The 57,671-nt window shown below is 66.5% G+C and carries 45 protein-coding genes and 1 tRNA gene (2 of these 46 cut by a window edge); 27 read left to right on the top strand and 19 right to left on the bottom strand.

Features of this window, described 5'->3' with window-relative positions; translation table 11 throughout:
• Window positions 1–212, top strand: the final stretch of a protein-coding gene (locus JAO74_RS07415; protein ID WP_199036586.1) for an ROK family protein. The gene continues 706 nt to the left of window position 1, outside the view; only the last 212 of its 918 coding nucleotides appear in the window; its start codon lies beyond the left edge, outside the window; the stop codon is at window positions 210–212.
• Between the two features lie 9 nt (window positions 213–221).
• On the opposite strand, the gene dinB is transcribed toward JAO74_RS07415, so the two are convergent.
• Complete coding sequence (dinB, locus tag JAO74_RS07420) at window positions 222–1,304, bottom strand: DNA polymerase IV (RefSeq protein ID WP_199036587.1); 1,083 nt, start codon at window positions 1,302–1,304, stop codon at window positions 222–224.
• Between the two features lie 107 nt (window positions 1,305–1,411).
• Between dinB and JAO74_RS07425 the strand changes: the two genes are divergently transcribed.
• The 3 genes from JAO74_RS07425 to JAO74_RS07435 all read left to right on the top strand — a co-directional run bounded on the left by JAO74_RS07425 (window position 1,412) and on the right by JAO74_RS07435 (window position 5,033).
• Complete coding sequence (locus tag JAO74_RS07425; RefSeq protein ID WP_199036588.1) at window positions 1,412–2,842, top strand: phospholipase D-like domain-containing protein; 1,431 nt, start codon at window positions 1,412–1,414, stop codon at window positions 2,840–2,842.
• A 63-nt stretch (window positions 2,843–2,905) separates the two neighbouring features.
• A complete protein-coding gene (locus tag JAO74_RS07430; RefSeq protein ID WP_199036764.1) occupies window positions 2,906–4,015 on the top strand; it encodes a DUF47 family protein in 1,110 nt (369 codons plus the stop codon).
• 10 nt (window positions 4,016–4,025) lie between these two features.
• Window positions 4,026–5,033, top strand: a complete 1,008-nt coding sequence (locus tag JAO74_RS07435) for an inorganic phosphate transporter (RefSeq protein WP_199036590.1) — start codon at window positions 4,026–4,028, stop codon at window positions 5,031–5,033.
• A gap of 3 nt (window positions 5,034–5,036) precedes the next feature.
• Here the strand turns inward: JAO74_RS07435 and JAO74_RS07440 are convergent, their stop codons facing one another.
• From JAO74_RS07440 to JAO74_RS07455, 4 genes are all read right to left on the bottom strand, one after another.
• Window positions 5,037–6,581, bottom strand: coding sequence for an O-antigen ligase family protein (locus JAO74_RS07440; protein ID WP_199036592.1), 1,545 nt, complete (start codon window positions 6,579–6,581; stop codon window positions 5,037–5,039).
• Window positions 6,582–6,758: 177 nt separating this feature from the next.
• Window positions 6,759–7,715 carry a substrate-binding domain-containing protein gene (locus JAO74_RS07445; RefSeq protein ID WP_199036594.1) on the bottom strand — a complete coding sequence of 319 codons (957 nt, stop codon included), beginning with the start codon at window positions 7,713–7,715 and terminating at the stop codon, window positions 6,759–6,761.
• Window positions 7,715–8,716, bottom strand: a complete 1,002-nt coding sequence (locus tag JAO74_RS07450; protein ID WP_199036596.1) for a cupin domain-containing protein — start codon at window positions 8,714–8,716, stop codon at window positions 7,715–7,717. The genes JAO74_RS07445 and JAO74_RS07450 overlap by 1 nt, the downstream gene beginning before the upstream one ends.
• Window positions 8,717–8,738: 22 nt before the next feature.
• Window positions 8,739–9,629 carry a VOC family protein gene (locus JAO74_RS07455; protein ID WP_233150763.1) on the bottom strand — a complete coding sequence of 297 codons (891 nt, stop codon included), beginning with the start codon at window positions 9,627–9,629 and terminating at the stop codon, window positions 8,739–8,741.
• Window positions 9,630–9,751: 122 nt separating this feature from the next.
• Between JAO74_RS07455 and JAO74_RS07460 the strand changes: the two genes are divergently transcribed.
• The 10 genes from JAO74_RS07460 to JAO74_RS07505 all read left to right on the top strand — a co-directional run bounded on the left by JAO74_RS07460 (window position 9,752) and on the right by JAO74_RS07505 (window position 23,090).
• Window positions 9,752–10,642, top strand: a complete 891-nt coding sequence (locus JAO74_RS07460) for a LysR family transcriptional regulator (RefSeq protein ID WP_199036598.1) — start codon at window positions 9,752–9,754, stop codon at window positions 10,640–10,642.
• 161 nt (window positions 10,643–10,803) lie between these two features.
• Window positions 10,804–12,381 carry a bifunctional 3-(3-hydroxy-phenyl)propionate/3-hydroxycinnamic acid hydroxylase gene (locus JAO74_RS07465; RefSeq protein WP_199036768.1) on the top strand — a complete coding sequence of 526 codons (1,578 nt, stop codon included), beginning with the start codon at window positions 10,804–10,806 and terminating at the stop codon, window positions 12,379–12,381.
• A complete protein-coding gene (locus JAO74_RS07470; RefSeq protein WP_199036600.1) occupies window positions 12,381–13,226 on the top strand; it encodes a fumarylacetoacetate hydrolase family protein in 846 nt (281 codons plus the stop codon). Before JAO74_RS07465 ends, JAO74_RS07470 begins: the two co-directional genes overlap by 1 nt.
• A gap of 28 nt (window positions 13,227–13,254) precedes the next feature.
• A complete protein-coding gene (locus JAO74_RS07475; RefSeq protein WP_199036602.1) occupies window positions 13,255–15,642 on the top strand; it encodes a TonB-dependent receptor in 2,388 nt (795 codons plus the stop codon).
• A gap of 2 nt (window positions 15,643–15,644) precedes the next feature.
• Complete coding sequence (locus tag JAO74_RS07480; protein ID WP_332908747.1) at window positions 15,645–16,526, top strand: alpha/beta hydrolase; 882 nt, start codon at window positions 15,645–15,647, stop codon at window positions 16,524–16,526.
• Window positions 16,526–17,827, top strand: a complete 1,302-nt coding sequence (locus JAO74_RS07485) for a family 1 glycosylhydrolase (protein ID WP_199036604.1) — start codon at window positions 16,526–16,528, stop codon at window positions 17,825–17,827. The genes JAO74_RS07480 and JAO74_RS07485 overlap by 1 nt, the downstream gene beginning before the upstream one ends.
• Window positions 17,824–18,771 (top strand): alpha/beta hydrolase, encoded by a 948-nt coding sequence (locus JAO74_RS07490; protein WP_199036606.1) that lies wholly within the window; start codon window positions 17,824–17,826, stop codon window positions 18,769–18,771. Before JAO74_RS07485 ends, JAO74_RS07490 begins: the two co-directional genes overlap by 4 nt.
• Window positions 18,772–18,780: 9 nt before the next feature.
• Window positions 18,781–22,098, top strand: a complete 3,318-nt coding sequence (locus JAO74_RS07495; protein WP_199036609.1) for a glycosyl hydrolase — start codon at window positions 18,781–18,783, stop codon at window positions 22,096–22,098.
• 112 nt (window positions 22,099–22,210) lie between these two features.
• Entirely contained in the window at window positions 22,211–22,726 is a 516-nt protein-coding gene (locus JAO74_RS07500; RefSeq protein WP_332908748.1) for a transcriptional regulator, read from the top strand.
• A 76-nt stretch (window positions 22,727–22,802) separates the two neighbouring features.
• On the top strand, window positions 22,803–23,090 hold the full coding sequence (locus JAO74_RS07505; protein ID WP_233150795.1) for a hypothetical protein: 288 nt from the start codon (window positions 22,803–22,805) through the stop codon (window positions 23,088–23,090).
• A gap of 11 nt (window positions 23,091–23,101) precedes the next feature.
• On the opposite strand, the gene JAO74_RS07510 is transcribed toward JAO74_RS07505, so the two are convergent.
• A tRNA-Pro gene (locus tag JAO74_RS07510) sits at window positions 23,102–23,178 on the bottom strand.
• Between the two features lie 168 nt (window positions 23,179–23,346).
• On the opposite strand from JAO74_RS07510, the gene pnuC reads away from it, so the two are divergent.
• From pnuC to JAO74_RS07530, 4 genes are all read left to right on the top strand, one after another.
• Complete coding sequence (gene pnuC / locus JAO74_RS07515) at window positions 23,347–23,898, top strand: nicotinamide riboside transporter PnuC (RefSeq protein ID WP_199036613.1); 552 nt, start codon at window positions 23,347–23,349, stop codon at window positions 23,896–23,898.
• Complete coding sequence (locus JAO74_RS07520) at window positions 23,895–24,413, top strand: AAA family ATPase (protein ID WP_199036615.1); 519 nt, start codon at window positions 23,895–23,897, stop codon at window positions 24,411–24,413. Before pnuC ends, JAO74_RS07520 begins: the two co-directional genes overlap by 4 nt.
• A gap of 30 nt (window positions 24,414–24,443) precedes the next feature.
• The gene (gene lepA / locus JAO74_RS07525; RefSeq protein ID WP_199036617.1) at window positions 24,444–26,267 is read left to right on the top strand and encodes a translation elongation factor 4; all 1,824 of its coding nucleotides are present in this window, start codon (window positions 24,444–24,446) and stop codon (window positions 26,265–26,267) included.
• A 314-nt stretch (window positions 26,268–26,581) separates the two neighbouring features.
• Window positions 26,582–27,124: a DUF937 domain-containing protein gene (locus tag JAO74_RS07530; RefSeq protein WP_199036619.1), complete on the top strand. Its 543-nt coding sequence runs from the start codon at window positions 26,582–26,584 to the stop codon at window positions 27,122–27,124.
• A 133-nt stretch (window positions 27,125–27,257) separates the two neighbouring features.
• Here the strand turns inward: JAO74_RS07530 and JAO74_RS07535 are convergent, their stop codons facing one another.
• The 11 genes from JAO74_RS07535 to JAO74_RS07590 all read right to left on the bottom strand — a co-directional run bounded on the left by JAO74_RS07535 (window position 27,258) and on the right by JAO74_RS07590 (window position 38,433).
• Entirely contained in the window at window positions 27,258–28,280 is a 1,023-nt protein-coding gene (locus JAO74_RS07535) for a hypothetical protein (protein ID WP_199036621.1), read from the bottom strand.
• Window positions 28,281–28,427: 147 nt separating this feature from the next.
• Window positions 28,428–29,339 (bottom strand): hypothetical protein, encoded by a 912-nt coding sequence (locus JAO74_RS07540; protein ID WP_199036623.1) that lies wholly within the window; start codon window positions 29,337–29,339, stop codon window positions 28,428–28,430.
• Window positions 29,340–29,398: 59 nt separating this feature from the next.
• Window positions 29,399–30,235: an IclR family transcriptional regulator gene (locus JAO74_RS07545; RefSeq protein ID WP_199036625.1), complete on the bottom strand. Its 837-nt coding sequence runs from the start codon at window positions 30,233–30,235 to the stop codon at window positions 29,399–29,401.
• Window positions 30,236–30,298: 63 nt separating this feature from the next.
• A complete protein-coding gene (locus JAO74_RS07550) occupies window positions 30,299–31,687 on the bottom strand; it encodes a DUF1501 domain-containing protein (RefSeq protein ID WP_199036628.1) in 1,389 nt (462 codons plus the stop codon).
• Window positions 31,687–33,384 (bottom strand): DUF1800 domain-containing protein, encoded by a 1,698-nt coding sequence (locus JAO74_RS07555; protein WP_199036630.1) that lies wholly within the window; start codon window positions 33,382–33,384, stop codon window positions 31,687–31,689. The genes JAO74_RS07550 and JAO74_RS07555 overlap by 1 nt, the downstream gene beginning before the upstream one ends.
• Window positions 33,385–33,477: 93 nt before the next feature.
• Entirely contained in the window at window positions 33,478–33,717 is a 240-nt protein-coding gene (locus JAO74_RS07560) for a hypothetical protein (protein WP_199036632.1), read from the bottom strand.
• A 35-nt stretch (window positions 33,718–33,752) separates the two neighbouring features.
• The gene (locus JAO74_RS07565; RefSeq protein WP_199036634.1) at window positions 33,753–35,063 is read right to left on the bottom strand and encodes a S8 family serine peptidase; all 1,311 of its coding nucleotides are present in this window, start codon (window positions 35,061–35,063) and stop codon (window positions 33,753–33,755) included.
• 454 nt (window positions 35,064–35,517) lie between these two features.
• A complete protein-coding gene (gene rpsI, locus JAO74_RS07570) occupies window positions 35,518–36,069 on the bottom strand; it encodes a 30S ribosomal protein S9 (RefSeq protein ID WP_199036636.1) in 552 nt (183 codons plus the stop codon).
• A complete protein-coding gene (rplM, locus tag JAO74_RS07575; protein ID WP_082543510.1) occupies window positions 36,069–36,548 on the bottom strand; it encodes a 50S ribosomal protein L13 in 480 nt (159 codons plus the stop codon). The genes rpsI and rplM overlap by 1 nt, the downstream gene beginning before the upstream one ends.
• Window positions 36,549–36,667: 119 nt before the next feature.
• A complete protein-coding gene (locus tag JAO74_RS07585) occupies window positions 36,668–37,711 on the bottom strand; it encodes a COX15/CtaA family protein (RefSeq protein ID WP_233150765.1) in 1,044 nt (347 codons plus the stop codon).
• A gap of 8 nt (window positions 37,712–37,719) precedes the next feature.
• The gene (locus JAO74_RS07590) at window positions 37,720–38,433 is read right to left on the bottom strand and encodes a GAF domain-containing protein (RefSeq protein WP_332908756.1); all 714 of its coding nucleotides are present in this window, start codon (window positions 38,431–38,433) and stop codon (window positions 37,720–37,722) included.
• 189 nt (window positions 38,434–38,622) lie between these two features.
• Between JAO74_RS07590 and JAO74_RS07595 the strand changes: the two genes are divergently transcribed.
• The 3 genes from JAO74_RS07595 to dxs all read left to right on the top strand — a co-directional run bounded on the left by JAO74_RS07595 (window position 38,623) and on the right by dxs (window position 41,501).
• A complete protein-coding gene (locus tag JAO74_RS07595; RefSeq protein WP_332908749.1) occupies window positions 38,623–39,006 on the top strand; it encodes a MerC domain-containing protein in 384 nt (127 codons plus the stop codon).
• A gap of 64 nt (window positions 39,007–39,070) precedes the next feature.
• Window positions 39,071–39,532: a Fur family transcriptional regulator gene (locus tag JAO74_RS07600; RefSeq protein ID WP_056530830.1), complete on the top strand. Its 462-nt coding sequence runs from the start codon at window positions 39,071–39,073 to the stop codon at window positions 39,530–39,532.
• A gap of 43 nt (window positions 39,533–39,575) precedes the next feature.
• Window positions 39,576–41,501 (top strand): 1-deoxy-D-xylulose-5-phosphate synthase, encoded by a 1,926-nt coding sequence (dxs, locus tag JAO74_RS07605; RefSeq protein ID WP_199036640.1) that lies wholly within the window; start codon window positions 39,576–39,578, stop codon window positions 41,499–41,501.
• Window positions 41,502–41,789: 288 nt separating this feature from the next.
• Here dxs and JAO74_RS07610 read toward each other — a convergent pair whose 3' ends face one another.
• Together JAO74_RS07610 and JAO74_RS07615 are read right to left on the bottom strand one after the other, a co-directional pair.
• A complete protein-coding gene (locus JAO74_RS07610; RefSeq protein ID WP_199036642.1) occupies window positions 41,790–45,218 on the bottom strand; it encodes an amidohydrolase family protein in 3,429 nt (1,142 codons plus the stop codon).
• 59 nt (window positions 45,219–45,277) lie between these two features.
• Complete coding sequence (locus tag JAO74_RS07615; RefSeq protein WP_199036644.1) at window positions 45,278–46,474, bottom strand: HD-GYP domain-containing protein; 1,197 nt, start codon at window positions 46,472–46,474, stop codon at window positions 45,278–45,280.
• 240 nt (window positions 46,475–46,714) lie between these two features.
• Between JAO74_RS07615 and JAO74_RS07620 the strand changes: the two genes are divergently transcribed.
• From JAO74_RS07620 to JAO74_RS07645, 6 genes are all read left to right on the top strand, one after another.
• Window positions 46,715–48,331 carry a hypothetical protein gene (locus JAO74_RS07620; RefSeq protein ID WP_199036646.1) on the top strand — a complete coding sequence of 539 codons (1,617 nt, stop codon included), beginning with the start codon at window positions 46,715–46,717 and terminating at the stop codon, window positions 48,329–48,331.
• A gap of 107 nt (window positions 48,332–48,438) precedes the next feature.
• A complete protein-coding gene (locus JAO74_RS07625) occupies window positions 48,439–50,916 on the top strand; it encodes a zinc-dependent metalloprotease (protein ID WP_233150766.1) in 2,478 nt (825 codons plus the stop codon).
• A gap of 14 nt (window positions 50,917–50,930) precedes the next feature.
• On the top strand, window positions 50,931–51,983 hold the full coding sequence (locus tag JAO74_RS07630; protein WP_416194293.1) for an efflux RND transporter periplasmic adaptor subunit: 1,053 nt from the start codon (window positions 50,931–50,933) through the stop codon (window positions 51,981–51,983).
• 4 nt (window positions 51,984–51,987) lie between these two features.
• Window positions 51,988–55,092: an efflux RND transporter permease subunit gene (locus JAO74_RS07635; RefSeq protein WP_199036783.1), complete on the top strand. Its 3,105-nt coding sequence runs from the start codon at window positions 51,988–51,990 to the stop codon at window positions 55,090–55,092.
• 83 nt (window positions 55,093–55,175) lie between these two features.
• Window positions 55,176–57,137, top strand: a complete 1,962-nt coding sequence (locus tag JAO74_RS07640; RefSeq protein WP_199036648.1) for a glycoside hydrolase family 97 protein — start codon at window positions 55,176–55,178, stop codon at window positions 57,135–57,137.
• Between the two features lie 2 nt (window positions 57,138–57,139).
• Window positions 57,140–57,671, top strand: the 5' end (the start) of a protein-coding gene (locus JAO74_RS07645; protein WP_199036650.1) for a tryptophan halogenase family protein. 986 nt of this gene lie beyond the right edge of the window; the window shows 532 of its 1,518 coding nt (coding positions 1–532); it begins with the start codon at window positions 57,140–57,142; its stop codon lies beyond the right edge, outside the window.

Genomic DNA, 57,671 nt, shown 5'->3' on the forward strand with positions numbered 1-57,671 from the left:
GCGTCATGGTCGGCACCGATCATCTGTTTCCGCGCGTCCGTGCGGCGATGGCGAAGAGTCTGGCCGGCTATGTCGCGCTGCCGGAAGTCGGTGATCCCGAGACCTATGTCGTGCCGCCGGCGCTGGGTGGCAACGCCGGCCCGCTGGGGGCGATCGTGCTGGGCGCGCAGGCTTTGGGTGTGCAGTTGCAGACGTCGTTCACGACGAACTGACGGGCGATATCATAGCGGTAGCAGGGGCTGGCGGTCGGGAACGATCGCCGCCTCGTCGACGAGTGCCGACAGTGTCAGCCCAAGCAGGCGGACGCCGCCCGGCACCGGCAACTGCGCTGACAGCAGATCATGACCGATGCCCAGAAACTCGGTGCGATCGGTCACCGGTCGCATCAGTGAGCGGGCGCGGGTGATCGTGGTGAAATCCGCGCGACGCAGTTTCAGCGTCACCGTTCGGCCCAGCGCGGAGGCGCGATCGATCCGCGTCCAGGCGGCGTCGGCGACGACGACCAGCGCGTCGCGGAGCGCGGTGGGGTCGCTCAGGTCCTGTTCGAAAGTGCGCTCGGCGCCGATCGACTTGGCGGCCCGGTGCGCGCGGACCGGGCGATCATCCTGCCCCCGTGCGGCGCCGTATAGATAGGCGGCATGACTGCCGAAATGCCGTTGCAGGAACGCCAGCGACCGTTCGGCCAGATCGGCCCCGCTCAGGATGCCCAGCGCCTCCATTCGCCGCGCGGTAACGGGGCCGACGCCGTGGAAGCGTTTCACGGGCAGGCCGGCGACGAAGGCCGGGCCATGGCGCGGCGGGATGACGCAGAGGCCATCGGGTTTGTTCTGGTCCGACGCCAGTTTGGCGATGAACTTGTTGTAGCTGACCCCGGCCGATGCGGTGAGGCCGGTGTCGGCGTGGATGCGGGCGCGGATCGCTTCGGCGATGGCGCGGGCGGAGCCGAGGCGGTGGCGATCCTCCGACACGTCCAGATACGCCTCGTCCAGCGACAGCGGTTCGATCAGGTCGGTATAGTCGGCGAAGATCGTGCGAATCTGGCCGGAGACGGTGCGATACACGTCGAAACGTGGCGGTACGAAGATCAGATCGGGACAGGCGCGGGCGGCGCTGGACGAGGGCATCGCCGACCGGACGCCGAAGGCGCGCGCCTCGTAACTGGCCGCCGCCACGACGCCGCGCGCCCGCGATCCGCCGACCGCCACGGGCCGCCCGCGCAGGGCCGGATCGTCGCGCTGTTCGACGGAAGCGTAGAAGGCGTCCATATCGACATGGATGATCTTGCGGAGAACCTGCTCGGTCATGGTGACCCCGAGATAAGGGGTGAAGGGACCCGGTGCGAGCTTTCGGCGTTTGCCAGCGGGTGGTGCCTTCGTCATGAGGGGCGCGAACAAGGGGGCAAGAGCCGATAATGACACCGGGCAAGGATTGCTGGCGCATCGAACGCGCCGACCGCATGTCGGTGATCGTCGATGCCGATGCCTATTTCCGGATCGCCCGACAGGCGATGTTACAGGCGAAGAAGCGCATCCTGCTGATCGGATGGGATTTCGACGCGCGCATCGTGCTGGATCACAGCGTGAAGGGGCCGACCCGGTCGCTGGGCGCATTCGTGTACGATCTGGTCGAACGCAATCCCGATCTGGAGGTGTTCCTGCTGCGCTGGGACCTGGGCGCAATCAAGTCGCTGGGGCGCGGGGGGACATTCTTCACCGTGCTGAAATGGATGGCGCATCCGCGTATCCACACCAAGCTGGACGGGCATCATCCGACCGGCGCATCGCATCATCAGAAGATCGTCATCATCGACGATTGCCTCGCCTTCTGCGGTGGTATCGACATGACTGGCGATCGCTGGGACACGCGCGAGCATCTCGACGAGCAACCGTTGCGCAAGCATTCGTGGGGCCAGTCGTACAAACCGTGGCACGATGCGATCAGCGCGGTGCAGGGGCCGGTCGCGGCAACGCTGGGCGTATTGTTCCGCGAACGCTGGCGGGCGGCGGGGGGCAAGGAACTGCTGCCCGAACCGGATGCGGTCGGTGGTTGCTGGCCGGAGGGGCTGACGGTCGATTTCACCGACATCGATGTCGGCATCGCGCGGACCTTTCCCGAAATGCCCGATCAGGTGCCGGTGCATGAGAGCGAGGCATTGTTCCTGACGCAGATCGCGGCGGCCGAGCGGCATCTGTATATCGAAAGCCAGTATTTCGCCTCGCGCCGGATCGCCGAGGCGGTCGCGCGACGACTGGACGAGGTGGACGGGCCGGAGATCGTCATCATCAACCCCGTCACCGCGCAGGGGTGGCTGGAGCCGTTGGCGATGGATACCGCGCGCGGCCGGTTGATGGAGGCGCTGCGCCGGCGCGACAAGCATCGGCGGCTGCGGATGTACCATCCTTACACGAAGGGCGGCACGCCGATCTATTGCCATGCCAAGATACTGATCGCCGATGATCGCATCTTCCGGCTGGGATCGAGCAATATGAACAACCGGTCGCTGCGGCTTGATACCGAATGCGATCTGGCGATCGTGGCGGGCAGCGAGGGTGAGCGGGCGTGCGTGACGGCAATCCGTGACGGTCTGATCGCCGAGCATCTGGGCTTGGAGCGGGCGCAGGTGGCCGAGGCGATCGAGTCGTCGGGATCGATGATCGAGACGATCGAGCGGCTGCGCGGATCGGGCAAGACGCTGCGTCCGTTCGAGGAACCCGATCTGAGCGCAGTCGAGGAATGGCTGGCGGATAACGAGGTTCTCGATCCCGAAGGGCCGGAAGAAATGTTTGAGGCGCTGTCGAAGCGTGGTCTGTTCCGTCGGTTCGGCCTGAAACGAAAGTCGTGACGGCCACGGGGCTGCGTTCGCCGTTGCCAAGTCGCCCGGCGCGGCCCACGTTGGTCAGCGATGCTGCATCAGATCGGCGCCCTGCCCTATAGAATGACGGCCGATGGCGCGATCGAGGTGATGCTCATCACCTCGCGCGACACGGGTCGCTGGGTGGTGCCCAAAGGACATCCGATCGTCGGACTGGCCCCGCACGACGCCGCCGCGCAGGAAGCGTGGGAAGAGGCGGGCGTGCGCGGTTATCCCTGTGCCGCCACGCTGGGCAATTTTCGGTATATCAAGCGCCGCCGCCGCGGGGCGATCGAGGCGACGGTGGCGGTCTATCCCTTGGCGGCGGTGCGGCAGGACGCCGATTGGCCCGAGCGGGGGCAGCGCCGAACGCGCTGGTTCACCTTGTCCGACGCTGCCGCGGCGGTGGATGAGCCGGAATTACAGGCGTTGATTGCTGGCTTTCGGACGCCACCTGCGCCATCGACGCTCGCTGAACGAATGCTCCCGGTGATCCGCACCGGGATAAGGAGGCGATTTCCGATGCTTGGCTGGTTCCAGTCGTTGATGCCCAAGCAGGGGCGATTCTTCGAGCAGTTCGAGGCGCATGCCGCGACGCTGGTCGCCGGTGCCGATGCGCTGGCGAAATTGCTGCATGGCGAGGGGGCGATCGCCGAACAGGTCGCCGCGATCGTCGCGCACGAGCACGAGGCGGACGACATCACCCGCGACGTCCTGCAGGACGTCCGCCGGGTATTCGTGACGCCGTTCGACCGCAGTGCGATCATTGAGCTGATCGGTGTGATGGACGATGCGATCGACCAGATGAACCAGACGGCGAATTCGATCACGCTGTACGGCGTCACCGATTTCTATCCGGCGATGCGCGACATGGCCGGCATCATCGTCGAGGCGGCGCGCATCACGGCGGAGGCGATCCCGCTGCTGCGATCGGTGAATCGCAACGGCGACCGGCTGAACGAACTGACCGCGCGGATGATCCGGATCGAGGGTCAGGCAGACGATATCCACGATCAGGGTATCCGGTCGCTGTTCCTGGCGCATCAGGACAATCCGATGCAGTTCGTCGTCGGCCGCGAAATCTACAGCCATCTGGAACGGATCGTCGACCGGTTCGAGGATGTCGCGAATGAAATCCAGGGTCTTGTGATCGACCACGCCTGAGAGGCCCGACATGATTTCGCTTCCCCTGCTGATCGGACTGATCGGTATCGCGCTGCTGTTCGATTTCCTGAACGGCCTGCACGACGCCGCCAATTCCATCGCCACCGTCGTATCGACCCGCGTGCTGAAGCCCGAATGGGCGGTGGCGTGGGCGGCGTTCTTCAACTTCATCGCCTTTGCGGTCTTCGGCCTCCATGTCGCGCAGACGGTGGGCAAGGGGATCATTCAGGCCGATGTGATCGACGCGGCGGTGATCTTCGGCGCGCTGATGGGGGCGATCAGCTGGAACGTCATCACCTGGGTGCTGGGTATCCCGTCGTCGTCGAGCCACGCGCTGATCGGTGGATTGCTGGGGGCGGGCGTAGCCAAGGCCGGATCGGTGGCGATCGTGTGGGGCGGCGTCATCAATACGGTGGTCGCGATCTTCGCGTCGCCCGCGATCGGGTTGCTGCTGGCGCTGATGCTGGTGCTGGCGGTGGCGTGGACCAGCCTGAAGCTGACGCCGATCGGCGTCGACAAGCGGTTCCGCAAGCTGCAGCTGATCTCGGCCGCGCTCTATTCGCTGGGGCATGGCGGCAATGATGCACAGAAGACGATGGGGATCATCGCGGTGCTGCTCTACAGCCAGGGCTATATGGGCGGTGGCGAGTTCACCGTGCCGTTCTGGGTGGTGCTGAGCTGTCAGGCGGCGATGGCGCTGGGGACGCTGTCGGGTGGCTGGCGGATCGTCCACACCATGGGGTCGAAGATCACGCGGCTGACGCCGGCGCAGGGGTTCTGCGCCGAAACAGGCGGCGCGATCACGTTGTTCGCGGCGACGCTGTGGGGCATCCCCGTATCGTCGACGCACACGATCACCGGCGCGATCGTCGGTGTCGGCGCGGCCCGGCGGTTGTCGGCAGTCCGCTGGAACGTCGCATCCAACATCGTCATCGCGTGGTTCGTGACGCTGCCCGCCGCCGGCCTGATCGGCGCCGGCGTCTATTATGCGACGCGGGCGATCGGCGGCGCGTTCTAAGGGTTATCCCGTCATCGCGGGAACGGGATCGACCTGTGGAGTAGCATCGTTCGCACCGAGGTTCTTCGCTCGGCGTGACGGCTTCTTCTGGGTCATCAGATTGGCCGGCCGCATCTTCGAGAGCGCCGCCGCCATGCCCAGCATCACGCCCAGACCCATGGTCGATCGACCGACCAGCGACGTGAAGGCCAGCATGACCGCGATCGATCCCAACAACGCGGCGATCACCGACAGCTGGCGAGTGTCGTAGCGTCGCAGCATCTTGGCCCGTTTCCACAACACGGCGATGGGAACCAGCAGGCCACTGCCGAACGCCGTCACGCCGATCAGGCCGGATACCAGCAGTACGTAAAGATAGGTGTTGACGAAATCGACGATACCCTCGCCCTGCTTCATGTCGGCGAGGCTTGTCATGACGGTGCCGATGTCGGTGCCGATCAGCAGGTTATGTTGCGCCTCCTCGATCCCGCGCGTCCAAAGATCCTGTCGGTAATCGCGCTTCACGACTCCGGTGGTGTCGAGGCCGAGGGTCTGTGCGACCTGTGGAATGGTGAGCGCCGCGCCATAGACCAGGCCGCCGAACAAGGCGGCGACGACGACGCCCTTCAGCATCTTCGATACTTGGCCCGTGCCGACCTGATAGACCAGATAGGCGACGATCAAGCCCAGCCATGCGCCGCGCGATTGTGGTGCGTACATGCCCAGCAGCAAGACGGCGCACATCCCCCAGAACTTGATCTTGGACCGGAACATCCAGCTGCTCGTCATGGCGATGAACGTGCCGATCGACAGCCAATAGGCGAACGAGGTCGGCTCCGGGAACGGCCCCGGCGAGCGCAACAGGCCGCCGCGCATCTTGACCGAGGCGCCGCTGCCCAGCGTGATGCCGTAATGGTTGTAGATCACGCGATACAGCGGCCAGGTCGTCCATGCCTCGTAGATCGCCAGTGTCGACAGGGCGGTCGTGGCGGCCACCATGCCGATGAAAATGCGTCGGACATCGTCGCCGGTCCGGATCGACCGCCGCACCGCGTAAAAAGGCAGGACGAAGGTGCAGAGCTGTTCGACGAGTACGCGCAGCATGTTCGTCGGCGTCGTCGCGCGGATGCCGGAGAGGACATAGACGGAGAAGATGGCGAGCAGACAGACGCCCGGTACGGTCCAGCTGCGCTGACCGCCACCGCCGCCCTTGATCGTCGCCATCAAAGCGGCGCCGGCGGTGACGCTCATGATGTTGTCGATCGCCATCAACCAGGTGCCGCCGATCGTCAGGGGCATGCCGACACCCGGCAGGATCAGAAACGAGAAGACATAGATCGGCGCGATCTCGGTCCGCTTGCGGGCGAACAGCGGGACCGTGAGGAACGCCAGCAGGTTGCAGATCAGCGGCGTGGGACTGAAGAACGAGACGAGGATGCAATAGGCCAGCACCATCATCAGCTTGTTGCGGAATTCGCGCGCGATCGATTTATTCGCGCAGGCGAAAAACAGGAACAGCCCCGCCATCGAGGCAAAACCCAGGAACAAGGCTGCTTTGATCAGATACAACAGGTGCGTCCTAGAAAGTTCTGACGAAACGGCCGCCGCGGCGACGCTTGACCGCGCATCGCGCTACAGCAAACCGGCCCGCAGGTCATGCATCGATCGTCATCATGCGCCCGGTGGGTTAAGATCGCCTTGCCCGGTCGTCGCGGCAACGATGCCCGCGCCCGCCGATGTGCCGGATCAGACGAAGAGATCCTCGATACGCATCGTCGGCGGGGCCAACCCGTCGGCTGCGGCGTATCGCAGCATCGTGTTCAGGGTCGTGCGATTGGCCTCGATCCCGTACGTCCAGGGATCGCCGCCAAGCGCCGCGTGCGCCTGCGCGGCAAAGGCTGACAGCCACGGGAGCGTCAGTTTCGGAAAATCGCGGGCGGCAAGGTCCGCCGCCGCCAGTCGCCGTGCCTCTTCGAACGCGGCGAACAGCGCCGCGGGCAGGGCGGGGGTCGCCTCGACCAGCGATCGGCGGATGACCAGCACGTGCATGATCGGAAACAGCCGATAGTGCTGCCAGTATCGCACTTCCTCAGCGGGCGGATCGCGCCATAGCCGTCCGACCGGCACGCTATCGTCGGTAAAGCTCTTTGGTGCCGTCGGGCTGATGATCGCATCGATCGCGCCCTCCCGCAGCAGGGCGTCGAGCGTCGAGGGCGATCGTTCGACCCGGATGCCGGGCGGCAGGTCCATCGGCATGCGATCGTCCAGCACCGGTGCGTGCAAGCCGGCCGTCGTCCAGCGGATCGACTCGCGCGGCACCCCATGATCGTCGGCGAGCAGCCCGCGCAACCAGAGCGCGGCGGTCTGTTGAAAATCGATCAGGCCGATGCGCTTGCCGGCAAGGTCTTCGGGCCGGTCGATCCCGCGATCGGTGCGGATGTAGAGGTTCGCATGGCGGAAGCTGCGCGACAGGAACACCGGCACGCCGACATAATCGCGCCGGCCGGCTGCGATGGCGGCGATATGCGACCCCATCGACAGTTCGGCCACGTCATAGCGTGCGTCCCGCAGCATCGCGCGAAACAATCGCTGTGGTTCGACGATGTGCAGGTCGGCCGCGAAACCCTCGATCGTCACCCGCCCGTCGAGCAATGCCTCGATCCGGTCGGAGAACGTGCAGCCGATCGAGAGCGTCGCGGTCATCAGGCGAGGATAACGTCGATGTCGGTCAGTGCGTCGATCCTTGCCTGATCGGCTGTCGCATCGCTGTCGAGCGCGAAGCTGAAAGCGGGTGTTTCGGTGCCTGCCCTGTCCCACATCGCGGCGCCGTTGCCGCCGGCACTGGCGGCGATCCAGCGCGCGGTGCCCGACAGGACGCGCGTGGCATAGGCCGTGCCGGCGGGGATGTTGATCGCGTCGCCACCGGTTACGTGATGCTCTTCGCCGTCGATCGTCACTGCGACCAGTCCATCAAGGATATAGAGGAACTGATGCGTCGTGCGATGGCGGATCGTCGGCAGCGCGGCGTCATGGCCGCCCTCGATCACTCGCATGTCTACGAGATCCTTGCTCTCGGCACCGGTCAGAACCGCCGTCGATAGATGGCCGGACAGCGTGCGGCGTGTGCCGAATCCGGCGTCGAGGAAGTATGAGGCGTGTTCGCCCGGCAAACGCCGGTCATCAGGGCCGACCGGCGTGGAGTCGGCGAATACGGCATTGTCGACCCGCATGATGCGATGTTTGCCCATTGCCGGTCCCATACGCGAGAAATCGAACGGATGGTCGGCGGGCGGCAGGCCGGCCATGCCCCAGACCTCGCCGGCATCGACGAAGAATTGCTCCCACCCGCCCGGCGCGACGATGCCGAAGAACTGGCTGCGGGGGGCGACGCTTTGATAGCTGTGCGTGTCGCCCGGCTTCACATAGGCGAAGTCGCCGGGCGCCAGCACCCGGGACTGGTCGCCGCACCATACCTGCAATTTGCCACGCGTCACGAACCAGGTGTCATGCTCGCGCTCATGCCAGTGCATTGGAATCGGCCCGCGATCGAGCGGGGCGTCGCACACCACCGCGCCGAAGCCGCCGGCGGTCTGTTTGACCCCGGCCAGCGTACGGATGACCTGTCCTGCAACAAGGTGCGACAGTCCTTCGCCGGCGCGCAGGACATAGGGGACGGTGCCGGGCAGCGTGTGGTTCAGCGTCATGTCGTCTCTCCTGAGGGCGGCGTCAGGCGAAGGGGATGGCAAGCTGTGCCGCCTTGCACGCCGGGGTCTTGGGCGGGGCGATGCCCCATTGGTCGCTGCGGCCGGCTGGCCATGTCCAGTCGTCGGGCGTGCCGACGCGATAACCGTCATCGACCTGCAAAACCTCCGCAGTGTATTCGATGACGATGCCGAACGGATCGACGAAATAGGTGAAGACGTTGTCGCCCGGCCCATGCCGCCCCGGTCCCCAGCCGATCGGGAAGCGGTGATCGATCATCCGGCCCGCCGCGCGCATCACACCTTCCCAGGTCGGCATCTGGAAGGCGATGTGGTTCAGCGTGTTGACGGGCGCATCGGCGATCACGATCGAATGATGATCGTCGTTGGTGCGGACGAAGGCCATCATCTTCGATCGGTCGGTCAGGGTGAAGCCCAGCGCGTCGGTGTAGAAGCGGGCATCGCGATCCACATCGTCGCTGTTGAAGTTGACGTGTGCCAGCCGCTCGGGCCGGTCGGCATCATAGGGCAGCGGTGCGACCGGAACGTCGCCCTGCACCAGCCGGATCGTTCGCCCCTGCGCATCGCGGACCGCCGCGATCCGGCCACCGCCATGCTCTTCCGCGTCGCGAAGCGGGTGGAGCAGGGTCGCGCCCTTCGCCACCATCGCGGCGCACAGTGCATCGGGATCGGCGTCGTCGGTCGTGCGGAAGGTCATCGACCGGATCGCCGGTGCGTCCCCGGCGTGAAGCGCGAACAGATGCGGATCGGTGCCGGTGCCGCGCAGCCACGCGACGCCATCGGCTCGGTCGGCGAGCTCGAGGCCCCAGACGGTCGTGTAGAAATCGGTCGCTGCCGCAAGGTCGGGCACCGCGACGTCGACGCTGCGCAAGCCGGTCAGGGGAAAGCGGGCCATCATCCTCATCCTCGCCGCGGATGCGCGGTTGGTCATCCTATGGCTGGATTGCGGCCAGCTTGTAAAATAATCATTCCCTAGATCGGCATAGGATGAGACTATTGCTGAAAAGGAGCAGGATCATGATCGATTCCCGTGTGTTGCGCACTTTCCTCGCGATCTGCCGCGAGGGATCGATCAGCGGCGCCGCCCGCCAGCTGAATATTTCGCAACCATCGGTGTCGGTCGCGATCGCGCAACTGGAGAAGCAACTGGGTAGCAGCCTGTTCGATCGCGGGCGCCGCGGGATCGTGCTGACCGAAGCAGGCAAGGTGCTGATGCGCCGGGCCGAGATGATGGAGTCGCTGCTCCGCGATGCGGAGGAAGCGGTGGCGCTGACGCGTCAGGGCGTCCGCGGTCCCCTGCGCATCGGTGGTACGCCCGGTGCGTTGGTCAGCCTGGTCCCGTCCGCGATCGGCCGGATGGCGCAGGCGGACCATATGGCGCTTCAGATCATCGAGCGATCGGATGCGCAACTGACCGAGATGCTGCGGCGTGGCCAGATCGAGGTTGCCGTGGTCACGACGGGGATCGAGCCGCCGCCCGACGATATCGACGAACGCAGCATTGCCCGCGATCCTTTCTCGTTGATCGTCGGGCGGACGCATGATGCGCTGGGTCCGACTGTCTCGCTGCGCCAGATGGCGGCGATGGGATGGGTACTGCCCCATGCGGGCGGCGCGTTCCGGCGGCAGATCGATGCGCTGTTCCTGGCGGCGGAGACGCCGCTGCCGGTGGATGTGATCCACTGCGACTCGCTGCTGACATCGATGGCGATCGTGCGTCGGGGGCCGCGTGTCACGGTATTGCCGCGCGGCGTTGCCGCGGCCGAGCTATCGATGGGCGTGTTGCGCGCGATCCCGATCATGGACGCGCAGATCAATCGGAGCATCGGCATCCGCACCCTGGCGGGTCATCGCCCGTCCGATCTGGGCGCGCAGTTCATCACTGCCATCCAGTCGCTTGAGGCATAGGATAGGATTATGGACATACCAAAAGACAATATTTTACAGGATATCTGATCGCGGTGCAGAAATATCGACGTCGCCGGCAAGAGCGACGCGAGAGGATTTGCATCGATGCATCTGGATGGCCGCCACCCTGACTATCCGACCATCAGGTGATGGCATCGTCGATGTACGATGTGGCGGTGGTAGGCTGCGGTCCCGTGGGGGCGCTGGCGGCGAATCTGGCGGCGACGGCGGGCCTCAGCGTGTTGGTGATCGATCGCGAGGCGACACCGCATCCGCTGCCGCGCGCCGTTCATCTCGACCATGAGATGATGCGGCTGTTCCAGTCGGTCAGACTGGCTGAGGCGATCGCCCCGACGATGCGCGAGACGGAGGGGCATCTCCATGTCGGCGCGGATCATGGGGTGATCCGTTATATGGGGACGGCGGGCCGTCCGAAGCCGTTCGGCTGGGCCAATGATTATTTCTTCTATCAGCCCGAACTCGAAGCGCTGCTGCGTGACGGGCTGGCGCGGTTCGACAGTGTCGAGGTGTCGTTCGGCACCGAACTCGATGCGTTCGATCAGGACGATGAGGGCGTCACGCTGCATCTGCGCCGCAACGGCGGCAACGATACGGTACGCGCGCGCTGGATGATCGCGTGCGACGGTGCGCGCAGCGTCGTGCGCAAGGATCTCGGCATCCGTCTCGACGATCTCGATTTCGAGGAACCGTGGCTGGTCGTGGATGCCGAGGTGGATGGCGCGGTGCGCTTTCCCGATGTGTGGGGGGTGCCGGATGCCGCCGACCTGCAACAACTGTCGGTGATGATGTGCGATCCGCGCCGGCCGGCGACCGTCGTGCCGGGGCGAGGGCGCATCCGTCGTTGGGAATTCATGCTGCTGCCCGGTGAAACCGATGCGGCGATGATGGCGCCCGACGCGGTCGCGGCGCTGCTGGCGCCCTATCTCGACGGGGTGCCGCACCGGTTGCTGCGCGCGACGACCTATCGCTTCCACGGGCTGATCGCCGAGCGTTGGCGTCAGGGCCGCATCTTTCTGGCCGGCGATGCCGCGCACCAGACGCCGCCGTTCTTCGGGCAGGGCATGTGCCATGGCATGCGCGATGCCGCGAACCTCATCTGGAAGCTGGCGCTGGTCACGCGGGGCGATGCGGACGTCGCCCTGCTGGACACGTATCAGCCCGAGCGCGATCCGCATGTCCGCCATGTAGTGACGGCGGCGGTCGAGGCCGGACGCTATATCTGCGAACTCGATCCCGGGCGCGCGGCGATCCGCGACGCGACGATGCGCGCGCGTGCCGTCAGTGGCGTAGCGACCACCGCCGCCGACCTGATCCCGGCCTATGCCACCGGCGCGGTCGCGACGGGCACGTCGGGCGCGGGTGAGCGCTTCGTCCAGCCCTGGGTCGATCGCGATGGCGTGCGTGTGTTGATGGACGACGTGACGGGACAGGGATGGCGCCTGTTCGCTGCCGATGCCGATGCGGCGGTGCAGGCGCGTGCGGCCTGTGCCTCGATCGCTGTTCTGGACGTCACGGTCATCGACATCGCGGACCTATCGGACGACGGCACGCTGGCCGCCTGGCTGGATACGCGCGGCGTGCGCTTCGTGCTGGTGCGACCCGACGCGTATGTGTTCGGCACCGCCACCACCGATGTTGACGCGCTCGTCGCGCAGGCGCGGGCCGCGCTCCATCTGCACCACGATGCGCCCGCACCCATCTTTCAAGGAGACCGATAGTGGCGTTCATCAGCTTTCGCCGCCCCGACGGCACCGCAAGCTATGGCCGGATCGATGGCGACCGCGTCATCGATTGCGGCGCCGTGGCAGACACGCCGGCCGACCTGAAAGCGGCGATCGCGGCCGGTGTGCTCGATACGCTCGATGCCGGCCCGTCGCTTGGCCTGGCCGAGGTGCTGCTGCTGCCGGTCATCCCCCATCCAAGCAAGATCCTGTGCGTCGGTCACAATTATGAAAGCCACCGTCAGGAGACAGGCCGCGCGAAGGTGGATCATCCGTCAATCTTCACCCGGTTCGCCGACACGCTGATCGCCGATGGCCAGCCCATCATCCGCCCCAGGGCATCGACCAACCTCGATTTCGAGGGCGAGCTGGCGATCGTCATCGGTCGTGGCGGGCGGGCGATCGCGGAGGCCGACGCGCTCGACCACATCGCCGGCTATGCGTGCTTCAACGACGCGTCGATCCGCGACTGGCAATGGCACACGACGCAGTTCGCGCCGGGCAAGAACTTCCCCGGCACCGGTGCTTTCGGTCCGCAGCTCGTGACGCCGGACGAGGCGGGCGACCTGTCCGATGTCCGCGTCACGACCCGGTTGAACGGCGAGATCGTGCAGGATCAGCCGATCCGCGACATGATCTTCCCGCTCGCGAAGATCATCGCCTACATCAGCGCCTTCACGCCGCTGTCACCCGGCGATGTGATCGCCACCGGCACCCCCGGCGGGGTTGGCGCCAAGCGCACGCCACCCCTGTGGATGAAAGCCGGCGACCGCGTCGAGGTCGCGATCGGGCCCATCGGTACACTCAGCAACACCATCATCGACGAGGACCAGCTCGGATAATCGAGCGGCCATTTCAGGAGAGGTTATCATGATCCGCACCCCATCGATCCGCCTGGCCGCCGCCGCGCTCGCCACGACCAGCCTGTTCGCGTTGGCCAACCCGGCTGCTGCGCAGGAATCGCAGCCCGGCGCGACCACGTCGAACGCCACCGTCGCCAACGCCGACCAGACGGGGCAGGAGGCGGACGACGCCCTGGGTGGCGACATCATCGTCACCGCCACCCGCCGGGCCGAGCGGTTGCAGGACGTGCCGATCGCAGTCAACGCGATCTCCGGCGATCAGCTGCAACAAAGCGGCTTCCAGAGTGTGCAGGACATCCAGTACCAGATCCCCGGCGTTCAGTTCGGCACGTCGCCCAACGATGCCGGTTTCCGCCTGCGCGGCGTCGGCACGGCGGGTGGCTTTTCCAGTTCGTCGGAACAGAATGTCGGCACCGTGGTCGACAACGTCGTCGTACCCTTCGGCAATCCCGTGCAGAGCCTTGGCGATCTCGACCGGATCGAGGTGCTGAAAGGGCCGCAGGGGACGCAGTTCGGCAAGAACGCGTCGTCGGGCGTGGTCAACATCACGACCCGCAAGCCCGATCTCAACGCGTTCGGCGGCAGCGTGTCGGCTGCCTATGGCGAGCTGAACGACTATAACGTCAACGGCAGCGTCAACGTGCCGATCGGTGGCAAGGCGGCGGTCGCGGTCTATGCGTTCGGGCGTGGTTATGACGGCTTCGTCTATAACACGGTGCGCAAGGAGGATTGGGGCAAGGTCGATGCCTATGGCGGCCGCGCCAAGTTGCTGTGGGAGCCGAGCGACGATTTCAGCGCATACCTGATCGGCGACTGGTCGCGCAGCAAGCAGTTCGGCCCCGGCCAGTTGTGGACGCTGAACCGCGCGCCGGCGCTCACCGATCCGCTGACCGCCGCCCGTTTTGCCGCCGTCGCCGCGCTGGGGGTGACACCGTCGTTTAACAACGACGTCTCGGTCGAGGATGGCGCGGGCTATACCGACGAGCGCAATTATGGCGGCTCGCTGGAGCTGAACCTGAAGGCGGGCGATTACAATATCACGTCGATCACCGCCTATCGCCGGCTCGACCTGCGCCCCTTCATCTATTCGATCGATGCGTTGCCGTTTCCGATCTTTACCGCGCAGGAGACCGGCGCCGATCGCGATTTCCTGTCGCAGGAAGTACGCCTGACCTCGCCGAGCGGCGGGACGTTCGAATATGTCGCGGGGCTGTACGTGTCGCGGCTGCGCAGCGGCATCGCTGGGCAGAACGCCAGCGCGCAGTTGAGGCCGGCGGTGCCGTTCGATCCGGTGCAGTTGTCGATCACCAACGGCCTGTCGTCGACGCGGACCACAACCGACAGCGCGGCGGCGTTCATCGACGGATCGGTGCGGTTGTCGCCGACATTCCGCCTGCTGGTCGGGGGCCGTTATTCCTATGACTGGGTCGATGCGGAGAGCTTTTCGGCGATCGATCCCGCCTTTCCGCCGAACGTCGGGCCTAACGGCTTCACCGTTCCCTACGCAGCGCGCGCGCGGGCGACGGGATCGGTGAACAAGGGTGACTGGTCGGGCCGGGTCGGGCTGGAGGCCAAGCCGTCCGACGATGTCCTGTTCTATGGCACCGTCGCGCGGGGTTATCTGGGGCCGACGGTCGCCTTCTCCGGCCTGTCGGGAACGCGCACCAACGTCGATCCGCAGACCGTCATCGATATTACCGTCGGCGCCAAGACGCAGTTGTTCGATCGTCACCTGACGCTGAACGGCAACATCTTCTTCGACACCTATCGCAACCTGCAAACGTCGGTGTTCAACGGACTGGAATTCCTGACCCAGAACGCCGGTGGTTTCGAGGCAGCGGGTTTCGAGGTGGAGGCGACGTATCGCTTCAGCCGGCGCTTTTCGATCAATGCCAGCTACACCTATTCGGACACGTATTTCACCGATTACGTCACCGCCTGCCCGGCGTCGGTCACGGTGCTGGGTGCGGCGGCCATTGCGGGGCGGTGCAGCGCGCCGGGTTCGACCACCGCGACGCCGTTGTTCCAGGCACGCGGCGAGCCATTGGCGGGGGCGCCCAAGCATAGCGTCACGGCCGGCGCGAACTTCGATCAGCCGATCACCGACAGCATCAGTCTGGATGCGTCTGCCACCTATTACTACCGCAGCAAGGTGTTCTACGACGTCGGCAACAGCTTTTCGCAACAGCCCGGTTACGATCTGGTCGGCCTGAATGTGGGTGTCGGGGCGCCCGATGGTCGCTGGCGGGTGGGCGCGTTCGCGCGCAACCTGTTCGATACGCGCTTCGTCTCGTCGGTGATCGGCCTGCCGTTCGCCAATGCGGGCGGTGCGGTGAACTGGGAAACGCGCGACGGTCGCCGCACGGTGGGCGTCCAGTTGTCGGGCCGGTTCTGATCGTGACCACGCCGCCGATCTCTTCGTCGGTCGCCGCGATGGGGCAGGCGTTGGGGCCGGCGATCCTCGGCGCGGTACAGGATCTGTACCGCGCCGAACAGGACGAGTTCGCTGTCGCACAGCCCGTCAGCGTGGCGGATGTGGCCTATGGCGACGATCCCCGGCAGCGTCTCGATCTTTACGCGCCGATCGATGCCGTTGGCCCGGTGCCGATATTGCTGTGGGTTCATGGCGGCGGCTTCGTGCGGGGGGAGAAGCGCAGCGACGCGCATCCGTTCAACGCGCATGTCGGCCGCTGGGCGGCGCGATCCGGGATGCTTGGCGCCGTGATGAATTACCGCCTCGCGCCGGAGCATGTTTGGCCGGCGGGTGGCGAGGATGTCGGCGCCGCGATCGACTGGCTGCGTACGCATGCTGCCGCGCAGGGCGGCGATCCTTTGCGGATCGTCGTGATGGGGACATCCGCCGGTGCGGTGCATGTCGCGACGATGCTGCGGTTGCGACCGGACGCGGCCGGCGCGTGCGGTGCGGTGTTGCTGTCGGGACTGTACGGTTTCACCGATCTCGATGACCGTGACACCGCTTATTATGGCGAGGCCGCGCTGTATCCCGAACGCTCGCCGCGCGAGGCGGTGGTGGCGACCGACCTGCCGCTGCTGGTCGCCTGCGCCGAATTCGACCCGCCCCGGTTTCAGCGCGAATTCGCCGCGCTGCTCGCCGCGCGCCTGGCCATGCACGACCGGATGCCGCGTGCCTTGGTCGTGGCGGGCCATAATCATTTCAGCCTCGCCTGCCATATCGGTGGCGCGGATACGCAACTGGCCGATGCAGTCCTGGCGTTCGTCCAAGACGTCTGCACGGCAACCAACGGGAGGATTGCCTGATGATCGATCGTCGTACCCTGATCGCCGCCGGTGGCGCGCTCGCCGCCGTCCCCGCCTTTGCCCGCGCGCCGAAATCGGCCGCGTTTCCGGCTGATTTCATCTGGGGCGCGGCGACCGCCGGGCATCAGGTGGAGGGCAACAATACCAACAGCGATGTCTGGTTTCTGGAGAATGTGAAGCCCACCGTCTTTGCAGAGCAATCGGGCGATGCCGACAACAGTCTGGAACTGTGGCCGGTCGATCTCGATCTGGCGAAATCGCTTAACCTGAACGCCTATCGGTTCAGCCTGGAATGGGCGCGGATCGAGCCGGAGCAGGGTCTGTTCTCGATCGCGATGCTCGATCATTACAAGAACATCATCGAGGGATGCCGCGCCCGCGGCCTGCGCCCGCTGGTGACGTTCAACCATTATACGACGCCGCTGTGGTTCGCGAAGCAGGGCGGCTGGCTCAACGCCGATGCGCCGCAATTGTTCGCGCGCTTCTGCGACCGGGCCGCCCGGCATCTGGGGGCGGGGATCGATCGGGCGATGACGCTGAACGAGCCCAATATCATGCCGATCCTGCGCTATGTCCTGCCGCCGCAATTCGTGGCCGGTCAGCGGGCGATGCTGGATGCCGCCGCCAAGAAGGCCGGCGTCGCCAAGTTCACCGCCGGCAATGCGGCCAATCCAGAGGATATCGACGCGATGCGCGCGAACCTGATCGCCGGGCACAAGGCCGCCAAGGCCGCGATCAAGGCGGTGCGCAGCGACCTGCCCGTGGGCTTCACGCTGTCGATGTTCGACGATCAGGCGGTCGGCGGCAATGCCGGCCGCGATGCGGCGCGCAAGGAGCTGTACTCGGCCTGGCTGGAAACCGCGCGCGACGACGATTTCATGGGCGTGCAGAATTACGAGCGGGTGCTGTGGGGACCGAACGGTCGCCTGCCCGCCCCCAAGGGAGCCACGGTCAACGCGATGGGGGGCGAGGTCTATGCCCCCGGTCTCGCCAACGCGGTGCGCTATGCCTATTCGCAGACGCGCAAGCCGATCATCGTTACCGAACACGGCGTCTCGACCGCCGACGACATGATCCGCGCCGCGCTGATCCCCGCCGCGCTCGCCGAACTGCGCAAGGCGATGGACGAGGGTGTACCGGTGCTGGGCTATTGCCACTGGTCGCTGATCGACAATTTCGAATGGATATCCGGCTACAAGCAGCAACTGGGATTGGTTGCGGTCGACCGGACGACCTTCAAGCGGACGCCGAAGCCCAGCGCCGCCGTCTATGCCGCGATCGCCAAGCGGAACGCGGTATGAAACGCGCGCTTCTCGCACTCGGCATCGCGCTGGCGTCGGTATCGACCATGTCTGTCGCGCAGATGCCCAAGTTCACGATGACGCGGATGCCCACGCCCGCGCAGACGGACGCGATCCCCCTGTATCCCACCGGCACGCTGCCGGCTGGCGCCACGCCGGAGATATGGGATCGGGTGACGGCGACCATGCCCGATGGCACGCGCATGGACAGCCCGATGGCGCGCAACGTGTCGATCCCGACGATAACGCCGGTGCTGCCCGATCCGGGCAAGGCGACCGGCGCGGCGGTCGTCGTCGCACCGGGTGGCGCCTTCCTGTCGCTGTCGATGGAGTCCGAGGGCTTCCAGATCGCGCGCTGGCTGGCAGATCACGGCATCGCCGCATTCGTGCTGAAATACCGGCTCAACACCACTCCGGCGGACGAAGCCGCGTTCCAGCAGGTCATCGGCCAACGGATGGGCGAGGCGATCCGACAGGGTGGTGCCGTCGCCGGCATCGGCGAACCGCGGGCCTATCAGGATGCGTTGCAGGCTCTGAAGCTCGTCCGGGCGGGCGGGGCGAAATGGCGTGTCGATCCGGCGCGGGTGGGCATCATCGGCTTTTCTGCCGGTGCGATGACCGCGCTGCAATCGGTGTTGACGGGCGAAGGCGCGGCGCGGCCGGCGTTCGTCGGGTACATCTATGGCCCGATGGCCGCAGTGCCGGTGCCGGCGGGCGCGCCGCCGATGTTTGCCGCCCTCGCGCTCGACGATCCATTGTTCGGGCGGCAGGGCTTCGGCATCATCGAGGCGTGGCAAAAGGCCGGTGTGCCGGTCGAACTGCATGCCTATGAACGCGGCGATCATGGTTTCGGCATCGGTCGCCCCGGTACGACGACGACCCTGTTGATGGACGAATTCCACCTGTGGCTCGCCTCGCGCGGGTTGCTGGGTACAGCCAAGTAGGAGCAGATGATGCGTCCCACCCGCCTGATCGCCACCGTCGCGGCGCTGCTCGCCTCCACCTCTGGCTGGGCGCAGCAGGGCGATCCGCTGATGAACGGGTTCAGGGAGCCGCCGCAGAGCGCCCGTCCGCGCACGTGGTGGCACTGGCTGAACGGCAACATTACCGAGGACGGGATCGTCAAGGATCTCGAATGGATGAAGCGCGCGGGGCTGGGCGGCGTCCAGAATTTCGATGCGTCGCTGATGACGCCGCAGATCGTCGACAGGCGGCTCGCCTATATGACGCCCGAATGGAAGCACGCGTTCCGGCTGGCCGCATCGACCGCCGACCGGTTGGGGCTGGAACTCGCCATCGCCGGATCGCCGGGATGGAGCGAGACCGGCGGGCCATGGGTGCCGCCCGCCGATGGCATGAAGAAACTGGTGTGGAGCGAAACCGACATCGTCGGCGGTCGTCGCTATGCCGGACGGCTGGTTGCGCCGCCGGGCGTTACCGGGCCGTTCCAGTCGTTGCCGTTCGACGATCCACTGAGCGCGTTCGAGGGCAAGTCGGCACCACCGTCGCCGCGCTTCTATGCCGATGTGGCGGTGCTCGCCTATCCGGTGTCAACCGCTGTCACTGACGTCGCGCCCGTGGTGACGGTCGGCGATGCGCCGGTCGATGCCACCGCGCTGGCCGACGATCGCGCCGATACCAAGGTAGCGGTGGCGAAAGCGGGCGGCACGCTGGTGTTCACCTATCCGCGCGCCACGACGATCCGGTCGGCGACCCTGTTCATTCCCGGCGCCCTTCCGCCGTTCGGCGACCCCGAGATGCTGCCGGTGCTGGAGGTCGAGCGAAACGGCGCGTGGCAGGCGGTCGGCACCTTCCCGGTCGGCACCGTGCCGACGACGATCGCCTTCGCCAAGGTGACCGCCCGCCGCTTCCGCGTCGTCCTCGGTCCCAACACCGCACCCAAGCGCATCGGCCTTGGCGCGCCGGCACCGGGGGCGCAGATGGAGGGCGTATTCCCCAGCGGTCCGCCGAGCACGACGATCGGCATCGCGCATCTGTCGCTGAGCGGTGAGGCGAAGGTCGATCGTTTCGAGGCGAAGGCGGGGTTCGCGACCGTCGGCGACTATTATGCGCTGAGCAAGGACGTGCCCGATCTGACCGGAGTCGATCCGGCCAAGGTGGTCGATCTGACCGCGCGGATGCAGCCGGACGGATCGCTCGACTGGACGCCGCCGGCCGGTCGCTGGCGCATCGTGCGGATCGGCACCTCGTTGCTCGGCACCACCAACCACCCCGCCACGCGCGAGGCGACGGGGCTGGAGGTCGACAAATACGATGCCGCCGCGGTGAGGCGCTATCTCGACCATTATCTGGGGATGTACCGTGACGCCACCGGCGCCGACCTGATCGGCGCAAAGGGGTTGCGCGCGATCGTGACCGACAGTTTCGAGGCGGGCGACGCCAATTGGACGCCGCGCATGGTCGAACAGTTCAGGCGACTGCGCGGGTATGATCCGACGCCGTGGATGCCGGCGTTGACCGGGGCGGTCATCGGATCGCGGAGCCGGAGCGACGCGTTCCTCTATGACTATCGGCGGACGCTGGCCGATCTGATGGCCAGCGAGCATTACGGCACCGTCGCCACCGTCGCGCACGCCAATGGGCTGAAGGTTTATGGTGAAGCGCTGGAGGATGGCCGTCCGGCGCTCGGCAACGATATCGCACTGCGTCGCCATGCCGACGTGCCGATGGCGGCAATGTGGACGTTCCCGCGCGAGGGTCAGCCGCGACCGACGTTGATCGGCGACCTGCGCGGCGCGGCGTCGGTCGCGCATCTTTATGGACAGAATGTCGTCGCGGCGGAATCCTTCACGTCGGCCTTTTCACCTTGGGCGTTCGCGCCGGCCGACCTGAAACATGTCGTCGATCTGGAGTTCGTCAACGGCGTCAACCGCCCGGTGATCCACACCTCCGTCCACCAGCCGGTCGACGACAAGGTGCCGGGGCTGAGCCTCGCGATCTTCGGACAATATTTTAATCGGCACGAAAGCTGGGCCGAGATGGCGAGGCCGTGGATCGATTATATCGCCCGTTCCAGCTTCTTGTTGCAGCAAGGGCGCAACGTCGCCGACGTCGCCTATTTCTTCGGCGAGGAAGCGCCGCTGACCGCGCTATATGCGCAGGCGCCGTTGACGGATGTGCCGGTCACCCACGCCTATGACTTCGTCGATGCGGATGCGCTGACGGGGCAGTTATCGGTGACGGACGGTGCCCTCGTATCACCGAGTGGTGCGCGATATCGGGTGCTGTATCTCGGCGGGTCGTCGGCGCGCATGACGCTGGCGACGCTGCGCCGGATCGCGGCGCTGGTCGAACAGGGCGCGACGGTGGTCGGCGATGCACCGACCGGCTCGCCGGCATTGGGTGACGACGCCGCGGCGTATCGGACGTTGGTCGGTCGGTTGTGGGGCGGTGGCGCGATGGGCAAGGGGCGTGTCGTCGCCGGGCGGGATATCGAGGCGGCGCTGGCCGGCGTCGGCATCGCCCCCGATTTCACCTATGCCAAAGCCCAGCCGGACAGCGATGTCGCCTTCGTCCACCGGGCGATGACGGACGGCGATGTCTATTTCGTCTCCAACCGCCGCGATCGTGCCGAGCGGACCGAAGCGCGTTTCCGGGTGAGCGGTAAAGTGCCCGAACTATGGCATGCCGACACCGGCCGGACGACGGCGGTATCCTATCGGATCGAGGAGGGGCGAACCGTCGTTCCCCTCGACCTCGCCGCCGGCGAGGCGGTGTTCGTCGTGTTCCGCAAACCCGCCACCGCCAACGCGGCCACTGTAGCAGCACCGGCAGCCTCGACCGTCGCGCGGATCGATGGACCGTGGACGGTGACCTTCCAGCCCGGTCGCGGCGCGCCCGCCGCGCTGCGATTGCCGACGCTCGCGCCGCTCGATAGCCAGACCGATCCAAAGGTCCGTTACTTTTCGGGCGTCGCGACCTACACCGCCGATGTCACGCTGCCGGTGGTGAAGGGGCGGTTGATGCTCGATCTCGGCAGGATCGGCGATGTGGCCGAGGTGCGCGTCAATGGCCAGTCGGTCGGCACCGCCTGGCACGTACCCTATCGCCTCGATCTCGGCACTGCCGCACGACGCGGACGCAACCGGATCGAGGTGCGGGTCGCGAATCTGTGGGTCAATCGCCTGATCGGTGACGCGCAGCCGGGTGCGGTGAAGACGACGTTCACCTCGCTTCCGACCTATCGCGCCGCTGCGCCGCTGCGGCCATCGGGATTGATCGGACCGGTGACGATATCCGCCGCGCCGTGACGGACGGATAGCGCGTTATCGGGATCGGTTCGGCTCGTTCGGCGCTATCTTGCGTTGTGGCACGATGCTGGTGTTCCTCGACTTCGAAGCCTCGTCACTCGGGAAACGAGGTGTGCCGATCGAAGTGGCCTGGGTGTTCGAGGACGGCCGGTCCGAGGCGCATTTGATCCGCCCGGCGCCCTCATGGACCGATTGGGATGACGCGGCCGAGGCGATCCACCATATCCCGCGCGACCGGCTGCTGCGTGACGGGACCGCGCATGACGTGGTCGCGCGGCGGATGGTGGCGGAACTGACGGGGCATGACCTGTTGGCCAGCGCGCCGTCATGGGACGGTAGATGGCTCAGCGCCCTGCTTCGTGCCGCCGGGTTCGATCGCCACACGTTGCGTCTGAGCGACAGCGACGATGCGCAGCGCGAACGCGCTACCGCGATCCTCGCGCCGGTCGTGCCGGCGGACCGGCTGGCCGCGACGGTCGGTGATCTGCTTGCGCTGATCGAGGTCCGTGCACCCGGCCAGATCCCTGTTCATCGCGCGCTGGCCGATGCCGAGGACGAGCGCCGTCACTGGCTGGCCGTGGGGCAGGCCGCCCGGACGCTGGCGGAGGAACTGTCCGTTGCCGGCTAACAGCGTCCAGGGCGCCAGCGGTTATCCGGTGACGCCGGACGGCCGCTATTTCGTGGTGCGGGGGCGGTTGTGGCGGATGGCTGATCCCAGCCTGTCGGAGGTCGAACGACAAAGGCTGGTCGACGAACTGATGCGCGCCCGGCGTGCGGTCGGCATCGCCAAGCGGGCGGAGACGCTGCTCGCCGAACGATCGGCTCGTGCGGCCGTCGACGAGGCAAAGCGGGCGCTGGGCGAACGCGGGCCGGTGTGGTGGCAGGACGGCGCACCCGATCTAAACCGGCATATGGCGCGCAACACGCCCTATGCGGACTGGTTCGCGAACCTGGGCCGATCCGGCGAAGGCGTGATCGATAAGATCGAGTGATGTGTAAGATATGGTCGGGAAGAGAGGATTCGAACCTCCGGCCCCTGCCTCCCGAAGACAGTGCTCTACCAGGCTGAGCTACTCCCCGACGGAGTGCGGCAGGCGCTTCGAAAAAGGCCGACCGTGCTTGGAGGCGCGCCTATACCCAGCGTCCCCGACGGACGCAAGCGTCATGTGTCATTTCGGCATTCGCGCATCGCGCCGGCCGATCGGCGGCCCATTGGTATTGCCGGTCATTGGCATTAGGGGCGGGCGCGTGAACGATCTTGAAGCTGTCGCCTTCGTGCTGGGTGTAATCAATGTGACGCTGGTCGTGCGCCGGAGCATCTGGAACTATCCGTTCGGGATCGCGACGGTCGCGGTCTATGCCGTCGTGTTCGCCGAGGCGCGACTGTACAGCGACACGTTGTTGCAGGGGTTCTTCATTGTCGTGAACGGCTATGGCTGGGTTGCGTGGACGCGCAACCGGGCGGTGGCGGGGCAGGTGATGGTCGAGGCGATGACATGGCCCGCGCGGATCGGGTGGCTGACCGGCATCGCGCTGGCCGCTGCGATCTGGGGAACGGGGATGCACCGCTTCACCGATGCCAGCATGCCATGGTGGGACGCGGCGCTGGCCGCCGCCAGCATCGCCGCGCAATGGCTGATGGCTAAGCGCAAATGGGAGAACTGGGTGCTGTGGATCGCGGTCGATATCGGGTCGATCGGGCTATACGTCATCAAGGGGCTGTGGCTGACGGCGGTGCTGTACGCCGTGTTCCTGATCCTGGCGACCTGGGGACTGATCGATTGGCGACGGCGGGCATGACGATCCGGTCGGTGTGCCTGCATGGGCCGGAGAGCACCGGCAAGTCGACGGTCGGGCCACGGCTCGCGGCGTGGCTCGGGACCCCCTACGTCGCCGAATATGGCCGGGACTATGCCGAGGCGCACGGCACCGACTTCGCGGTGGCCGATCTGGTCGCCATCGCCGAGGGGCATGACCGGCTGGCGCGGGGGGCGATCGCGACGGGGCCGCATCCGGTGATCCTCGACACCGATCCGCTGATGACGGCGGCGTGGGCGGCCATGTTGTTCGGGCGGCGCGACCCGTGGTTCGATGCGTGGACGGGGACGGCGGACCTGTACCTGCTGTTCGACATCGACCTGCCCTGGGTGGACGACGGCACGCGGCTGTTCGGTAGCGTCGAAGCGCGGGCGCGGTTCATGGCGGCGTCGGTGGCAGTGCTGGAAGAGCGGGGGCTGGCGTACGTCACGATCCGGGGATCGGGCGAGGCGCGATACGATGCGGCGAGGGCGGCGATCGAAGCCGCTTTGGCTTGAGGCGTTTCCCCTGCTAGGGGCGGTGACAATATGGCTACCGACCTTTCCCGCATCCGCAACTTCTCCATCATCGCGCATATCGACCATGGCAAGTCGACGCTGGCCGACCGGCTGATCCAACAGACGGGCGGGCTGACGGCGCGCGAGATGAGCGAGCAAGTCCTTGATAACATGGACATCGAGAAGGAGCGGGGGATCACGATCAAGGCCCAGACGGTGCGTCTGGCCTATCAGGCGAAGGACGGGCTGGATTACGTCCTGAACCTGATGGACACGCCGGGGCATGTCGACTTCGCGTACGAGGTCAGCCGGTCGCTGGCCGCGTGCGAGGGCGCGTTGCTGGTCGTGGACGCGGCGCAGGGGGTCGAGGCGCAGACGCTGGCCAATGTGTACCAGTCGATCGAGCACGACCACGAGATCGTGCCGGTCATCAACAAGATCGACCTGCCCGCCGCCGAGCCCGAGAAAGTCCGCAAGGAAATCGAGGACGTGATCGGCATCGACGCGTCCGAGGCGGTGATGGCATCCGCGAAATCGGGGATCGGCATCGCCGAGATACTGGAAGCGATCGTGACCAAGATCCCGCCGCCCAAGGGCGATGCGGCCGCGCCGCTGAAGGCGATGCTGGTGGATAGCTGGTACGACCCGTATCTGGGCGTCGTCATCCTGATCCGCGTGATCGACGGCGTGTTGAAGCGCGGGCAGCAGATCAAGTTCATGCAGGCGGGCACCACCCATCTGGTCGACCGGGTCGGCTGTTTCCGGCCGAAGATCGAGCAGTTGCAGGAACTGGGCACTGGTGAGATCGGCTTCATCACCGCGCAGATCAAGGACGTGGCGCAGGCGCGCGTCGGCGACACGCTGACCGACGCGAAGCGCCCGGCGGAGCACGCGCTGGAAGGCTTCAAGGAAGTGCAGCCGGTGGTGTTCTGCGGGTTGTTCCCGGTCGACGCCAACGACTTCGAGAAGCTGCGCGAATCGATCAGCAAGCTGCGACTGAACGATGCGTCGTTCAGTTTCGAGATGGAGACGTCGGCCGCACTGGGCTTCGGGTTCCGCTGCGGGTTCCTGGGCCTGCTGCATCTGGAGATCATCCAGGAACGCCTGACGCGCGAATACGACCTGGACCTCATCACCACCGCGCCGTCGGTGGTATACCAGATCGAATTCACCCATCCCGACCCGGCGGGGATCACGCAGATCGACCTGCACAACCCCGCCGACATGCCCGATCCCAACAAGATCGCGACGATCAGCGAGCCGTGGATTCAGGCGACGATCTATGTCCCCGACGAATATCTCGGCAGCATCCTGAAGCTGTGTCAGGACCGGCGCGGCATCCAGAAGAACCTGACCTATGTCGGCGGCCGCGCGCAGGCGACGTACGAACTGCCGCTGAACGAGGTGGTGTTCGATTTCTATGACCGGCTGAAATCGCTGTCGAAGGGCTATGCCAGCTTCGACTACACCCAGATCGGCTATCGCGAGGGTGATCTCGTCAAGATGAGCATCCTCGTCAACGAGGAGCCGGTCGATGCGCTGAGCATGATCGTCCATCGCGGCACGGCCGAGATTCGCGGGCGCGGCATGGTCGAGCGGCTGAAGGACCTGATCCCCCGCCACCTGTTCAAGATCCCGATCCAGGCGGCGATCGGCGGCAAGGTGATCGCGCGCGAGACGATCAGCGCGATGCGCAAGGACGTGACCGCCAAATGCTATGGCGGCGACGCGACCCGCAAGAAGAAGCTGCTGGAGAAGCAGAAGAAGGGCAAGGCGAAGATGCGGGAATATGGCTCGGTGAGCATTCCGCAGGAGGCGTTTATTGCGGCGCTCAGGATGGGCGACGACGCCTGAGGCCAAGGAGGGGATTGCGCAGCAATCGCCGAGTTGGACGAGGATCAGCGTCGCGCCGGCCGACGGCCGGGCGAGCCTGTCCTCGCCCGTGTCGATCGACGACGCGGCTTCGCCGCGGCGTGGGGTTGGGGACGAGCCTCTCACATCGCGCATCATTTGCGGACAGGCTCACCCCCGACCCCTCCCGCGAGCGGGAGGGGAGGAGGCAACACATGTTTTTGAAACATTCCTGACTTTGGACGGAACGACGGGATGACTGACGCGCTGCGGTATCGACCGGGTGGCGTGTGCCGCCCTCCCGAGGGAGACGAGACGTGCAGGGACTGGACCAGATACTCGGATCGAGCGGGATGAACGTCGATGCGCTGGCGGCGCAGTTCGGGATCAGCCCGGATCAGGCGCGATCGGCACTGTCCACGCTGATGCCGTCGGTGCTGGGCGGTTTTCAGAATCAGGCGGCGGCGGGCGATCCCTCCTCGGTCGCGCAGGCGGCGGGGGCGGTCGATCAGCCGACGACGGATGCGGGCAACGATATCCTCGGCCGCATCTTCGGCAGCAAGGATGTGAGCCGGCAGGTCGCCGATCAGGCAGCAGGCGAGACGGGCGTGTCGCAGACGATCCTGAAGGCGATGCTGCCGATCGTCGCGGCGATGGTCGCGCGGCATCTGGCGACCAGTGGCGGCGGCGGGGGCGGCGGGCTGGGTGGTATTCTGGCATCGGTGCTGGGTGGTGGTGCTGGCAATCAGAACGCCGGTGCCGCCGGTGGGCTTGGCAGTCTGGGGGGATTGGGTGGCCTGATCGGCGGTAGCGGTGGCGGGAATCCGCTTGATACTATTTTCGGCAATCTTCGTCGCTGAGGGTGAGTGAAATCTCAAGGCTCGACCTTCATACCGTGTGGTGAGGCGGTAGCGCGTGATTGTGTGGAGCGGACCTACATTCCCCTAAGATTGGCAATGTTCGCTCAGTAGCGGACAATCCGACAGTAGCGAGCTATTGCGGAAGCTCTCCTACTTGATCTTCTAAGTATCGACGCATGATTTGCCGCGAGAGAGTCGGGGCCTCAGAGCCCAAGCTAATAATTTCGCTTTGGGTGAGGCGACGTACCCCGTGGAACAGCGCGCTACGTAATTTATATATGCGATCCCAATCATCGGCGCGATCCTCCATGCCCAAGCGGGCCAACATCTTCTTGACGCGATCTGAAATCCCTATGTTGAACATGCCGGCAACAGCTTTTCGTAAAACAACCTTATCAGCCTCGATGATCGTGGCGTCCGTCTCTAAGCTGTCGCGTATTTTCTTGATCCATTCCTTCTGCTTAGAGCTTCGTTTTTCGTTGACGGCAAGCAATTCTACCGCCGCTAACGAGAGAGTTGCGGCTGCGACAGGGTGGTTGCTCATCATTGCGGCGTTCAACAGCTCACAGGATAGAAAGCCTGCCTCGCTAAGTCTGTTAATCTGTTTGGCAGATTGGTTCATTGCATCGATGTAAGGTTCAATCACAAATTTTATTGTAAGATTGCCCTCCACGGTTATGATACGGGACGTGACTGTCGCTGGATAAACATCTAAGCCGTGAACATCATCTCGCAACCAGACGCCAGTGTCGCGAAGCACTGCCTCTTTGATTTCATTGCAGAACTGGCCGGTGGGACGATTGTCACCGCCGACGTCCACAGGCAATCCACGAAGCGCGCAGATGATCGAGAGGGAGCGCTGTAGTTCCTGCCCAAACTGAGTAGCAGCCTCCAGCGTCGGAAATCTAGTCGCTGAGAACACAACCCAGGCATCCGTGCCGAGGGATTGTTCGCGTTGTCGAGGATGAAGCCAAACTCTTCGTCCTTTAAACGTCAGCTTAAGGGATTTCTCATCGGTGTTGAGCTTGCTGCCGAAGCGTACCCGGAGCCGCAGCTTAAAAGATGAAGTTTTCCCGGCAGCTGCCAATCGCGCTCCAATGCGATCAAATATTTGCTTTCGACCATCAATAAATTTCGTGAGCTCGTTTTCAGCCATATCAGCGCGCTCCTTGCCGCAACATCGAGCATAACGGCGACGAATCGGCCTACAATCCCGCCGACGACTGTATTTAATATGTGCTATTGATTCCGCTAAGGCGAAGGGGGGTAGATCGTTTCCTGCTGGTGCCGGACGGGGGCCGGATTACCCCTTCCACTCATCCGGCGGCCGGCCTGATGCCATGAACAGGGCGAAGCGGGCGTCGCGGTCGCGTTTGGCGGCGCCGGCTTCCCATGCCGCCTTGTCCGCTTCTCGCTGACGGTTCCATTCGCCGCTCGCCTTGCTGGCGGCGATCGCGGCGACGGCGTTGGCGATAGCGTCGCGCTGGTCGGGCAGGTCAAGGGTTTGCCAGCTTTCGTCGCCGGGGGTGGCGTCAGCAGGCTCTTCGAAGAGGAGCGCTTCGGCGGGTTCGATGGCGTCCGGATGGTCATCGGGCATCGCATCCGACGGGACGAAGGCGATGGCGGGGTTATCGGGCGGGGCCGTCGCCCGGCTGCGCGCGGCGCAGGCGGTGAGGATGGCGGCGATCTGGTCCTGCGCGGCGTCGTCGAGGTCGAGGCCCTCGAACGCGGCGATCAGGGTGTTGGCGGGCGCGTCGTCGGCGGGCGCCTCGACCTGTGTGGGGCGGGCGGGGCGGAAGCTGCCCGATTGGGGGCGGGCGCCGTAGTGGCGCAGGATGAACATGATGAGGCGGTCGTTCTTGCGGCGGCGATACCCGAGCAATTGGCCGCCGGCGATGACGGGGACGAGCTGACCGTTCAGGGCGCGGTCGAACGCCTCGTCCTTCAGGCGGAGGACGCCCATGTCGAGCGCGGCTTCCCAGGCGCGGGCGAACCCTTCCGCGCCGGGTTGGCGGCGGAGGTAATAGGCGCTCTCGCTGCTCATGTTGACCTGTGCGGCGGCGCGGGTGACGGAGCCGGTATCGGCCAGCGCCTCGATGAAGGCGACCTGGCGGGCGGGTGTCCAGCCGTCGTGGCGGGGCTTGCGGCGGGGGACCGGATCGAAGGCCGGCAGCGAGGGGCGCTGGTCGCGCGGAGTGGGGGTGCGGTCTATCATGACCGCGGGTACTAACCTATCTGGTTGGCTGTAGGACAGGGGCGGGTGCGGCGTTCCCCTTAGCGGGTAGGCACCCAGCCGAGTTCGCCGCTGATCGCGGCGGCGATGTCGAGGACGCGGGGAGCAAGCGCGGCCATCGCGGCGTCGTCGAGATTCTGTGCGGCGGTGGCGACGCTGATCGCGGCGACGATGCGGCCGGCGGCGTCGCGGATCGGCGCGGCGACGGAGCGGATGCGGTCGGGCGGGGGACCCTGCTGAATGACGACGCCGGTGCGGACATGCTCGTGCATCCGCGCCTCCCAGCCGGGGGTGGTGTGGCGGTCGCCGCCCTCCACGAACAGGCGGGTCCAGGTGGCGGGATCGTCGTCGAGCATCAGCGCCTTGCCCATGCCGGTGTCGGGCAGGGCGCGACGGTCGCCCGGGCGGGTGGAGACGCCGACATGCTCGCGGCCCGAATGCCGGTCGAGATGCACCGAGAAATCGCCGTCGCGGCGGCCGAGGAAGATGCTCAACCCCTCGGTCATGACGAAGCGTTCGAAATAGGGGCGGCAGATGCTCAGGATGTTGACCTGCTCGGCGGCGCGCGAGGCGGCGTACATCAGGCGGGGGCCGAGGCGCAGCGTGCCGTCCGCCCCGCGGCCGAGCATCTGGCGGGCGACGAGCGCGGCGATGAAGCGCGCGGCGGTGGCACGGGTGAGGCCGGTTTCGCGGATCACGTCGGCGGCGGTCATCGGGCGCATGGCGACGAGTTCGAGGATGTCGAGGCCGCGGAACAGCGTCTGCGCGCCGGCGGTTTCGCGCGCCAGCGGGTCGGCGGTCGCGATGTCGGGCGCGTCGTCTTCGTCGATCGGGGCGCTCAGGGTGAGGGAGGAATCAGGCACGGTGGCAGCGCTCATAGCGCGAGCCGGGGGCGACGCGCCATCGCTATGTCTCGGATCGGCCCGATCGGATGCGATTCGTCAGACGAAGCCGAGTTTCCAGGCGGAGCGGTTATAGTTGCCGATGTTGGGCAGGACGGTGGGCAGATCGGTGTCGGACACGCCGAACCAGTTTGCGAGGGTGGCGGCATATTGATCGACCGCGATGGTCGGAAGCAGGCGGCCCTGCCCGACATCGTCGGCGGTACCGTTGCCGATCGCGGGCGGTGTGCCATAGAAGCGCTTGCCGCGCACCGCGCCGCCCATCGCGAAGTGCATCGATCCCCAGCCATGATCCGACCCGTCGTCGTTGGATTGCAGCGTGCGGCCGAAATCGGACGCGGTGAAGCTGGTGACGCGGTCGGCGACGCCCAGCGCGACGGTGGTGTCGTAGAACGCCTTCATCCCGTCGGCGACCTTCGCCATCAGGCCGGGATGCTGCGCGACGAGGTTGTCGTGCAGGTCGAAGCCGCCGAGCGAGACGAAGAACACCTGCCGCTTCACGCCCAGTTCCGACGAGACGGAGATCAGGCGAGCGACCATCTTCAACTGGTCGGCGAGGCTGTTGCCGGTGGGGAACAGCGGGAAACCGACGGCGGGGGCGCCGGCCAGCGCACCGGCGACCTGCGCGTAGGTGTCGAGCGCGCGTTTCGAGACGCGGGCGTGTTCGTCGCCCAGCAGGCTGCCGGGGGCGGTGGTCATCAGGGTGCGCAGCGTGGTGGCGGCGGCGGCGGAACCGTACATCGTCTTCGCGTTGTTCAGCAGCGCGATCGGGCCGCCGGTGCCGACCGAATATTGCACGGCATTGCGGCCGGTCAGGTACACCGCATTGCCGCTGGCGTTGATGCAGGTGAGTGCGGCGGTGCCGTTGCCGTTCTGGAACACATCGCCGATGCGACCGCCCCAGCCGGACGTCGCGCCTTCCGGGCTGGACGCCTGGAAATAGCTTTGCTGGTCGTTGTGGCTGAACAGCTTGGGCGGCAGGCGGACCGAATTCGCCTGATACTGCGCCTTGGTGGTCGGCTGGACGAGGGTGCCGACGTTCAGGATCGGGGCGAGCTGGCCGCCGGCGAACAGCGGCATCAGCGAGGTCATCGTCGGCGCCAGCGCATATTGGCGGCCGCCGGTCAGCGCCTCGGTGGGGCTAAGCAGCGTAGCGGCGAGCGATTCGCGGGTGTGGGCGATGTTGCTGCGCGCGGCGCGGTATTGATCGTAGCTGGCCTGGTCGTAGGGGGTCAGCGTGTTGGCGTAATCGTTGCCGCCGTACAGGAAGATGCAGACCAGCGCCTTGTAATCGGTGGCGGTGGCGGCGGCCGCCTCGCCGATCGCGCCCAGACTGGTGACGAAGGGCGCGGCGACGCCGGCCATCCCGAGCGCGCCGGACCGCTTCAGGAAGGCGCGGCGGGACTGGTCGTGATCGAAGCAGCTCATCACTTCACCGTCAGGAATTCGGGGGCGGCGAGCGTCAGCATGATCGCGATCCCCACGCGGTTGGTCGGGCCGCCGGTGGCGGTGGCGGCCACGCTGTCGACCGCGGTGCGGATCGCGGCGAGGGTGGTGGCGGACAATTGTCCGGCGGCGAGGAGCAGGTTCACCTCGTCCACCAGCGCGGCCGTGTCGGCGGCCTTCAGCAGGATATCGGTGTAGTCCGCCTTGGCATCGCCCGCGCCGTTGGCGACGAGGCCGTACATGTAGTTCACATAACCGACGACGGACTGCTCGTTGGTGATCTGGAATTCCGGCGCGACGAGGCCGGCGCTGGCGATCGCGCTGGCGGGGGGGGAATAGCCGGGGCGGAAGAAGTTGAAGACGGTCTGGCTGCGGCCCATCGACTGGGCGAGCCGGGTCGACTGGCTGCTGGTGTCGCCGAAGCTCCACGCGTTGGAGGGCGAGGTGACGGCGAAGGCGCGGGCCCAGGCGGTGAGACGCATCACCGGTTCGCGCAGCTTGCCGGCGGTGGCGGTGGTGAGCGCGGTGTCGCTGCGCGCCTCGGTATCGAGCAGGATCGCGGTGACGACCGCCTTCATGTCACCGCGCACGCCGCTGCCGTTGTCGGCGAACCTGGCGGCGACGCGGCCGACATAGGCGGGCGAGGGATTGGAGGTGACGAGGCGCTGGATCAGTTGCTTCGACACGAAGGGCGGCACGTTGGGATGGGCGAAGATCGCATCGAGCGCGGTCTTGATCGCCGCCATCCCGCCGCCCGACGCGCTAATGCCGAGGAAGCTGGCGCTGCCCGTCTCGTTGATCGCGGCGTTCATGACCAGCGGCTGGCGGTAACGATCGGGCGTGGTGCTGATATTGGTGGCCAGCGACAGGCCGGTGAAGATGCGGGCGAGGCCGGCGACATCGGCCTGCGTATAGGTGTCGAGCGGGGTCGAGCCGCCCTTCACGCTGCCGTCCATGTTCAATTGATAAAGGCCGAGCGTGAACAACTGCATCAGCTCGCGCGCGTAATTCTCGTCCGGCGCCGCGCCGGTGGTGGCGTTTGCCTTGCGATTGCCGAGGAAGGTGAGGAACGATCCCATCGCCGCGCTGGTGGTGATCGCGTCCATGAGTGTGCGGTAATTGCCGAAGGCGTTGTCGAGCAGCAGATCGACATAGGCGGCGGCCGCGAACTGTTTCCAGTTGAGGTTCACCGTATCGATGCCGACGACCAGCATGTCGAGCAACGCCATGCCGACGCGCTGGCGCAACTGATCCGGCTCGACGATCAGTTGCCGCCACATGGTGGTGTCGAAGCCGGCGGTGTTGTTGATGTTGCCGGCGACATTGTAGCCGTTGGCGACCAGCCAGTCCCAATGCGAGGTCGCGCGGGCCAGGGCGAACTGCGCGGTGATCCACGCTTCGTAGCCCTTGTCGATCACGTCGGCGATCGACGCCTTCGTCGCACCCATCGTCGATTGCGCGAGGAAGCGGCTGGCCTGTGCGGAGGTCGGGGCGGTACGGACGACGACGACCGGGGCGGGCGCGGCGGTGGTCGTACCGGCGGTCGGATCGTTGCCGCCCCCGCCACAGGCCGCCAGCAGCAGCGCGGGGGCGAGGACAGCTGCGGCCGGCAATATCGTCGCGCCCGGCAAGGCATCGCCGCTGTCGAAACTGGCCGTCGATCCGTGCTGATCGGTCATCTGGGGGTCCCCGGCATCGGTACGCCGGCCCCTTCGGACCCATGCGGCGATCGCGCCGACCCTAACCGGAGAAGGTTGACAGATCGTTGCGTGCTACCATGTGGTCGGCGCATCCGGCGGACCGATGTCGACCACATCTTCCGGTGCGACATCCACGATGCCCGGCAGCGCGCGAGCGCGTTCCGCTACCTCGGCGGTCGACCGGCCGGTGATGACGCCGATCTCCGCCAGCCGCTGGTCGATCCGGAAACCGGCGGTTTCCAGCGACGATGCCACCGCAGCGGCATCGTCGCCCTCGGCCAGCGTCACGACCCAGTTCCTGACGTCGGTCATGACCGTGTTCCTTGTCCAAGGATTCGGGCGGCGGTTCAGGCGGGTGCCTGCACCAGACCCGCGCCGACCCGGGAGGGAGGATATGGCAGGCGCCGCGCCGTGGCAATCAGCCGGTTGCGCAGCGCCAGCCCGCGCAGGCCGGCATTGGTCTGCGCCCACAGTGCCGCGCAGCCCGCGACATGCGGCGTTGCCATGCTGGTGCCGCTCTTCACACCGTAGCGCGTCGGCCGCGGCACCGAGGAATAGACGTCGCGGCCCGGCCCGGAGATGTCGATCTTCCCAAAGTTCGAGAAGCTGGACGGTGCCAGATTGGCGTCGAGCGAGGCGACCGACATGATCGTCGGCGAATTGGCGGGCGATCCCGTGTTCGACGCCGCATTGCCCGCCGCGGCGATGATGAGGCAGCCGGCGTTCAGCGCTGCCTGCCCCGCGGCGGTATAGGCGGCCTGCACCGGCGACTGCGACCCCAGCGACATCGAGATCACCGCGCAGCGATTGGCGATCGCCCAGTTCATCCCCGCCAGCACGCTGCCCGTCGCGCCCGATCCCGAATTAGACAGCACTTTGCCGACGAAGATCGAGGCACGGTGTGCGATACCGTAGCGTGGCGTCGATCCCGGCGGCGAGAACGGCCCGCACGACGTGCCGATGCAATGGGTGCCGTGGCTGTGAAGATCCTGCACCGGCTGGCCCACGAAGGTGTTGGTGGCGAAGCCGCGCCCGACGAAATCGGGATGACCCAGATCCATGCCGGTATCGAGCACCGCGACGCGGATGCCCGCACCGCTGGCAGTGCTCTGCGGCACGCGGCAGGCGGCCAGCCCCCATGTCACGCCGAGCGATTCGATGTCGGGATCAGTATCGAACTCCTTCGGACCGCTGCCGCCGCCGCCGCTGCCCAGATCGGCGGCGATCACCTCCACCGCCCGGCGGAAACCGCGCAGGTAATCGTCCGCGACGACGTCGCTGAAAACGAAATATTCGGGTTCGACGATGTCGATCGGACTGTCGCTCGCGATCTCGTCCTGCACGTTCAGGCTGCTTTCCGCCAGCGCGGGGCCGGACACGATCGCCACGCCGATCTCCGGCAGCACCAGCGCATCGGCATCGCCGACATCCTGCAGGCCAACCGCCTGATCGGTGAAGTCGCGGGCATCCGCGGTGCGCATCCCCATGCTGCGCAACGTCTCTAACCCTTCCGCCCCGGCACCTTCCTTGTAGGTGACGATGTAGCGGCCGGTCCGCTGGCTGTCGTCGGGCCGGTCGAGCGCGGCGAGCAGCATCTCGTCGATGCTGCTGGTCAATGAATCGCCGGTGCCCACGCCGGAAACGGGTGTCGTCGCCATGATCTGATCCCTCCTGTCGATGCCGCGACAGAACAGGCCCGCTTGTCGCGGGTCTTTTCCGCCCGGCGTTATCATCGTCACGCAACAGTACAGAACGAGGATCAGTAGAGCTGGCAGGATTACAAATATTAACTTCGTAGATCGCTGCTAACCAATCGACTCGTCAAGTATTCATATACATTAATTCTGCGAGGAGGGCGATGACTTGTTTGATTATCGGCGGGTCGGAATTGCAAGATGATATGCAGGACCGGGAAACCCATTATGCGTCAACGGGTTCCATGGCCGGTATCGGTGGCGGTCCATGCCGGATCGAAATCGCGGCGCCGAACCGGCTGGTCGTGGAGGAGGCGCGGACAGCAAAAAGCGCCCTGACGGCAACCCGTCCGGACGCTTTCGGCAGTATAGAGCCACCATCGCCCGCCCCCCGAAGGCGGCAGGCGAAGCGATTCGATCAGCGCTTCGAGAACTGGAAGCTGCGGCGTGCCTTGGCGCGGCCGTACTTCTTGCGCTCGACGGTGCGGCTGTCGCGGGTCAGGAAGCCGGCGGCCTTCACGGGGGCGCGCAGGATCGGCTCGTAACGCGTGATCGCCTGGCTGATGCCGTGCTTCACGGCGCCGGCCTGACCCGACAGGCCACCACCCTTGACGGTGCAGATGACGTCGTACTGGCCCTCGCGCTCGGCGATGCCGAACACCTGGTTGATGACGAGGCGCAGGGTCGGGCGGGCGAAGTACACTTCCTGATCGCGACCGTTGATCGTGATCTTGCCCGAACCCGGCTTCAGCCAGACGCGTGCGACGGCATCCTTACGACGGCCGGTCGCATAGGCGCGGCCGAGGCTGTCGATGATCTGTTCGCGCAGGGGGGCAGGCTCGCGTGCCGGGCCGCTGTCGCCGACCTGGCCGTTGATCTCGACCGGGGCGGCATCGGGGTTGGCAGCGGCGGCAGCCTGCTGGCTCAGCGCCGAACCCAGATCGGCGAGGGACTGGCGGTTGTCGGACATTATGCGCCCACCTTGTTCTTGCGGCTCATGCCGGCGATGTCGAGAGCCTCGGGGTTCTGGGCGGTGTGCGGATGCTCGGTGCCCTTGAAGATGCGCAGGTTGCGCATCTGGTCACGGCCGAGGGGACCGCGCGGGATCATGCGCTCGACGGCCTTTTCCAGCACGCGCTCCGGGAAGCGACCTTCGAGGACCTTGGCGGCGGTGACGCCCTTGATGCCGCCGGCATAACCGGTGTGCTTGTAATAGATCTTCTTAGCGGCCTTGTTGCCGGTGAAGCGGATCTTGTCGGCATTGATGACAACGACGTTGTCGCCGCAATCGACGTGCGGGGTGAACGACGTCTTGTGCTTGCCGCGCAGGACGTTGGCGATCACCACGGCGGCGCGACCGACCACCAGGTCGGTGGCGTCAACGATATGCCACTTCTTTTCCACTTCGTGCGGCTTGACCGACTTGGTGGTCTTCATGAGCGCCTTCATGGACGAGACCTTTCAAAACAGTAACGCGCCATTCCTGATGCGGAACGACGCGGACGGGCGGCTAATGATGAAGCGGCGTCAGAAAGTCAACATTTCAGCGGCATTCCTGACGGGTATTATCATACCCGAGGCTTGACGACGCCGATGCGGTGGGCCGCGACGACGGTGGCGATCAGCAGCAAGGCGGCGTTTGCCTGGTGCGCGACGGCGACGTCGATCAGCACGCCCGTCATCAGCGTGGCGACGCCGAGAAATATCTGGAGCGTGACGAGGCCGACGACGACGAAGCCGCTGCGCGACCCGCGCCGGGTGGCGCGCACCGCCAGCCAGAACAAAGCGGCGGCGACCGCGAAGGCGAACCAGCGGTGGATGAACTGGACGACGACGGGATTGTCGATCGCGTTGCTCCAGCCCGGCGTCAGCATGGTGACGCCGGCGGGAAAGAAACTGTCGCCCATCAGCGGCCAGCTGGCGAAGGCGTAACCCGCGTCGAGCCCGGCGGTGAAGGCGCCCCAGACGATCTGGACGAACAGCAGGCCGATCGCCAGCGCCGCCGCGCCGCCGAGTCGGGCAGGAACCGCCAGCCGGTCGCGGTGCAGTTGCATCAGGTCGAGCGCGGTCCAGACGATGCCGGCGAGGATCACCAGCGCGGTGACGAGATGCGCGGCGAGGCGCAGATGGCTGACGTCGGTGCGTTCCGACAGGCCGGAGGCGACCATCCACCAGCCGATCGCACCCTGAAAACCGCCGAGCGCCAGCAGGGCGACGAGGCGGGTGCCATATCCCGCCGGAATGCGGCGGCGGATCGCGAACCACAGGAGGGGCAGTGCGAAGGCGAGGCCGATGACCCGGCCGAGCAGGCGATGGGCATATTCCCAGAAAAAGATCGCCTTGAACCCGGCCAGCGTCATGCCACGATTGAACGCAGCATATTCGGGTATCTGTTTGTAACGGTCGAATTCCGCTTGCCACGCCACCTGATTGAGTGGCGGTACGATGCCGCTGATCGGTTGCCAGCGGGTGATCGACAGGCCCGATTCGGTCAGGCGGGTGATGCCGCCGACCACGACCATCGCGACGATCAGGGCGGCCACGGCGAACAGCCACCGCGCGACCGCCCGTGGCCGGGCATTGGACATGAAGGCGGCACTGGGCAGAAGCATGACCCTATCTACGTACGGCCACCGGTTGCGGCAATGCCGGCCGGGGGGATTTCGGCGGACGCCCGGTCCCGATCGATCTGATCGGCCGGTGCGCTCGACCGCAATTCCTCGACCATCGCGATGACGCGTTCCAGATGGGCGGTGGCGCCGGTGGCATCGACATGGTCGAGCAGGGCGGAGGCGCGGGCGAGGTGGTCGAGAGCCCTGGCCAGGATGGCGGCGTCGCTGGCGCCTGCGCTGGTCGCGGCGGCTTCGCGGCGCAGTTCGAACGCGGCCATCGTGCGGCGGGCGAGGGTTTCGAGCATGCGGCGCTCCTCGTCCTCCAGCCCGGCGCGGGGTTCGACATCGATGATGCACAGCGTGCCGAGACGCGCGCCGTCGCTCGCCCGAAGCGGGGCACCGGCATAGAAGCGGATGCCGGGTGTCGAGGCGACGCCGGCCATGTGACGGAAGCGATCGTCCTGCGAAGCGTCGTTGACCACGAACACCTCGTCGCTGTGCATTGCGTGCGCGCAGATCGAATCGGCGATGGGGTCGCCGTCATGCTCCAGGCCCAGCTTCGCCTTGAACCACTGGCGCGATCCGTCGACCAGCGTGATGGTCGAGATCGGCGCGCCGCTGCTTTCCGCCGCGGCGCGGACGATCGCGTCGAACTGTCGTTCGGGCGGCGTGTCGAGCAGGCGATACGCGTCCAGCGTGGCGAGGCGGATCTGTTCACTCACCGTGGTCAAGGCATCACACCCCTTATCGAACGAGTCGTCGATCACGGTGGATAGGCCAATCCCTACCCGGCGCCATTCACCTGTGTTGCTCGCACGATCGGGCGGAGCATTTCGGCGACCATGATTTAACGGCCATTTAACTGCGATGTGATGTTGTAACCTTTCGCCGGCCGGTTTATATGGCCGTTCGTGACTTATGCACTGCCCTTCTCACGCCGCTTGCCGGGACTCGATCGTCTCGCGATCGCCCTGTCGGGGTTGTGTGTGGTGCATTGTCTGGCGACGACGGTGCTGCTGGCGCTGATGTCGGCGGCGGGCGGGATGCTGGTCGATCCGATCTTTCACGAAATCGGGTTGTCGCTGGCGATCCTGATGGGCGCGATCGCGCTGGGGCGCGGAATCATGCAGCATGGATATGCCATGCCGGCGTCGATGGGTGCGTTCGGGCTGGGGATCATGGCCGGGGCTATGCAATTGCCGCATGACTCGTCGGGCGGCGAAGCGCTGTGGACGATCGTCGGTGTCGGCCTGCTGGCATTCGGCCACGACCTGAACCGCCGGGCCGGTTGCTGACACAGACACGTTCGCGTGACGGGCATCGCTTGCCGGACAATCGTTCACGCCCTATTTATTAACGATGGCCAACGCCCACCTTCATCATGAGCCGCAAGGCCCCGATCTTCCCGCCGCCGCGCAGGCGGCCCTGGAAAAGGCGGGCGAACAGTGGACGGCGATGCGAGCCAGCGTGTTCCGGTCGCTCGCGCAGTTCGAAAAGCCGGCCTCCGCCTATGACATCGCCGATGCGGTGTCGAAGAGCGAGGGGCGCCGGGTGGCCGCGAACAGCGTGTACCGGATACTCGACCTGTTCGTCGGCGCCAATCTGGCCCGGCGGGTGGAGAGCGCCAACGCCTATGTCGCGAACACGCACCCGGGATGCCTGCACGACTGCATCTTCCTGGTGTGCGATTCGTGCGGGCAGACGACGCATCTGGACGACGACCGCATCACGCGCGGGGTGCGCCATGCGGCCGAGGCGGCGGGATTCGCGCCGGTGCGGCCGGTGATCGAGGTGCGCGGGAAATGCGCCGATTGCGATTGATCGGGCAATCGACACTATCGCGGTGTGGTAGTAAGCCCGTCCAATGGTTGATCTTCCCCTAACGCCGCTGCTCGATACCGTTGATACGCCCGACGCGCTTCGCCAGCTGAAGCCCGAACAACTGCGGCAGCTGGCCGATGAACTCCGCGCCGAGACGATTTCGGCGGTCGGCACCACCGGCGGTCATCTGGGATCGGGTCTCGGCGTGGTCGAACTGACCACTGCGATCCATTACGTGTTCGATACGCCGCGCGACCGGCTGATCTGGGATGTCGGCCATCAATGTTATCCGCACAAGATCCTGACCGGGCGGCGCGATCGTATCCGGACGCTGCGGCAGGGCGGTGGCCTGTCGGGTTTCACCAAGCGTAGCGAGAGCGAATACGACCCGTTCGGGGCGGCGCATTCGTCGACCTCGATCTCGGCGGCGCTGGGTTTCGCGATCGCCAACAAGCTGGCCGGCACGCCGGGCAAGGGCATCGCGGTGATCGGCGACGGCGCGATGTCGGCGGGCATGGCGTATGAGGCGATGAACAACGCCGAACACGCGGGCAACCGGCTGGTCGTGATACTGAACGACAACGACATGTCGATCGCGCCGCCGGTGGGTGGCCTGTCCGCCTATCTGTCGCGAATCGTGACGAGCCGCGAATTCCTGAGCGTGCGCGAGATGATGAAGAAGCTGGCGCGCAAATTGCCGCGGCCCTTCCACACCGCCGCGCGCAAGACCGACGAGTTCGCGCGCGGGATGACGATGGGCGGCACGTTGTTCGAGGAGCTGGGATTCTATTATGTCGGGCCGATCGACGGGCATAATCTCGACCATCTGATCCCGGTGCTGGAAAATGTGCGGGATGCCGAGGAAGGGCCCATTCTGGTCCATGTCGTGACGAAAAAGGGCAAGGGATACGCCCCGGCCGAGGCGGCGGCGGACAAATATCACGGCGTCCAGAAGTTCGACGTCATCACCGGTACGCAGGCCAAGGCGCCGCCGGGACCGCCGCAGTACCAGAACGTGTTCGGGCAGGCGCTGTGCGACGAGGCGGCGAAGGATGACCGTATCTGCGCGATCACGGCGGCAATGCCGTCGGGCACCGGGCTGGACAAGTTCGCGGCGGCCTATCCCGACCGGTTCTTTGACGTGGGCATCGCCGAACAGCATGGCGTGACCTTTGCCGCCGGGCTGGCGGCGCAGGGGATGCGGCCGTTCTGCGCGATCTATTCGACGTTCCTGCAACGAGCCTACGATCAGGTCGTGCATGACGTGGCGATCCAGAATCTGCCGGTGCGCTTCGCGATCGATCGCGCCGGGCTGGTCGGAGCGGACGGCGCGACGCATGCCGGGTCGTTCGACGTCACCTATCTGGCGACGTTGCCGAATTTCGTGGTGATGGCCGCCGCCGACGAGGCGGAACTGGTGCACATGACGCACACCTGTGCGCAGCATGACAGCGGGCCGATCGCGGTGCGCTATCCGCGCGGCAACGGCACCGGCGTCGACCTGCCCGCCGCGCCCGAATTGCTGGAGATCGGCAAGGGGCGGATGGTGCGCGAGGGCAAGACGGTGGCGATCCTGTCGCTCGGCACCCGCCTGACCGAGGCGTTGAAGGCGGCCGACCAGCTGGAGGCCAAGGGCCTGTCGACCAGCGTCGCCGATTTGCGCTTCGCCAAGCCGCTGGACGAGGCGCTGATCCGCCGCCTGCTGACGACGCACGAGGTCGCGGTGACGATCGAGGAAGGCGCGGTCGGTGGGTTCGGTGCGCATGTGCTGACGCTGGCGTCGGACGAGGGGCTGACCGATGGCGGGCTGAAGATCCGGACGATGCGGTTGCCCGACACGTTCCAGGATCAGGACAAGCCGGACGTACAATATGCGCAGGCCGGGCTGGATGCGGATGCGATCGTGACGACGGTGCTGACGGCGTTGCGGCACAACAGCGCGTCGGTGCCGGAGGGCGCGCGGGCCTGAGGATGTGATGGGGGTGGGTGAGCGTGGCTGATCGGTTCGGTCGTCCGCGATCTGTCACTGCTGAACCTCGCCCGTTTCTTAATCCGTTTTGCCTATCCGCCATCCCGGCGAAAGTTGGGACCCATGGACACGGAACATCGGCATTGGTGGCAACCGCTATCGAAGTGCGCCACAACCATGGGTCCCGGCTTTCGCCGGGATGACGGGACGGGGTTGTGACGGTGTGCGGGTGATGACGGTGCAGGCCGTTGCTATCCCCTGCCCGGCGGGGCAGGGGAACGGCCCCCGTCAGTCAATATCACCGTGACCATGGCCGATGGTCAGGCGCGCGCCGGTGTCGGTGCCGCCCTTGGCGCCTTCCCACCAATAGGGCCGGCGCTGGCGGGTGCCGGTGGTGATTTCGTTCAGGGTGGCGGCGTCGTACAGGCGGCCGCCGAGCATCACCTGCGCGACCTTGTCGCTGTTGCGGATGTCGGTGGTGGGATCGGCGTTCAGCACGACGAGATCGGCAAGCTTGCCGGGCTCCAGTGAACCGACGTCCTTCGCATAGCCGAGCGAAGTGGCGGCGGCGATCGTGCCGGCGCGGAGTGCCTCGACGGGGGTGAAGCCGCCGCGGACGAAGCTCCACAATTCCCAATGCGCGCCGAGGCCCGGTTGCTGGCCATGCGCGCCGATCGCGACGGGGACGCCCTTGTCGGCCAGCTTCTTCGCCTCGCGCGCGGTGGCGCCGTCGACATAATCCTCTTCGGGCGCGATCTCGCGGCGGGCGTTCTGGGCGGCGAGGAGCGCAGGCGGGGCGTGGCGGCTGAGGAGCGGGTGACGCCACACGTCGCTGTGCGCGCGCCAGTAGGGATCGCCGGCCGGGCCGCCGTAAGCCACCACCAGCGTCGGCGTGTAGCCCACGGTCGTCTGCGACCACAGGCTGACGACGTCGGCGTAGAAGTGTTCGAGCGGGACATTGTGTTCGACGGTGGCGTTGCCGTCCTGCACCAGGCTCATGTCCAGGGTGAAGAGCGAGCCGCCCTCCGGCACGACCTCCATGTTTTCCGCCTGCGCGGCGGCGACGACCATCTGGCGCTGTTCGCGGCGGGGCTGGTTGTAGTTCTTGACGCTGTGCGCGCCCTGCGCCTTCAGCCGGCGGATGACGGCGAGCGCGTCTTCATAGGTGTCGATCTGGGCGTACACGTCGGGCGCCTTGGCGCCGTAGACGATCTCGCCGGTCGAGAAGGTGCGCGGGGCGAGCACCATGCCGGCCTGCTGCATCTCGGCGGCGGGGAAGATTTCGGCCGAGCGTGAGGACGGGTCGTGGATGGTGGTGGTGCCGAGCGCGAGGTTGGCCATCGCCGACCAGTTCTGCTGCGGAACCAGATCGTCCTCGCCCTGCGGCCCGTGCGCGTGCGCGTCGACCAGACCGGGGATGATCGTCTTGCCGGTGACGTCGATCGTCTTGGCGCCGGCCGGGACAGCGATGGTGGCGCGCGGGCCGACCGCGACGATGCGGTCGCCGCGGATCAGGATCGTGGCGTCGTCGATGATGCCGCCGTCGCCCTTTGACCCATTCCCCTGCGCCATCGTGACGACGCGCGCGCCGGTGAGGGCGATGGTGGCGGTCGGCTTGTCGGCGGCGATGTCCATCGACAGCGAGGTGCCGGTGCGCGGGGGCGCGAATTTCGGCGCTTCCTCACCGGCGGGCAGCGGCTGGGTGCGGAACAGGGTGGCGGTGTCGGCGGTGTAGAGGGTCGGGCCGGCGCTCCAGTGAATCTGGCGACCGTCATTCGACCAGTTGATGAAGTCCGCGCCGTCGCCGCTGACGCGGGTGACGGGCAGGGGGCCGCCCTTCGCATCGGTCTCTACCGACTGGCGGCCGGGGATCAGCGGCATCACGAACGCTTCGTAATTCTGGCGGAAGGCGACATAATCGCCGGCGGGAGAAATCTGGTAGTCGTTGACCAGTTCGCCCGCGGCATGGACGCGGCGGTCCTCCCCGGTCAGGTCGGTGCTGACGAGCTGGCGCTTGTCCTTTTCGGTCGCCATCAGGAAGACGCGGTCGTTCGATGCGCCGAATTGCGGCGAGGCGACGTCCTTTGCGATGCGGACGGGCACGCCGCCGCTGGTGGCGACGCGGTACGCGCCGCTGCCGGGATTGCCGCGTGCCGCGGTCAGGCCGCCGCCCTCGCCCTGTTCGAACACGATGGTCTTGCCGTCCGGCGAGAAACGCGGGCGGCGATAGGTGCCGGCGACGGTCGTGACGGTGCGCGGATTGCCGCCGGTGGCGGCGATGGTGCGGATCTGGCCGAGGCCGGCGTCGGTCCAGCCGACGAACACGATCTGGCGGCCGTCGCGCGACCAACTGGGGAACAGTTCCAGTTCATCGGTGCCGCGCGTCAGGCGTCTGGCGGTGCCGCCGGCGGCGGGTTTGGTCCACAGCTTGCCGAGCGTTTCGAAGACGATGGTGCGGCCGTCGGGCGAGACGGTGGCCCAGCGCGGCATCTTCGTGGCGAAGCGATCAGGGGCGACGGCGACCTGCGGATGGACGGCATCGACGATCACGCGGGTGTCGTCGATCCGGAACGGGATGATCGCGGCGCCCGACCCGTCGGGCGCGACGCGGCGCAGCTTGCCGCCCGCCCAGAAGACGATGGCGCCATCGCCCGGCGTCCACGCCATGTCGGGATAGACGCCGGTGACGGCCCATGTCTCCTGCACGTCCCGGTCGAGCGGGCCATAGACGACGCGCTCGACGCCGGTGGCGAGGTCCTTCACCCACAGCTTGCTGACGTTGTTCTCGCGCCGGACGAAGGCGATCCGCTTGCCGTCGCGTGACGGCGTCGGGCGGACCGAGCCGCCGACCCCGGACACGGCGGTCGTCACCTCGCCGGTGTCGATGTCGTAGCGTTCGATGTCGAACAGGTCGGTACGCGAGTTCTGCGCGTATTCGAAGATCGGGCCGGGGGTGACGTTGCGGGTGTAGAAGATGCTCTTGCCGTTGGGCGCGTAGATCGGTTCGCCCAGTTCCTTTTGCAGGACTTCGCTGGCGCGCTTGACCAGCTGCACGCCGCCGCCGCCGGAGACGTGGTACAGCCAGATCTCGCCGGTGCCGAGCGAGCGGCCGGTGGTGAAATGCTTCTTGGCGGCGATGAAGCGGCCATCGGGGCTCCACGTCGGCTGGTTGAGGAGGCGGAAGTCCTCCTTCGTCACCTGACGCTTGTCGGTGCCGTCGACGTTCATCACCCAGATATTGTCGCCGCCGCCCCGATCGGAGGTGAAGGCGATCCGCTGGCCATCGGGCGAGAAGCGCGGCTGGTGTTCGAAGGCTAGGCCGTCGGCGATCCGGGTCGGCGTGCCGCCCGCGATCGGCATCGTGTAGAGATCGCCGAGGAGATCGAACGCGATCAGGCGACCGTCGGGCGAGACGTCGACGTTCATCCAGCTGCCCTCATCGACCTGAAGGCGCACTTCGCGCGTTTTCAGGCCGCGCGGGTTGGACACGTCCCAGACGGGCGGCTTGGCGGCGGTCGCCGTGGTTGCCGGCGTGGTCGGGGTCGTTGCGGCAGGGACGGGCACTGGCGGAGCGATCGGCGCCGTCGCGGGCGCGGTCGCCTTGTCCTCGGGAGCCTGCGTCTGTTCGATCGGCCCGGCGGCGGGCGGCGGCGTCTGGGCGGCAAGCTCGCCGGCGACGAGGCAAAGAGCGATGGCGGTCAGTGCGCGGTGCTTCACGGTGATATCATCCCCTTGTTGCGCGACGGTTTAACCGATCGCTCGCCGGGGTCTATCGATTATGCGGCGTCCTGACGGCCGATCTCCCTCCCCTCGACGATGCTGCTCGCCATGGTCGGCCAGTCGGCGGAAAACCAGGCGGCGGGGTCCGCGGCGCTGATCGCGTCGGCGTTGCCGCGATCGTTGCTGAGGATGATGTCCTCGTACGGAACGAAGCGGGTATCGACGGTCGAATAGAAGGTGCGAAAGGCGGGGCCGAGCCCGTCGCGGACGGCGGGCATCGTCACCGCGAGGTGCGTGCTGCGGAACCTGACCAGCTTGCCGACCGGATAGACGCCCAGTTCGCGCATGAACCGGAACAGCAGGCCGGGATCGAATTCGCCGGTCGATGCCTCCATCGCGGTGATCGCCTCCATCGGCGACAGGCCCTTCCGATCGTCGCGGATGGAGGTCAGCGCGTCATAGACGTTGCAGATGCTGGCCATCCGCGTCGCGCGGCTGATCGCGTCTCCCTTTAACCCGAACGGGTATCCCGTGCCGTCGGGACGCTCGTGATGATGCAGGGCGACGTCGAGTGCGACGGGTGGCACATCGGATGTCTGCGACAACATGTCATGGCCGTGCGTGGTGTGACGCCGTACCTCGGCAATTTCGGCGGCGGTGAGCGGGTCCGACTTGTGCAGGATGTCATCGGGGACGGCCACCTTGCCGAGGTCGTGTAGCAACCCTGCCATGCCGAGTTCGCGAACCGCCTTTGCCGGCTCGCCCAGTTCTTGGGCCAGGCTTATCATCAGGGCGCAGACGGCCACCGAATGCATGTACGTGTAATCGTCCTTCGATTTGAGCCGCGTCACGCTGATGAAGGCGGACAGGTCATGAATCAGGACATCGGCGATGTCGTCGACGGTTGAAAGGATGTCGGCGGTATCGACGGTCCGGCCGAGCCGGCAATCGTCGAACAGTGATTTCACCACGTCGGTCGAACGTTGTGCGAGATCCACTACCCGCACCTGTCCGGCGCGACCGAAGCGGCCGGCGGGTGGAGGCCTGTGGCGGTTCGCTGGCTGTGACGCGATGTCGCAACCCCTGACGGTGTCGATCACGACCTCGACCCCGCTGGCCCGGATCCTGGCTAGTTCGTCGGGTGAAGAGATCAGGAATTTCGCTTTCCAGAACGGATGCGACAGCCAGCTGCCGCCGAACGACTGGACATACATGCCAAGGATGGCGTCCTGCGCGCGGATGGATTTCAGCATGATAAGGGTCCGGATGAGCAAGGGCGGGCGACGGGCCGGATTATCGTCCGCTCGAAACAGTTGGTGGGGCCGCGTCGCTCGTCTTCGATCAATCTCGGCACCGCCCGGCTCCCGTCAGAATGTTCATTATAGGGCATGATGGCGCTTTCCGGTCGCCGGTCCGGCATGGGTCGCCATTCACCGGAGAAAGCGGCTACATTGCGCCTTGCAGCGAGTATCAACCGGTCAGGGCGAAGCGATATGGCATCGACGACAAGTATCGCCCGAAACGGCGCATGGAAGTTACTGGGGATCATCGCGGTCGTTGCTGTTCTGGGTGTGACGATGGTGCTCGGCGTTCGGCCGATCGCCGGTTTCTTCAGGAACCGCCTGCCGGCGAACGATGCCGGTGCCGCGACCGTATCTGCCACCACTGGAAAGCCTGTTTCGCCGCGTGACCGGCTGGGCGTCAATGTGGTGGGCGTTACCTATTATGGCGGCGAGCCGGTCTATGCGAACCAGTTGTTCGGGTTGCGCTGGCTGGTGCCGTCGGCCGGATGGGGTGGCATCGACAATGGTCGGCTGCGGCCCGACGGTTTTCCCAGGCTGGTCGACGGATCGGCAGCGGCGCCGGCTGTCGTCTCGATCCTGAATCCGCCCGCCGATGCGCAGACGAGCGCGACGGCGGTCACTCGCTGCACCTGGCAGGGCAAGGGGATCGTGGGTGCCGGTGGCATGCAGTCCGATCTTCGAGTGGGCAACCACAGCCTGCAATTCCGCTGGAGCAAGGCGATCGGCAGCGCCAACCGGGTGTGGATCAGCATCGACCGGTCGGATGCCGCCGATCCGATCAGGGCGATGGATTGCAGGCAGGTCGGGCTTGCCGCCGATGAGCAGTTCGCGCCGTCGCTGCTGGCGCATCTGAAACCGTTCGGGGTGCTGCGCTTTCTCGACATGTCGGCAGCCAACAGCAATCCGGCGTCGGTGACGTGGGCGACGCGCAGCCTGCCCGGCGATCTGGTCCAGCGCGGCACCGATGCCACCGCGATCGAGAATATGGTGGCGTTGGCCAATGCCAATGGCTCCAGCCCATGGTTCACCGTGCCATGGAATGCCGATGCGGATTACCATCGCCGCATGGCGCAGCTAATCCATGACAGCATCCCGGCGGGCAAGCCGGTGTATGTCGAGATATCGAACGAGGTCTGGAATTACTCGTTCGGGCAGGCGGGGCAGGTGGAGCGCGAAGGTCAGGAGCGCAAGCTGTCGGACAATCGGTTCCAGGCCAACGTCTACCGCTATGCGCAGAAGATCACCGAGGTGATGCCGATCTGGACGGAGGTCTTCAAGGATCGGCCCAAGGATCTGGTCCGCGTCGCCGCGACGCAGGCGGACAATGCCTGGGTGGGCGGCAATATCTTCGAATGGAACAAGGGGGCGGCCGCCGGACAGATCGATGCCATCGCGATCGCGCCATATTTCAAGGTGGATACCGATCACCTGACGGGCGATCACGATGCCGACATGACGGCGCTCGCTGCCGAAGCGAAGCGCCAGGTCGCGGTGAAGTCGGCGGAATACAAGGTGTTGGCGGATAAGTGGGACAAGCGCCTGATCGCGTATGAAGGCGGTCAGCATCAGGTCGATCCGGATAACGAGAAGCGGCTGGTGGCGATGAACCGCGATCCGCGGATGGAGGTGATTTATCGCCAGTATCTGACCGACTGGAATGCGCTGACCGGCGATGTCTTCACGCTGTATAATGCGACCGGGCCGATCAGCCGGTTTGGCGCATGGGGTCTGCGGGAATATGCCGGCCAGCCGCTGAGCGAGACGCCGAAGCTGCGCGGCGTGCTCGACTATGCGGAGAAACGCTGACGTCGGAGGATCACTGGTCCAAAATATCGATAGGTTAGGAATATTGCCGTATACTGTCGGATCGATCATGCTAGCTTCGCTGCAGGGCAGCAAAAAGGGGCGATGCCATGCGGGGTATCAGGCAGAGTGCTACGGTCGGACTGATGGCGTTCGTAATCGCGGGGGTCGGTGCCGGAGTCAGTGCCGGACCGGTCGCGGCGCAGCAGGCGATGAGCGGTGGCGGGTTGTTGCCGGTCAAAGCGGTCCCGGCAGAGGGACGCATTCTGGTGACGCTGCCCGCCGCCGACGTGGACGGGGCGTCGGGGCGCTTCATCTATGCGACGTCGCTGCGCACCGGTATCGGCTCCGCCAATCTGCGGCTGGATCGCGGGATGTTGGGACCGGAGCACATCGTGGCGTTCCGGCGGATCGGCAAGAAAGTGGCGGTGACGTTCGAGAACCACCAGTTCCGCGCCACCGGCGATGCCGGCGTGGCGGCGGGTGGCCGCACGAGTTTCCCGACCAGCATCATGGCGATGCTCGACATCGTATCGAACGAACCCGGCGGCGGCGTGACGGTGGACCTTGCCCCGTTTCTGACGCGCGACACGATGGGGATCGCGGATTCGCTGAACGCCAGTTGGGCACTCGCCGGGGCGGGCGGCGGATCGGCGGCGGGCAAGGGTTTCCGGCTGGTCGATGGGCTGAGCGCCGCCGATCCGGGATCGGTGAAGGTTTTCCCCGACAATATCGAGGTGGACGCGCTCCAGACCTATCAGAGCGACACGCCCGGCCGCGAAGTGGAGCGGATCGCCGCCGAACCGCGCCAGATCGGCTTCACTGTGCACCATAGCTTCGTCCGGCTGCCGGCACCGGGGTTCGTATCGCGCAAGTTCGACATCCGCTCGGCGGCGGGCGGCAACCAATATTACGACTACGGCACGCCGCTGGGCGAGGATGTAGTGCAGCAGTTCGCCAATCGCTTCCGGCTGGAAAAAGTCGATCCCGCCGCCGCCCGGTCGCGGGTGAAGAAGCCGATCATCTTCTACATCGATCGTGCCGCGCCGGAGCCGATCCGTACCGCGTTGCTGGAAGGCGTGAATTACTGGAAGACGGCGTTCGACAAGGCGGGGCTGATCGATGCGTTCCGGGCGGAGATATTGCCGGTGGGCGCCGATCCGCTCGACGTGCGGTACAGCATGGTCAACTGGTCGAACCGGCTGACGCGCGGCTGGTCCTATGGCGGCGGCATCGTCGATCCGCGGACGGGTGAGATTATCAAGGGCAATGTCGTGATCGGCTCGCTGCGCGTGCGGCAGGACATGGCGATCTTCGAAGGGCTGGTCGGCACCGCGCAGAACGGCACCGGCGGCGGCAACGATCCGGTGAAGGCATCGCTCGACCGCATCCGCCAGCTCGGCGCGCACGAGGTGGGCCATGCGATCGGTTTCATGCATAATTTCGCGGGCAGCACGCAGGGCCGCACGACGGTGATGGATTATCCGGGGCCACGTATCACGCTGACCGATGGCAGGATCGACCTGTCCGAAGCCTATGCGCCGGGTGGCGGCGTGTGGGACGATTTCACGATCGACTGGCTCTATGCCGATCCCGCGCCGGGGATCGATCCCGACGTGGCGGCACGCGCCAAGGCGCTGGCGATCCAGGCGAAGGGCGTGCGCTTCATCACCGATATCGACGGGCGGGCGTCGGATACGCCCAGTCCGTGGGGGAGCATGTGGGACGACGGGCCTGACCCTGTCGCCTCGCTGAACCATATGATGGCGGTGCGCCGCATCGCCATCGCGCAGTTCGGGCCGGGCGTGTTGCGGAACGGCGAGGCGCTGTCCGATCTGCGTCGCAAGTTCGTGCCGGTATGGCTGCTCCATCGGTACGATATCGATGCGGTAGGCAAGCTGGTCGGCGGTATCGATTATGCCTATGCCGTGGCGGGCGACAATCATCCGCCCGCCATGCCGGTTACCGCCGCCGTACAGGATGCCGCGATCGGGGCGATGCTGGCAACGTTGTCGGCGGAGGCGCTGACGGTGCCGGCGGCGCTGGTGATGCCGCTGTCGTCGCCGATGAACGGGCGCGGCGACGTGCAGTTCGATCAGGAGGTGTTCCGCAATGCCGGCGCCGCCGCGTTCGACCCGCTGGTCGCCGCCGATGTCGCGGCGCAGGTGACGCTGGATTCGCTGCTGGCGCCGCCGCGGCTGGCGCGGGTGTATGAGCAGCATCGGCGCGAGCCGGGGATGCCGGGGGTCGATACGCTGCTCGACCGGCTGGTGGCGGCGACCGTCGATGCGCGACGCGATGCGGTCGGGCGGCGGATCGCGTACCGCACGATCATGACGATGGCGGAGACGGCGCGCGACGGCGCGACATCGCCGGATGTGGCGGCGTTGCTGGGCGACCGGCTGCGCGGGATTGCGACGAAGCTGGGCAAGGCGGGGAGTGGCGAGGACGGGGCGTGGAGCCGGCATGTCGCGATGCTGTTGACCGACGAGGACAAGCTGACGCGCGAACTCGACAAGCGTCAGGCGGTGCCGACCATCCCGCCGGGGATGCCGATCGGTGGCGATACCGGCTGGTTCGGCGATTGAGGGTGATGCGATCGATGACGATGAATACGGCCGCATCCCTGCTGGCGCTCGCACTCGGGCTGGCGCTGGCGGGATGCGGCAAGGGTGGATCGGAACGGGCGAAGTCGCAGCCGCCGCTGGTGCGCGTCGCCGCGCCCGCGCCGCATCGCTTCGTCGATCGGATCGAGGCGGTGGGGACCGCGCGCGCCAACGAGCAGGTGACGCTCGCCTCGCCGGTGACCGAGCGGATCGAGCGGCTGCATTTCGACGATGGCGGCTATGTCGCGCGCGGACAGGTGATCGCGGTGCTGGCGCAGGGGCAGGAACAGGCGTCGCTGGCGGGCGCGTTGGCGGCCGAGCGACAGGCGAAGGCGCAGCTGGGGCGGATCGAATCGCTGACCGGGCGCGGCTTCGTGACGCGCGCCAGTCTGGAACAGCAGACGGCCGCCGCGCAGCAGGCGCGCGCCACCGCCGACGATGCGCGGGCCCAGATCAGCGACCGGGTGATCCGCGCGCCGTTCGGCGGTTATGTATCGCTGCGGACGATTTCGGAGGGCGCGATCGTCGGCGCGGGGACGGTGATCGCGACGGTCAGCGACGTGTCGCGGATAAAGCTCGATTTCTCGGTGCCGGAGACGATGCTGGCGAGCCTGCACAAGGGACAGGCGCTGGATGCCACCGCCGCCGCGTTTCCGGGGCGTGCGTTTCGCGGGGTGGTGGCGACGATCGATCCGGTGATCGACCCGACGACGCGGGCGGTGCTGGTCCGCGCGCTGCTGCCCAATCCCGATCGCGCGCTGAAGCCCGGCATGTTGCTGACCGTCCGGGTCGATGCGGCCACGCGGCAGGCGGCGTCGCTGCCCGAACTGGCGATCGTGGGAGAAGGCTCGGAACGATATGTCTATGTCGTCGGCAAGGACAACAAGGCGGCGCGGGCGGCGGTGACGACGGGGTTGCGCGATAACGGACTGGTCGAGGTGCGCGGCCTGCCGGCGGATGCGAGGGTGATCGTCGAGGGCGTGGTGAAGGTGAGCGACGGCGCGCGTGTCCGCGTTCAGGGTGCGCCGGCTACGCGGGCGGGCGGCTGACGCGATGATGCTGTCCGATCTTTCCGTCCGGCGGCCGGTGGTCGCGGCGGTGATGGCGATCCTGCTGACCATCGTCGGCGTGGTCGGCTTCATGGGCCTGTCGGTGCGCGAATATCCCGATACCGATCCGCCGGTGGTGTCGGTGCAGACGACGTATACGGGCGCGGCGGCGGCGGTGATCGAGAGCCGCATCACCCAGCCGTTGGAGGAACGGCTGGCGGGGGTCGAGGGGATCGAGACGATCACCAGCCGGTCGTCAGACGGGCGATCGGATATCTCGATCGAATTCCGCCCCGGCCGCGACATCGATTCCGCCGCCAACGACGTGCGCGACCGGGTGGCGGGCGCCGCGCAGGATCTGCCCGAAGAGGCGCTGGCACCGGAAGTGCGCAAGGTCGATTCGGATTCTCAGCCGGTGCTGTTCCTGGTCGTGCAGGCGCCGGGATGGGACCGGATGAAGCTGTCCGATTATGTCGACCGGGTGATCGCCGATCGGCTGTCGACGCTGGATGGGGTGGCGCAGGTCAATCTGGTCGGGCTGGCCAAGCCGTCGATGCGGGTGTGGCTGGATGCCGACCGGCTCGCCGCGTTCCGGCTGACGCCGCGTGACGTCGAAACCGCGCTGCGCACGCAGAACGTCGAGCTGCCGGCGGGGCGGCTGGAGGCGAGCCAGCAGAACGTATCGCTGCGCGTGACGCGCGGGTTCGTGACGCCGGCCGATTTCCGTTCGCTCGTGATCGGGCGCGGCACCGATGGCTATCTGGTGCGGCTGGGCGATGTGGCGCGGATCGAGCAGGGAGCGGAGAACCCCTACACCCGCTTCCGCTTCAACGGGCAGACGGGCATCGGCATGGGCATCGTGCGCCAGTCGGGTGCGAACACGCTGGCGGTGGCGCAGGCGGCCAAGCAGATGATGGTCGACATGGCGCCCGACCTGCCGCGCGGCGTGTCGGTGCAGGTCGGTTCCGACAGCTCGCTGTTTATCGAACGCGCGATCGAGGGTGTGTGGCATACGCTGGCCGAGGCGGCGGTGCTCGTCGTGCTGGTCATCTTCCTGTTCCTGGGCAGTTGGCGGGCGACGTTGATCCCGGCGATCACGGTGCCGATCTGTCTGCTCGCCACCTTCGCGGTGCTGTGGGGGCTGGGCTATTCGATCAACCTCCTCACGTTGCTGGCGCTGGTGCTGGCGATCGGGCTGGTCGTCGATGACGCGATCGTAGTGCTGGAGAATGTCCATCACCGGATCGAGGGGGGCGAGAACCCGCTGGTCGCGTCGTATCTGGGTACGCGGCAGGTGGGGTTCGCGGTGATCTCGACCACCGCCGTCGTCTGCGCGGTGTTCGTGCCGGTGATGTTCATCGCCGGGCAGACGGGGTTGCTGTTCCGCGAACTGGCGGTGGCGATGATCGCGGCGGTGGCGTTGTCGGGGCTGCTCGCGCTGTCGCTGGCGCCGATGCTGTGTTCCAAGTTGTTGAAGCATCAGGAACGGCGCGGGTTCGCAGCGAAGGTCGATCGCGGTTTCGCGGTGGTCGAGCGCGGTTACGGCCGGTGGCTGACGCGCACGCTGGCGCGGCCGTGGCCGGCGATGCTGGCGACGGCGGCGTTCCTGATCGCAGCGGGCTGGCTGTTCACGACGATCGACGCCGAACTGGTGCCGCCGGAGGATACCGGCGTGGTCGAGGTGCGTCTGAACGCGCCGGAGGGGACGGGCTTCGCACAGCTCGACGCCTATGTCGCGCAGGCGGAAAAGCTGGTGGAACCGATGGTCGGCAACGGCGCGGTGCGTGGCCTCGTCGCGCGACTGCCCGCCAGTTTCGGCGCGTCGGAAGATTTCAACAGCGCCAGCATGACTGTCTTTCTGAAGCCGTGGGAGGACCGGACGGTATCGTCGCAACAGGTCGCGCGGCTGGTGACGGAGCGGCTGTCGCAACTGACGGCTACGCGCGGCAATGCCACGGTGCGGTCGTCGCTGGGGCGTGGGCGTGGGCAGCCGCTGAACTTCGTGATTGCGGGATCGAGCTATCCGGCGCTGGCGAGGGCGCGGGACCGTATCCTGGCGGCGGCGCGGGAGAATCCCGGCCTCGTCAATCTCGATGCCGATTATGTCGAATCGAAGCCGCAGATCCTGATCGACGTCGATACGCAGCGCGCCGGCGATCTGGGCGTGTCGGTGGATGACGTCAGTCAGGCGTTGCAGACGCTGATGGGATCGCGCCGCGCATCGACCTATGTGCAGGACGGCGAGGAATATCGCGTGCTGGTGCAGGCGGAGGCGAACGGCCGCGACCGCGAGGGGCGGTTGTCGACCGTCTATGTCCGGTCGCGCACCGGCGATCTGGTGCCGCTGTCCAATCTGGTCCGCACCCGCGATGCCGCGTCGGCGCGCGAATTGGGGCGGTTCAACAAGATGCGGGCGATCACCTTTCAGGGCGGCCTTGCCCCCGGTTACACGCTGGGGCGGGCGCTATCGTTCCTGGAGGAACAGGCGCGGCAATCGCCGGAGGTCATCGCGGTGGGCTATCGCGGCGAGAGTCAGGCGTTCAAGCAGACGGGCAGTTCGATCTGGCTGGTGTTCGGGTTGACCATCGTCATCATCTACCTGTTGCTGGCGGCTCAGTTCGAGAGCTTCGTGCATCCCGTCGTCATCATCGCGGCGGTGCCGCTGGCGGTGGCGGGCGGGGTCGTCGGGCTGGCGGCGACGGGGATGACGATCAATCTGTTCAGCCAGATCGGTATCGTCATGCTCGTCGGTCTGGCTGCCAAGAACGGCATTCTGATCGTGGAGTTCGCCAACCAGTTGCGCGACGAGGGCGCGAGCGTGGGCGAGGCGATCGCTCAGGCGTCGGTCCGGCGGTTGCGGCCGATCCTGATGACGTCGATCGCGACCGTCATGGGCGCGGTGCCGCTGGCGATCAGTCACGGCGCGGGGGCGGGGTCGCGATCGGCGATCGGCGTGGTGATCGTGTTCGGCGTCAGCATCGCGACCGCGATCACGATGTTCGTGGTGCCGGTGCTGTACGCGCGGCTGGCGGGACGGACCCGGTCGCCGCAGGCGGTGGGCCGCGAACTGGATGCGGCGCTGCGTCCGGTCGGGCAGGCGGCGGAATAGGGGGACCTCGCGTATCGCCGCTTGACCGGTCGCCCCGTCGCCGCGATGCATCGCCGCCAGGCAACGGTTCGTCGGAGAGATGCATGAGACTGGGCACTATATTGCTGGGCAACGTCGCGATCATCATCGCGGCGCCGGCAGCGGCGCAGAACCGGCTCGATCTGGCGTCGCCTGATGGCACGATCACGCTGTCGATCGCGTCGGACGGCAATGGGCCACCCAAGTACGAGGTGACGCGTCATGGTGAGGCGGTGCTGGCGCCGTCGCCGCTGGGGTTCGATTTCACCGATGGATCGCGGACGGATGCGCTGCGGATGGCGGAGGTGCGCCGCGCCGCCGTCGACCGCACGGTGCCGCTGGTCGCGACCAAGGCGGCGAGCGCGCGCGACCATTATAACGAGCTGGTCGTCTCGCTCGCCGATCCCGCCGGCAAGCGCGGGCCGATCGAACTGGACCTGCGCGCGTATGACGACGGCATCGCCTTTCGCTATCGCCTGCCCGGTGGCGACCAGCCGATCGCGATCCGGGAGGAGCGGACGGGGTTCTATTTCCCGACCAACGACCGGTGCTGGGGCCTGAACGTCGGCCGCGCGACGAGCAGCCATGAGGGGGAATATGATCCCGTCCGCGTCTCGCAGGTGCGGCCGATGCACATGTTCGACCCCGGCATGCTGTGCAAGACCGGCAGCGACCGCACCAGCTTCGTGATCGCCGAGGCGGGTCTGGCGAATTATGCCGGGCTGTACCTGCGCGGGCGCGAGGATGGCGGGCTGGGCCTCGACACGCGGCTGGCGCCGTTGCCGGGCGAATTGCGGACGGCGGTACGCGCCGCCGCGGGGCAGTCGCTGACGTCGTCATGGCGGGTGGTGATGATGGCGGACCGGGCGGGCGACCTGATCGCGTCGAACCTGATCGGCAATCTCAATCCGCCGGCCACCGGCGACTGGCGCTGGATACAACCGGGCAAGTCGGCATGGGACTGGTGGTCTGGACCGTATTTTCCAGGGCAGGCGCAGGCGGCGATGAACATGGCCGATCTGAAGAAGCTGATCGATTTCGCCGGTGCGTCGGGCCTGAGATACATGTTGATCGACGAGGGGTGGGCGCTCAATTCCGGGGTCGGCGGATCGGCGCCGGCGGATACCGACATCACGAAGACGCAGGCCGGCCTGGATATGCCCGATTTGGTCCGTTACGCCGCGGCGCGCAAGGTCGACCTGATGCTGTGGTTGCAATGGAGCCAGCTCGACGCACGGATGGCCGAGGCGATGGATCAATATGCCCGCTGGGGGATCAAGGGCATCAAGGTCGATTTCATGGATCGCAACGATCAGGTGATGGTCGATTACTACCACCGCGTGCTGGCCGAGGCGGCGAAGCGCCATCTGCTGGTCGATCTGCACGGTGCCTATCAGCCGACCGGCCTGAACCGCACCTATCCCAATTACGTCACGCAGGAAGGCGTGATGGGCGCGGAGTACAACAAATGGTCGAAACGCGTCACGGCGACGCATAACGTCAGCCTGGCATTCACGCGCATGGTGCTGGGGCCGCTGGATTACACGCCGGGCGGGTTCCGCAACCGGACGCCGGCCGACTTCAAGCCGGTGAACAGCCCGCCACAGGTGCAGACGACGCGCGGACAGGCGCTGGCGATGTACGTCGTGTATGAAAGCCCGGTGCAGATGGTGTCGGACAGCCCCGATGCGTATCGAGGCCAGCCCGAGTTCGCCTTCGTGCGTGACGTGCCGACGACATGGGACGAGACGCGGTTTCTGGACGGCGACATCGGCAGCCATGTCGTGGTGGCCCGGCGCAAGGGTCGGGACTGGTATATCGGTGCGATGAACGGTGCCGAGGGGCGGACGGTGACGTTGCCGCTGGCGTTTCTGGGCAAGGGGCGCTTCGCGGCGACGATCTGGCAGGACGGTGCGAGGGCGGACAAGGTCGCGCTGACCGAACACAGCGTGGGTGCCAACGATACGCTGACGCTGCAACTGGCGGCGGCGGGTGGCGCGGCGGTGCGGTTGCGGGCGGGACGCTGAAGATGACCGGGGCCGATGACCGTCGCATCCGCCGTATCCTGATCGTCGGCGGCGGTACGGCCGGATGGATGACGGCGGCGGCGCTGGCCCATGCGCTGCCGCGCGGATGCCGGATCGAGCTGGTCGAATCGGAGGATATCGGCACCGTCGGCGTCGGCGAGGCGACGATCCCGCCGATCCGCCTGTTCAACGAGACGCTGGGGATCAACGAGGCGGAGTTTCTGCGGGCGACGAAGGGCAGCTTTAAGCTGGGCATCGAATTCGTCGACTGGGCGAAGCGGGGCCATCGGTATTTCCACCCGTTCGGCACGTTCGGCAAACCGTTCGACATGCTGGCGGTGCACCAGCACTGGCTGCGCGCGCGGGCGGCGGGATCGACGGTGCCGCTCGACGATCTGTCGATGGCGTGGGGCGCGGCGAGCCGGAACCGCTTCGCGCCGCCGATGGTCGATCCCCGCAGCGTCGGATCGACGTTCGATTACGCGTATCACTTCGACGCCGGTCTCTATGCCGCGTTCCTGCGCCGTTATGCCG

Origin of the sequence: Sphingomonas mollis, assembly GCF_016427505.1 — a bacterium.
GTDB lineage: Bacteria > Pseudomonadota > Alphaproteobacteria > Sphingomonadales > Sphingomonadaceae > Sphingomonas > Sphingomonas mollis.

Excerpts from the sequence above, each read along its gene's own strand:
- JAO74_RS07450 (WP_199036596.1), bottom strand. The coding sequence starts at position 8,716 with ATGACGCTGAACCACACGCTGCCCGGCACCGTCCCCTATGTCCTGCGC.
- JAO74_RS07625 (WP_233150766.1), top strand. The coding sequence starts at position 48,439 with ATGCGGGGTATCAGGCAGAGTGCTACGGTCGGACTGATGGCGTTCGTA.
- rpsI (WP_199036636.1), bottom strand. The coding sequence starts at position 36,069 with ATGTCCGACAACCGCCAGTCCCTCGCCGATCTGGGTTCGGCGCTGAGC.
- dinB (WP_199036587.1), bottom strand. The coding sequence starts at position 1,304 with ATGACCGAGCAGGTTCTCCGCAAGATCATCCATGTCGATATGGACGCC.
- JAO74_RS07505 (WP_233150795.1), top strand. The coding sequence starts at position 22,803 with ATGGCTGATCCCAGCCTGTCGGAGGTCGAACGACAAAGGCTGGTCGAC.
- JAO74_RS07455 (WP_233150763.1), bottom strand. The coding sequence starts at position 9,629 with ATGGCCCGCTTTCCCCTGACCGGCTTGCGCAGCGTCGACGTCGCGGTG.
- JAO74_RS07635 (WP_199036783.1), top strand. The coding sequence starts at position 51,988 with ATGATGCTGTCCGATCTTTCCGTCCGGCGGCCGGTGGTCGCGGCGGTG.
- JAO74_RS07520 (WP_199036615.1), top strand. The coding sequence starts at position 23,895 with ATGACGATCCGGTCGGTGTGCCTGCATGGGCCGGAGAGCACCGGCAAG.
- JAO74_RS07600 (WP_056530830.1), top strand. The coding sequence starts at position 39,071 with ATGGCCAACGCCCACCTTCATCATGAGCCGCAAGGCCCCGATCTTCCC.
- JAO74_RS07615 (WP_199036644.1), bottom strand. The coding sequence starts at position 46,474 with ATGCTGAAATCCATCCGCGCGCAGGACGCCATCCTTGGCATGTATGTC.
- lepA (WP_199036617.1), top strand. The coding sequence starts at position 24,444 with ATGGCTACCGACCTTTCCCGCATCCGCAACTTCTCCATCATCGCGCAT.
- JAO74_RS07640 (WP_199036648.1), top strand. The coding sequence starts at position 55,176 with ATGAGACTGGGCACTATATTGCTGGGCAACGTCGCGATCATCATCGCG.
- JAO74_RS07425 (WP_199036588.1), top strand. The coding sequence starts at position 1,412 with ATGACACCGGGCAAGGATTGCTGGCGCATCGAACGCGCCGACCGCATG.
- JAO74_RS07545 (WP_199036625.1), bottom strand. The coding sequence starts at position 30,235 with ATGAGCGCTGCCACCGTGCCTGATTCCTCCCTCACCCTGAGCGCCCCG.
- JAO74_RS07565 (WP_199036634.1), bottom strand. The coding sequence starts at position 35,063 with ATGGCGACGACACCCGTTTCCGGCGTGGGCACCGGCGATTCATTGACC.
- JAO74_RS07460 (WP_199036598.1), top strand. The coding sequence starts at position 9,752 with ATGATCGATTCCCGTGTGTTGCGCACTTTCCTCGCGATCTGCCGCGAG.
- dxs (WP_199036640.1), top strand. The coding sequence starts at position 39,576 with ATGGTTGATCTTCCCCTAACGCCGCTGCTCGATACCGTTGATACGCCC.
- JAO74_RS07475 (WP_199036602.1), top strand. The coding sequence starts at position 13,255 with ATGATCCGCACCCCATCGATCCGCCTGGCCGCCGCCGCGCTCGCCACG.
- JAO74_RS07535 (WP_199036621.1), bottom strand. The coding sequence starts at position 28,280 with ATGGCTGAAAACGAGCTCACGAAATTTATTGATGGTCGAAAGCAAATA.
- JAO74_RS07495 (WP_199036609.1), top strand. The coding sequence starts at position 18,781 with ATGCGTCCCACCCGCCTGATCGCCACCGTCGCGGCGCTGCTCGCCTCC.
- JAO74_RS07435 (WP_199036590.1), top strand. The coding sequence starts at position 4,026 with ATGATTTCGCTTCCCCTGCTGATCGGACTGATCGGTATCGCGCTGCTG.
- JAO74_RS07465 (WP_199036768.1), top strand. The coding sequence starts at position 10,804 with ATGTACGATGTGGCGGTGGTAGGCTGCGGTCCCGTGGGGGCGCTGGCG.
- rplM (WP_082543510.1), bottom strand. The coding sequence starts at position 36,548 with ATGAAGGCGCTCATGAAGACCACCAAGTCGGTCAAGCCGCACGAAGTG.
- JAO74_RS07555 (WP_199036630.1), bottom strand. The coding sequence starts at position 33,384 with ATGACCGATCAGCACGGATCGACGGCCAGTTTCGACAGCGGCGATGCC.
- JAO74_RS07550 (WP_199036628.1), bottom strand. The coding sequence starts at position 31,687 with ATGAGCTGCTTCGATCACGACCAGTCCCGCCGCGCCTTCCTGAAGCGG.
- JAO74_RS07585 (WP_233150765.1), bottom strand. The coding sequence starts at position 37,711 with ATGCTTCTGCCCAGTGCCGCCTTCATGTCCAATGCCCGGCCACGGGCG.
- JAO74_RS07540 (WP_199036623.1), bottom strand. The coding sequence starts at position 29,339 with ATGATAGACCGCACCCCCACTCCGCGCGACCAGCGCCCCTCGCTGCCG.
- JAO74_RS07630 (WP_416194293.1), top strand. The coding sequence starts at position 50,931 with ATGACGATGAATACGGCCGCATCCCTGCTGGCGCTCGCACTCGGGCTG.
- JAO74_RS07445 (WP_199036594.1), bottom strand. The coding sequence starts at position 7,715 with ATGACCGCGACGCTCTCGATCGGCTGCACGTTCTCCGACCGGATCGAG.
- JAO74_RS07485 (WP_199036604.1), top strand. The coding sequence starts at position 16,526 with ATGATCGATCGTCGTACCCTGATCGCCGCCGGTGGCGCGCTCGCCGCC.
- JAO74_RS07620 (WP_199036646.1), top strand. The coding sequence starts at position 46,715 with ATGGCATCGACGACAAGTATCGCCCGAAACGGCGCATGGAAGTTACTG.
- JAO74_RS07560 (WP_199036632.1), bottom strand. The coding sequence starts at position 33,717 with ATGACCGACGTCAGGAACTGGGTCGTGACGCTGGCCGAGGGCGACGAT.
- JAO74_RS07490 (WP_199036606.1), top strand. The coding sequence starts at position 17,824 with ATGAAACGCGCGCTTCTCGCACTCGGCATCGCGCTGGCGTCGGTATCG.